Annotated in this window: 53 protein-coding genes (1 of these 53 only partly in view); 41 read left to right on the top strand and 12 right to left on the bottom strand. The window is 57.7% G+C overall.

The genetic code is table 11. The features are described 5' to 3' along the window. From frr to ispD, 20 genes are all read left to right on the top strand, one after another. Positions 1-104, top strand: the end of a protein-coding gene (gene frr, locus AC1MEE_RS18820) for a ribosome recycling factor (RefSeq protein ID WP_480411095.1). Its footprint begins 454 nt before the window's first position; 104 of the gene's 558 nt are visible here — the last part of the coding sequence; the start codon falls outside the window, past its left edge; the stop codon is at positions 102-104. A gap of 16 nt (positions 105-120) precedes the next feature. After that, complete coding sequence (gene uppS / locus AC1MEE_RS18815) at positions 121-876, top strand: polyprenyl diphosphate synthase (RefSeq protein ID WP_480411094.1); 756 nt, start codon at positions 121-123, stop codon at positions 874-876. Next, on the top strand, positions 876-1,691 hold the full coding sequence (locus AC1MEE_RS18810; protein ID WP_480411093.1) for a phosphatidate cytidylyltransferase: 816 nt from the start codon (positions 876-878) through the stop codon (positions 1,689-1,691). Before uppS ends, AC1MEE_RS18810 begins: the two co-directional genes overlap by 1 nt. Continuing rightward, entirely contained in the window at positions 1,688-2,878 is a 1,191-nt protein-coding gene (gene ispC, locus AC1MEE_RS18805; RefSeq protein ID WP_480411092.1) for a 1-deoxy-D-xylulose-5-phosphate reductoisomerase, read from the top strand. Before AC1MEE_RS18810 ends, ispC begins: the two co-directional genes overlap by 4 nt. Before the next feature lie 112 nt (positions 2,879-2,990). Next, positions 2,991-4,343: a sigma E protease regulator RseP gene (gene rseP / locus AC1MEE_RS18800; RefSeq protein WP_480411091.1), complete on the top strand. Its 1,353-nt coding sequence runs from the start codon at positions 2,991-2,993 to the stop codon at positions 4,341-4,343. A 74-nt stretch (positions 4,344-4,417) separates the two neighbouring features. Then, positions 4,418-6,790: an outer membrane protein assembly factor BamA gene (gene bamA / locus AC1MEE_RS18795; protein WP_480411090.1), complete on the top strand. Its 2,373-nt coding sequence runs from the start codon at positions 4,418-4,420 to the stop codon at positions 6,788-6,790. Between the two features lie 45 nt (positions 6,791-6,835). Continuing rightward, on the top strand, positions 6,836-7,339 hold the full coding sequence (locus AC1MEE_RS18790) for an OmpH/Skp family outer membrane protein (RefSeq protein WP_480411089.1): 504 nt from the start codon (positions 6,836-6,838) through the stop codon (positions 7,337-7,339). 2 nt (positions 7,340-7,341) lie between these two features. Then, the gene (gene lpxD, locus AC1MEE_RS18785; protein ID WP_480411088.1) at positions 7,342-8,397 is read left to right on the top strand and encodes a UDP-3-O-(3-hydroxymyristoyl)glucosamine N-acyltransferase; all 1,056 of its coding nucleotides are present in this window, start codon (positions 7,342-7,344) and stop codon (positions 8,395-8,397) included. 113 nt (positions 8,398-8,510) lie between these two features. Further along, positions 8,511-8,951: a 3-hydroxyacyl-ACP dehydratase FabZ gene (gene fabZ / locus AC1MEE_RS18780; RefSeq protein WP_480411087.1), complete on the top strand. Its 441-nt coding sequence runs from the start codon at positions 8,511-8,513 to the stop codon at positions 8,949-8,951. After that, entirely contained in the window at positions 8,948-9,724 is a 777-nt protein-coding gene (gene lpxA / locus AC1MEE_RS18775; RefSeq protein ID WP_480411086.1) for an acyl-ACP--UDP-N-acetylglucosamine O-acyltransferase, read from the top strand. The genes fabZ and lpxA overlap by 4 nt, the downstream gene beginning before the upstream one ends. Positions 9,725-9,751: 27 nt before the next feature. Then, positions 9,752-10,891: a lipid-A-disaccharide synthase gene (gene lpxB / locus AC1MEE_RS18770; protein WP_480411085.1), complete on the top strand. Its 1,140-nt coding sequence runs from the start codon at positions 9,752-9,754 to the stop codon at positions 10,889-10,891. A gap of 11 nt (positions 10,892-10,902) precedes the next feature. Then, on the top strand, positions 10,903-11,544 hold the full coding sequence (gene rnhB, locus AC1MEE_RS18765; protein ID WP_480411084.1) for a ribonuclease HII: 642 nt from the start codon (positions 10,903-10,905) through the stop codon (positions 11,542-11,544). Positions 11,545-11,610: 66 nt separating this feature from the next. Then, a complete protein-coding gene (dnaE, locus tag AC1MEE_RS18760) occupies positions 11,611-15,132 on the top strand; it encodes a DNA polymerase III subunit alpha (RefSeq protein WP_480411083.1) in 3,522 nt (1,173 codons plus the stop codon). A 137-nt stretch (positions 15,133-15,269) separates the two neighbouring features. Further along, a complete protein-coding gene (locus AC1MEE_RS18755; RefSeq protein WP_480411082.1) occupies positions 15,270-16,217 on the top strand; it encodes an acetyl-CoA carboxylase carboxyltransferase subunit alpha in 948 nt (315 codons plus the stop codon). 196 nt (positions 16,218-16,413) lie between these two features. Further along, positions 16,414-17,748 carry a tRNA lysidine(34) synthetase TilS gene (gene tilS, locus AC1MEE_RS18750; RefSeq protein ID WP_480411081.1) on the top strand — a complete coding sequence of 445 codons (1,335 nt, stop codon included), beginning with the start codon at positions 16,414-16,416 and terminating at the stop codon, positions 17,746-17,748. Positions 17,749-18,016: 268 nt separating this feature from the next. Then, the gene (locus AC1MEE_RS18745) at positions 18,017-19,648 is read left to right on the top strand and encodes a CTP synthase (RefSeq protein WP_480411080.1); all 1,632 of its coding nucleotides are present in this window, start codon (positions 18,017-18,019) and stop codon (positions 19,646-19,648) included. A 3-nt stretch (positions 19,649-19,651) separates the two neighbouring features. Beyond that, the gene (gene kdsA, locus AC1MEE_RS18740; RefSeq protein WP_480411079.1) at positions 19,652-20,497 is read left to right on the top strand and encodes a 3-deoxy-8-phosphooctulonate synthase; all 846 of its coding nucleotides are present in this window, start codon (positions 19,652-19,654) and stop codon (positions 20,495-20,497) included. A 169-nt stretch (positions 20,498-20,666) separates the two neighbouring features. Continuing rightward, a complete protein-coding gene (eno, locus tag AC1MEE_RS18735; protein WP_480411078.1) occupies positions 20,667-21,956 on the top strand; it encodes a phosphopyruvate hydratase in 1,290 nt (429 codons plus the stop codon). A 188-nt stretch (positions 21,957-22,144) separates the two neighbouring features. Then, positions 22,145-22,423, top strand: coding sequence for a cell division protein FtsB (ftsB, locus tag AC1MEE_RS18730; protein WP_480411077.1), 279 nt, complete (start codon positions 22,145-22,147; stop codon positions 22,421-22,423). Further along, positions 22,420-23,127, top strand: coding sequence for a 2-C-methyl-D-erythritol 4-phosphate cytidylyltransferase (gene ispD / locus AC1MEE_RS18725; RefSeq protein WP_480411076.1), 708 nt, complete (start codon positions 22,420-22,422; stop codon positions 23,125-23,127). The genes ftsB and ispD overlap by 4 nt, the downstream gene beginning before the upstream one ends. Before the next feature lie 19 nt (positions 23,128-23,146). On the opposite strand, the gene AC1MEE_RS18720 is transcribed toward ispD, so the two are convergent. Further along, positions 23,147-24,043: a LysR substrate-binding domain-containing protein gene (locus AC1MEE_RS18720; protein ID WP_480411075.1), complete on the bottom strand. Its 897-nt coding sequence runs from the start codon at positions 24,041-24,043 to the stop codon at positions 23,147-23,149. Positions 24,044-24,148: 105 nt separating this feature from the next. On the opposite strand from AC1MEE_RS18720, the gene AC1MEE_RS18715 reads away from it, so the two are divergent. From AC1MEE_RS18715 to rpoS, 8 genes are all read left to right on the top strand, one after another. Beyond that, on the top strand, positions 24,149-25,261 hold the full coding sequence (locus tag AC1MEE_RS18715; protein ID WP_480411074.1) for an S-(hydroxymethyl)glutathione dehydrogenase/class III alcohol dehydrogenase: 1,113 nt from the start codon (positions 24,149-24,151) through the stop codon (positions 25,259-25,261). Positions 25,262-25,351: 90 nt separating this feature from the next. Continuing rightward, positions 25,352-26,197: an S-formylglutathione hydrolase gene (gene fghA, locus AC1MEE_RS18710; RefSeq protein WP_480411073.1), complete on the top strand. Its 846-nt coding sequence runs from the start codon at positions 25,352-25,354 to the stop codon at positions 26,195-26,197. A gap of 52 nt (positions 26,198-26,249) precedes the next feature. After that, positions 26,250-26,723 carry a 2-C-methyl-D-erythritol 2,4-cyclodiphosphate synthase gene (gene ispF, locus AC1MEE_RS18705; protein WP_480411072.1) on the top strand — a complete coding sequence of 158 codons (474 nt, stop codon included), beginning with the start codon at positions 26,250-26,252 and terminating at the stop codon, positions 26,721-26,723. Continuing rightward, positions 26,720-27,778: a tRNA pseudouridine(13) synthase TruD gene (gene truD / locus AC1MEE_RS18700; protein WP_480411071.1), complete on the top strand. Its 1,059-nt coding sequence runs from the start codon at positions 26,720-26,722 to the stop codon at positions 27,776-27,778. The genes ispF and truD overlap by 4 nt, the downstream gene beginning before the upstream one ends. Beyond that, on the top strand, positions 27,766-28,515 hold the full coding sequence (gene surE / locus AC1MEE_RS18695) for a 5'/3'-nucleotidase SurE (RefSeq protein ID WP_480411070.1): 750 nt from the start codon (positions 27,766-27,768) through the stop codon (positions 28,513-28,515). The genes truD and surE overlap by 13 nt, the downstream gene beginning before the upstream one ends. A 41-nt stretch (positions 28,516-28,556) precedes the next feature. Next, positions 28,557-29,192, top strand: coding sequence for a protein-L-isoaspartate(D-aspartate) O-methyltransferase (locus AC1MEE_RS18690; RefSeq protein WP_480411069.1), 636 nt, complete (start codon positions 28,557-28,559; stop codon positions 29,190-29,192). Positions 29,193-29,379: 187 nt separating this feature from the next. Continuing rightward, entirely contained in the window at positions 29,380-30,258 is an 879-nt protein-coding gene (locus AC1MEE_RS18685) for a peptidoglycan DD-metalloendopeptidase family protein (RefSeq protein WP_480411068.1), read from the top strand. 106 nt (positions 30,259-30,364) lie between these two features. Beyond that, positions 30,365-31,369, top strand: coding sequence for an RNA polymerase sigma factor RpoS (rpoS, locus tag AC1MEE_RS18680; RefSeq protein ID WP_480411067.1), 1,005 nt, complete (start codon positions 30,365-30,367; stop codon positions 31,367-31,369). A gap of 582 nt (positions 31,370-31,951) precedes the next feature. Here rpoS and fdxA read toward each other — a convergent pair. Next, entirely contained in the window at positions 31,952-32,290 is a 339-nt protein-coding gene (fdxA, locus tag AC1MEE_RS18675) for a ferredoxin FdxA (protein WP_480411066.1), read from the bottom strand. 243 nt (positions 32,291-32,533) lie between these two features. Beyond that, entirely contained in the window at positions 32,534-35,101 is a 2,568-nt protein-coding gene (gene mutS, locus AC1MEE_RS18670; RefSeq protein ID WP_480416267.1) for a DNA mismatch repair protein MutS, read from the bottom strand. Between the two features lie 510 nt (positions 35,102-35,611). On the opposite strand from mutS, the gene AC1MEE_RS18665 reads away from it, so the two are divergent. The 3 genes from AC1MEE_RS18665 (at position 35,612) to recX (ending at position 37,732) form a co-directional block, all read left to right on the top strand. Next, on the top strand, positions 35,612-36,112 hold the full coding sequence (locus AC1MEE_RS18665) for a CinA family protein (protein ID WP_480411065.1): 501 nt from the start codon (positions 35,612-35,614) through the stop codon (positions 36,110-36,112). 85 nt (positions 36,113-36,197) lie between these two features. Then, positions 36,198-37,256 (top strand): recombinase RecA, encoded by a 1,059-nt coding sequence (gene recA, locus AC1MEE_RS18660; protein ID WP_480411064.1) that lies wholly within the window; start codon positions 36,198-36,200, stop codon positions 37,254-37,256. Positions 37,257-37,264: 8 nt separating this feature from the next. Further along, on the top strand, positions 37,265-37,732 hold the full coding sequence (recX, locus tag AC1MEE_RS18655; RefSeq protein ID WP_480411063.1) for a recombination regulator RecX: 468 nt from the start codon (positions 37,265-37,267) through the stop codon (positions 37,730-37,732). A gap of 43 nt (positions 37,733-37,775) precedes the next feature. Here recX and AC1MEE_RS18650 read toward each other — a convergent pair whose 3' ends face one another. Beyond that, the gene (locus AC1MEE_RS18650; protein WP_480411062.1) at positions 37,776-38,894 is read right to left on the bottom strand and encodes an LOG family protein; all 1,119 of its coding nucleotides are present in this window, start codon (positions 38,892-38,894) and stop codon (positions 37,776-37,778) included. Positions 38,895-39,436: 542 nt separating this feature from the next. On the opposite strand from AC1MEE_RS18650, the gene AC1MEE_RS18645 reads away from it, so the two are divergent. Then, complete coding sequence (locus AC1MEE_RS18645) at positions 39,437-39,631, top strand: hypothetical protein (protein WP_480411061.1); 195 nt, start codon at positions 39,437-39,439, stop codon at positions 39,629-39,631. Positions 39,632-39,646: 15 nt separating this feature from the next. On the opposite strand, the gene AC1MEE_RS18640 is transcribed toward AC1MEE_RS18645, so the two are convergent. Then, on the bottom strand, positions 39,647-40,057 hold the full coding sequence (locus tag AC1MEE_RS18640) for a quorum-sensing-regulated virulence factor family protein (protein WP_480411060.1): 411 nt from the start codon (positions 40,055-40,057) through the stop codon (positions 39,647-39,649). A gap of 265 nt (positions 40,058-40,322) precedes the next feature. On the opposite strand from AC1MEE_RS18640, the gene AC1MEE_RS18635 reads away from it, so the two are divergent. Then, entirely contained in the window at positions 40,323-41,033 is a 711-nt protein-coding gene (locus AC1MEE_RS18635; RefSeq protein WP_480411059.1) for a tRNA-uridine aminocarboxypropyltransferase, read from the top strand. A 4-nt stretch (positions 41,034-41,037) separates the two neighbouring features. On the opposite strand, the gene AC1MEE_RS18630 is transcribed toward AC1MEE_RS18635, so the two are convergent. Continuing rightward, a complete protein-coding gene (locus AC1MEE_RS18630; protein WP_480411058.1) occupies positions 41,038-41,958 on the bottom strand; it encodes a DMT family transporter in 921 nt (306 codons plus the stop codon). A gap of 226 nt (positions 41,959-42,184) precedes the next feature. On the opposite strand from AC1MEE_RS18630, the gene erdR reads away from it, so the two are divergent. Together erdR and AC1MEE_RS18620 are read left to right on the top strand one after the other, a co-directional pair. Then, the gene (erdR, locus tag AC1MEE_RS18625) at positions 42,185-42,832 is read left to right on the top strand and encodes a response regulator transcription factor ErdR (RefSeq protein WP_480411057.1); all 648 of its coding nucleotides are present in this window, start codon (positions 42,185-42,187) and stop codon (positions 42,830-42,832) included. Between the two features lie 85 nt (positions 42,833-42,917). Continuing rightward, on the top strand, positions 42,918-43,283 hold the full coding sequence (locus AC1MEE_RS18620; protein ID WP_480411056.1) for a diacylglycerol kinase: 366 nt from the start codon (positions 42,918-42,920) through the stop codon (positions 43,281-43,283). Between the two features lie 33 nt (positions 43,284-43,316). Here the strand turns inward: AC1MEE_RS18620 and AC1MEE_RS18615 are convergent, their stop codons facing one another. Next, positions 43,317-44,243 carry a LysR family transcriptional regulator gene (locus AC1MEE_RS18615; RefSeq protein WP_480411055.1) on the bottom strand — a complete coding sequence of 309 codons (927 nt, stop codon included), beginning with the start codon at positions 44,241-44,243 and terminating at the stop codon, positions 43,317-43,319. 122 nt (positions 44,244-44,365) lie between these two features. Here AC1MEE_RS18615 and fpr point away from each other — a divergent pair, with 122 nt between their 5' ends. After that, positions 44,366-45,145, top strand: coding sequence for a ferredoxin-NADP reductase (gene fpr / locus AC1MEE_RS18610; protein WP_480411054.1), 780 nt, complete (start codon positions 44,366-44,368; stop codon positions 45,143-45,145). A gap of 113 nt (positions 45,146-45,258) precedes the next feature. On the opposite strand, the gene tsaA is transcribed toward fpr, so the two are convergent. From tsaA to AC1MEE_RS18595, 3 genes are all read right to left on the bottom strand, one after another. Continuing rightward, positions 45,259-45,957: a tRNA (N6-threonylcarbamoyladenosine(37)-N6)-methyltransferase TrmO gene (gene tsaA / locus AC1MEE_RS18605; RefSeq protein ID WP_480411053.1), complete on the bottom strand. Its 699-nt coding sequence runs from the start codon at positions 45,955-45,957 to the stop codon at positions 45,259-45,261. A gap of 27 nt (positions 45,958-45,984) precedes the next feature. Further along, positions 45,985-46,449: a YehS family protein gene (locus tag AC1MEE_RS18600; protein WP_480411052.1), complete on the bottom strand. Its 465-nt coding sequence runs from the start codon at positions 46,447-46,449 to the stop codon at positions 45,985-45,987. 78 nt (positions 46,450-46,527) lie between these two features. Continuing rightward, the gene (locus tag AC1MEE_RS18595; protein WP_480411051.1) at positions 46,528-47,238 is read right to left on the bottom strand and encodes an rRNA pseudouridine synthase; all 711 of its coding nucleotides are present in this window, start codon (positions 47,236-47,238) and stop codon (positions 46,528-46,530) included. 113 nt (positions 47,239-47,351) lie between these two features. Here AC1MEE_RS18595 and AC1MEE_RS18590 point away from each other — a divergent pair, with 113 nt between their 5' ends. Then, positions 47,352-47,744, top strand: coding sequence for an alpha/beta fold hydrolase (locus tag AC1MEE_RS18590; protein WP_480411050.1), 393 nt, complete (start codon positions 47,352-47,354; stop codon positions 47,742-47,744). On the opposite strand, the gene AC1MEE_RS18585 is transcribed toward AC1MEE_RS18590, so the two are convergent. After that, positions 47,728-48,183 (bottom strand): acetyltransferase, encoded by a 456-nt coding sequence (locus AC1MEE_RS18585; RefSeq protein ID WP_480411049.1) that lies wholly within the window; start codon positions 48,181-48,183, stop codon positions 47,728-47,730. The genes AC1MEE_RS18590 and AC1MEE_RS18585 overlap by 17 nt on opposite strands. A 340-nt stretch (positions 48,184-48,523) precedes the next feature. On the opposite strand from AC1MEE_RS18585, the gene AC1MEE_RS18580 reads away from it, so the two are divergent. From AC1MEE_RS18580 to AC1MEE_RS18570, 3 genes are read left to right on the top strand one after another with little or no spacing between them, the layout of a single operon-like run. Next, on the top strand, positions 48,524-49,483 hold the full coding sequence (locus tag AC1MEE_RS18580; RefSeq protein WP_480411048.1) for a DUF4123 domain-containing protein: 960 nt from the start codon (positions 48,524-48,526) through the stop codon (positions 49,481-49,483). A 9-nt stretch (positions 49,484-49,492) separates the two neighbouring features. After that, on the top strand, positions 49,493-52,327 hold the full coding sequence (locus AC1MEE_RS18575; RefSeq protein WP_480411047.1) for a toxin VasX: 2,835 nt from the start codon (positions 49,493-49,495) through the stop codon (positions 52,325-52,327). Further along, on the top strand, positions 52,324-53,286 hold the full coding sequence (locus tag AC1MEE_RS18570) for a DUF6708 domain-containing protein (protein WP_480411046.1): 963 nt from the start codon (positions 52,324-52,326) through the stop codon (positions 53,284-53,286). The genes AC1MEE_RS18575 and AC1MEE_RS18570 overlap by 4 nt, the downstream gene beginning before the upstream one ends. Before the next feature lie 222 nt (positions 53,287-53,508). On the opposite strand, the gene rimO is transcribed toward AC1MEE_RS18570, so the two are convergent. Beyond that, on the bottom strand, positions 53,509-54,846 hold the full coding sequence (gene rimO / locus AC1MEE_RS18565; protein ID WP_480411045.1) for a 30S ribosomal protein S12 methylthiotransferase RimO: 1,338 nt from the start codon (positions 54,844-54,846) through the stop codon (positions 53,509-53,511). Between the two features lie 268 nt (positions 54,847-55,114). Here rimO and AC1MEE_RS18560 point away from each other — a divergent pair, with 268 nt between their 5' ends. Continuing rightward, complete coding sequence (locus AC1MEE_RS18560; protein ID WP_480411044.1) at positions 55,115-57,013, top strand: potassium transporter Kup; 1,899 nt, start codon at positions 55,115-55,117, stop codon at positions 57,011-57,013. The last annotated feature ends 113 nt before the right edge of the window (positions 57,014-57,126 follow it).

Genomic DNA, 57,126 nt, shown 5'->3' with positions numbered 1-57,126 from the left:
AAGAACGTCGCGCCGCAGATGACATCCAGAAGCTGACGGATAAGTTCGTGGCGGATATCGAAGCGGCCGTGAAGCAAAAAGAAGCGGACCTGATGGCCGTATAAAGGGTCAGGGCGTTTTATGGATAAGACCAAGCAGGCTGTACCGTCGTCGGTGCCGCGACACGTCGCGATCATCATGGACGGTAATAATCGTTGGGCGAAGAAACGCCTTTTGCCCGGTATCGCCGGGCATAAAGCGGGCGTGGATGCTGTTCGTGCTGTTATTGAGGTGTGCGCCGAGGCGAAGGTCGAAGTATTGACCCTGTTCGCTTTTTCCAGTGAGAACTGGCAGCGCCCGGCCGAAGAGGTCGGGGCCTTGATGGAGTTGTTCTTCACCGCTCTGCGCCGTGAAACCCGACGCCTGAACGATAACTCCATCAGCTTGCGGATCATTGGTGACCGTTCGCGGTTCCATCCAGAGCTGCAGGCTGCCATGCGCGAAGCTGAAGTGCAGACTGCCGGCAACGATCGTTTCATCCTGCAGATTGCCGCCAACTATGGCGGGCAGTGGGATATCGCTCAGGCTGCACAGCGCCTGGCGCGGGAAGTTCAGGCAGGGCATCTGCGCCCTGAGGACATCACGCCAGAGCTGTTGCAGACGTGTCTGGCAACAGGCGATCTGCCCTTGCCGGACTTGTGCATTCGAACCGGTGGCGAGCATCGCATCAGTAACTTTCTGCTCTGGCAGTTAGCTTACGCTGAGCTGTACTTCTCCGACCTGTTCTGGCCGGACTTCAAACACGATGCCATGCGCACTGCGCTGGCCGATTTTGCTTCCCGCCAACGTCGCTTCGGTAAAACGAGTGCGCAGGTAGAAGCTGGAGCCCGGGTTTAATGCTGAAACAACGAATCATCACTGCACTGATCCTGCTGCCTATCGCCCTGTGCGGGTTCTTTCTATTGAATGGTGCAAGCTTCGCCCTGTTCATTGGCGTGGTGGTGACCCTGGGTGCCTGGGAGTGGGCGCGTCTGGCAGGTTTTTCTGCTCAGTTGGTGCGGGTTGCGTACGCTGCAGTGATTGCCGTGTTGTTGTTGCTGATGTACCTGCTACCTGGTCTGGCGCCCTGGGTTCTGGGTGCGGCGGTGCTGTGGTGGCTGCTGGCGACGTTTCTGGTGCTGACGTATCCGGACAGTAGTGATCATTGGTCGAACGCAACCAGCAAGCTGGTGATAGGTCTGGTGATTCTGCTACCAGCGTGGCAGGGGCTGATCCTGATCAAGCAATGGGAGCTGGGTAACTGGTTGATCCTTGCAGTCATGGCTCTGGTCTGGGTCGCCGATATCGGTGCTTATTTCTCAGGCAAGGCTTTTGGCAAGCGCAAGCTCGCGGCCAAGGTCAGTCCGGGCAAAAGCTGGGAAGGTATGTTTGGCGGTTTGGTCGCCAGCTTGCTGCTCACGGCCATCGTTGGCCTTTTTCGCAGTTGGTCGGGTTGGCAATTTATCCTCGGTTTGTTGGGCGCCGCAGTGGTGGTGCTGATTTCGGTTGTCGGTGATTTGACTGAAAGCATGTTCAAGCGTCAGTCCGGCATCAAAGACAGCAGCAATTTGCTACCCGGTCATGGCGGCGTGCTGGATCGTATCGACAGCCTGACCGCTGCCATTCCTGTGTTCGCAGTGCTGCTGTGGGCTGCCAATTGGGGTGCGCTGTGAATAAGCCTCAACAAATAACAGTCCTGGGCGCTACCGGCTCAGTCGGTCTGAGCACCCTCGATGTCATCGCTCGTCATCCCGAGCTGTATCAGGTCTTCGCGCTCACCGGTTTCAGTCGCCTGAAAGAGCTGCTGGCTCTATGTGTGCGTCACACGCCGCGTTTTGCCGTGGTGCCCGGGGTCGATCTGGCGCGCAGTCTGCAGGACGATCTGGCGGCCGCCGGCCTCGATACGCGGGTGCTGGTGGGTGAGGGCGGCTTGTGCGAAGTGGCGGCTCATCCGCAGGTCGATACCGTATTGGCGGCGATTGTCGGTGCGGCGGGGCTGCGTCCGACCCTGGCGGCGGTAGAGGCGGGCAAGAAGGTGTTGCTGGCCAATAAAGAAGCCCTGGTCATGTCCGGTGCGCTGTTCATGGAAGCGGTGCATCGCAGCGGCGCCGTGTTGTTGCCGATCGACAGCGAACACAACGCAATCTTCCAGTGCTTGCCCACTGACTACTCCCGTGGCTTGGGCGCGGTCGGCGTGCGCCGTATTATGTTGACTGCTTCCGGTGGTCCGTTTCGCGAGACACCGTTGGCTGAGTTGATGGGCGTTTCCCCTGAACAGGCGTGCGCTCATCCTAATTGGTCAATGGGGCGCAAGATTTCTGTAGACTCGGCCAGCATGATGAACAAGGGACTCGAGCTGATCGAGGCCTGCTGGTTGTTCGATGCCCGGCCCGATCAGGTTGAAGTGGTTATTCACCCGCAAAGCGTGATCCATTCCATGGTCGACTATGTGGATGGTTCGGTGTTGGCTCAGCTGGGTAATCCAGACATGCGGACACCGATCGCCCACGCACTGGCCTGGCCAAAGCGGATTGACTCGGGTGTCGCACCGCTGGATCTGTTCAGCATTGCACGCCTGGATTTCCAGGCCCCGGACGAAGAGCGGTTTCCTTGCTTGCGTCTGGCGCGTCAGGCAGCGGAGGCGGGCAATAGCGCGCCGGCCCTGCTCAATGCGGCCAATGAGGTGGCAGTGGCGGCGTTTCTCGATAGGCGCATCCGCTATCCAGAGATCGCGAGTATCATTGATGAGGTCTTGAATCTTGAGCCCGTCGTTGCGGTGCAAGAGCTCGATGCAGTATTCGAGATCGATTCAAAAGCGCGTGCTTTGGCTGAGCGATGGCTCGGTCGTAGCGGGCGGTAATGGCAACAAGCTGAAAGGTACAGGCGATTGTGCAGGTGTGAATATGCTGGATGATGTACGAAGCCGGCAATGGATCTCACGCTGTACAAAGGCAGGTACCCGGAGAAAGTTGATGAACGCGCTCTATATGATTGTTGGCACCCTGGTGGCATTGGGTGTGCTGGTGACCTTTCACGAATTTGGCCACTTCTGGGTGGCGCGGCGTTGTGGCGTCAAGGTTTTGCGTTTCTCGGTAGGGTTCGGCATGCCGCTGCTGCGCTGGCACGATCGGCGGGGTACTGAATATATGATCGCGGCCATTCCGTTGGGTGGCTACGTGAAAATGCTCGACGAACGTGAAGGCGAAGTGCCGCCTGATCAGCTCGATCAGTCCTTCAACCGTAAAACTGTGTATCAACGTATTGCCATCGTCATCGCCGGGCCGGTTGCCAACTTCTTGCTGGCCATTGTGTTTTTCTGGTTCCTGGCGATGCTTGGCAGTCAGCAGGTGCGTCCGGTCATTGGTGTGGTCGAGTCGGGTAGTCTTGCGGATAAAGCCGGCTTGAATGTTGGACAAGAGATTGTCGCCATCGATGGCGAACCGACTTCAGGCTGGGCGGCGGTGAATCTGCAGCTGATACGGCGTCTGGGCGAGAGCGGTACGGTTGTCTTGAAAGTACGCGAGCAAGGTTCTACGGTCGATTCTCCCCGAGAGTTGACGTTGGATAAATGGCTCAAGGGTGCTGATGAGCCGGACCCGATCCGCTCGCTGGGTATTCGCCCATGGCGTCCAGCCTTGCCGCCGGTGCTGGCCGAACTTGACCCGAAAGGCCCGGCGCAAGCTGCTGGGCTGAAGAAGGGTGACCGGCTGTTGGCACTCGATGGGCAATCACTGAGCGATTGGCAGCAGCTCGTCGATTCGGTTCGTCTGCGTCCGAATGCAAAAATTTCGCTGCGTATCGACCGTGAGGGCGCGCAGCTCGATGTGCCGTTGACGTTGGCGGTACGAGGTGAAGGGAAGGCAGCGACCGGTTACTTGGGCGCTGGCGTCAAAGGTGTCGATTGGCCACCTGAGATGTTGCGTGAGGTGAGTTTCGGGCCTCTGGCCGCAGTGGGCGAGGGCGCCAGGCGCACTTGGACCATGAGTGTGCTGACCCTTGATTCGCTAAAGAAAATGTTGTTCGGCGAGCTCTCGGTAAAAAACTTGAGCGGACCGATAACCATTGCTAAAGTGGCGGGCGCTTCGGCCCAGTCGGGGGTAGGTGATTTCCTGAATTTCCTCGCCTATCTGAGCATAAGCCTGGGGGTTCTCAATTTGCTGCCTATTCCAGTATTGGATGGGGGGCATCTGTTGTTCTACCTGATCGAGTGGGCGCGGGGTCGTCCGCTCTCGGATCGGGTGCAGGGTTGGGGGGTTCAGATCGGTATTAGCTTAGTGATCGGAGTGATGTTGCTGGCTCTGGTCAACGATCTGAGTCGACTGTAAAGCTTCGCTGAATTGCGAATCTGCCGCATTTTGCGGCAGTTTGTTTATTGCCAGTTGGAATAAGAAAGGACTTCATGAAACGTCTGCTGCTAACTGCGGTTCTCGCCGTACTGATGATCGCCGAAGTTCACGCCGAGTCCTTCACTATCTCCGATATCCGTGTCAATGGCCTCCAGCGGGTTTCCGCGGGTAGCGTCTTTGGTGCCTTGCCGTTGAATGTCGGCGAGTCTGCGGATGATCGTCGTCTGGTGGATGCCACTCGCGCGCTGTTCAAAACCGGGTTCTTTCAAGATATCCAACTAGGCCGTGATGGCAATGTCCTGGTCATCACTGTGGTCGAACGGCCTTCCGTTTCGAGTATCGAAATCGATGGCAACAAGGCGATTTCCACCGAAGACCTTATGAAGGGGCTCAAGCAGTCAGGTCTGGCTGAAGGTGAGATATTTCAGCGTGCGACCCTTGAAGGCGTGCGCAACGAGCTGCAACGTCAATACGTTGCGCAGGGTCGCTACTCGGCTGAAGTCTCCACTGAAGTCGTGCCTCAACCACGTAACCGCGTGGGCCTGAAGATCAACATCAATGAAGGCACCGTGGCAGCCATCCAGCACATCAACGTGGTGGGTAACAGCGTCTTCCCCGATGAAGATCTGATCGATCTGTTCGAGCTCAAGACCACCAACTGGCTTTCCTTCTTCAAGAACGACGACAAGTACGCCCGGGAAAAGCTTTCCGGCGACCTGGAACGTCTGCGTTCCTATTACCTCGATCGCGGCTATATCAATATGGATATCGCTTCGACCCAGGTGTCGATCACGCCTGACAAGAAAAACGTGTACATCACGGTCAACGTCAACGAAGGCGAGAAATACAGCGTCAAGTCGGTCAAGCTGAGCGGCGACTTGAAAGTACCTGAAGATCAGATCAAGGCCCTGTTGCTGGTCAAGCCCGGTCAAGTGTTCTCGCGCAAGATCATGACCACGACCTCTGAATTGATCACCCGTCGTCTGGGTAACGAAGGCTATACCTTCGCCAACGTCAACGGCGTGCCAACGCCGAACAATGAAGATCACACCGTCGATATCACCTTTGCGGTGGATCCGGGCAAGCGTGCGTACGTCGACCGTATCAACTTCCGCGGCAACACCAAGTCCGCGGACGAGGTATTGCGTCGTGAAATGCGCCAGATGGAAGGTGGTTGGGCTTCGACCTACCTGATCGACCAATCGAAAACCCGTCTTGAGCGTCTTGGCTTCTTTAAACAAGTGAACGTTGAAACGCCTGCGGTGCCAGGTACCGACGATCAGGTTGACGTCAATTACGCCGTTGAAGAACAAGCGTCCGGTTCGATTACCGCGAGCGTCGGTTTCGCTCAGAGCGCGGGTTTGATCCTTGGTGGCTCGATCAGTCAGAACAACTTCCTTGGTACCGGTAACAAGGTCAGCATTGGTCTGACGAAAAGCCAATACCAAAGCCGATACAACTTCGGTTACGTCAACCCCTACTTCACCCCTGATGGTGTGAGCCTGGGCTACAACGTGTTCTATCGCACCACTGACTACTCCGAGCTCTCTACCAGTATCGCCAGCTATGCGGTAGACAGCCTCGGTGCCGGTGTTAGCCTGGGCTACCCGATCAGTGAGACCTCGCGCCTGACCTACGGTCTTACCGTGCAACAGGACAAGATCAAGACTGGCGTTTACACGGTTGACGAAATTTTCAACTTCCTGAACAAGGAAGGCACCAGTTTCACCAACTTCAAGGCTTCGGTCGGCTGGTCTGACTCGACGCTGAACAAAGGTGTACTGGCTACTCGTGGTCATTCGCAAAGCCTGGTGTTCGAAACCACCACGCCGGGCAGCGACCTGTCGTTCTTCAAGCTTGATTACCGCGCTCAGTATTTCCACCCGCTGACCGACAATTACACCCTGCGTCTGCACACGGAACTGGGTTATGGCGATGGTTACGGTTCGACTTCAGGTCTGCCGTTCTACGAAAACTACTATGCCGGTGGTTTCAATTCGGTTCGTGGTTTCAAGGACAGCAGCCTGGGTCCGGGCAGTACCCCAAGTAAAGGTACTAACCCGGGCACGTCGCTGGATCCGGATCAGAACTCGCTACCCTTCGGTGGTAACGTGCTGATTCAGGGTGGTGTAGAAGTCATGTTCCCGTTGCCATTCATCAAGGATCAGCGTTCCCTGCGGACCTCTGTGTTCTGGGACGTAGGTAACGTGTTCGACAGTAACTGTGGGCCCGCCACCGTCACGACAACGGGCCAGAAGGTCACATGTAATAGTGTGGAACTCTCCCAATTGGCAAGTTCCGTCGGCGTGGGCGTAACGTGGGTTACTGCACTGGGTCCGTTGAGCTTCGCCGTGGCGATGCCAGTCAAAAAACCGGATAACGCGGACACCCAGATATTCCAATTTTCCCTCGGTCAGACCTTCTAATCGTCTGATCAATGATAACGACAACGGATTCTGTAGGAGTGCATCGTGCGTAAGTTGACTCAACTGGTTCTCTTGGCTACGGCCCTGATGGCAACCCCAGCATTTGCTGAAATGAAAATTGCTGTGCTGAACTATCAAATGGCGTTGCTCGAATCAGACGCTGCAAAGAAATACGCCGTGGATGCCGAGAAAAAATTTGGCCCACAACTGACCAAACTGAAAACCCTTGAAAGCAGTGCCAAGGGTATTCAGGATCGTCTGGTGAGCGGTGGCGACAAAATGGCGCAGCCTGAGCGCGAGCGCCTGGAACTTGAATTCAAGCAAAAGGCTCGCGACTTCCAGTTCCAATCCAAGGAGCTGAACGAAGCCAAAGCAGTTGCTGACCGTGAAATGCTTAAGCAACTCAAGCCAAAACTTGATCAGGCTGTAGAAGAAGTGATCAAGAAAGGCGCATATGACCTGGTGTTCGAGCGTGGTGCTGTGATTGATGTCAAGCCTCAGTACGACGTCACTCGCCAAGTCATCGAGCGCATGAATCAGCTGAAGTAATCATGGCCGTGACTATCAAGCTCGGCCAGCTGGCCGAGTTCCTCGGCGCCACGTTACGTGGCGCTGCGGATAAAGACATTACCGGGTTGGCCACTTTGCAAGAGGCAGGCCCTGGTCAGGTGAGTTTCCTGGCCAATCCCCAGTACCGTAAATTCCTCGCGGATAGTCATGCTGCTGCCGTGCTCCTCAAGCCGGCCGATGCAGAGAGCTTTGAAGGTGATGCGCTGTTGGTTGCTGATCCTTATCTTGCCTACGCGAAGATCTCCCATTTGTTCGATCCCAAACCCAAGGCATTGCCTGGGGTGCATCCGTCTGCCGTGATTGCAGCGGATGCTCAGGTCGATGCCGCTGCCAGCGTGGGGGCTTTTGCCGTTATCGAAAGCGGCGCGCGTATCGCGGCAGGTGTCACGGTGGGGGCTCATTGTTTTATCGGCGCTCGCTGTGAAATCGGCGAAGGTGGCTGGTTGGCCCCGCGAGTCACGCTTTACCACGATGTACGCATCGGTAAGCGGGTCGTGATTCAATCGGGAGCTGTGCTCGGTGGTGAAGGTTTTGGTTTCGCCAATGAAAAGGGTGTCTGGCAGAAAATTGCGCAGATTGGCGGTGTTCTGATCGGTGACGATGTGGAGATTGGCGTCAACACCGCCATCGACCGCGGCGCGTTGGCCGACACGTTGATCGGCAACGGCGTCAAACTGGATAACCAGATTCAGATCGCGCATAACGTGCAGGTCGGTGATCACACCGCCATGGCGGCGTGTGTCGGTATCTCGGGCAGCACCAAAATTGGCAAGCATTGCACCATCGCTGGCGGTGTCGGCATGGTTGGGCATATCGAAGTGTGTGATGGTGTATTCGTCACCGGTATGACCATGGTGACCCGTTCGATTACCGAGCCGGGGGCCTATTCTTCGGGTACTGCGATGCAGCCGGCTGCGGAATGGCGCAAGAGCGCGGCGCGCATTCGTCAGCTGGATGACATGTCGCGGCGCCTGCAACATTTGGAAAAGGTTGTCGAGGCAGTGACCTCGGGCGGTAATGCTTCATCTGATGGCTGATACCATTTTTATATCAAGCGTGCACAGCCGATAAACTGCCTCCTTGATTTGCAAGAGGAGTGCCGCGCGTTAGTCGCGCACTCCCAATCTTTACTACAGGCTTCCCCCCGAAAATGATGGACATCAACGAGATTCGCGAATACCTGCCTCACCGCTACCCGTTCCTGTTGGTGGACCGTGTAGTGGAGCTGAATGTCGAGAGCAAAAGCATTCGTGCCTACAAGAATGTCAGCATCAACGAGCCCTTCTTCAACGGTCACTTTCCCCAGCATCCAATCATGCCGGGCGTGCTGATCATTGAGGCGATGGCTCAGGCAGCTGGCATCCTCGGCTTTAAAATGCTCGACGTGAAGCCATCCGATGGCACGCTTTACTACTTCGTGGGCTCCGACAAGCTGCGCTTTCGTCAGCCAGTGCTGCCGGGCGATCAGTTGATCCTTGAAGCCAAATTCATCAGTTGCAAACGACAGATCTGGAAATTCGAATGCCAGGCTTCAGTCGACGGCAAACCGGTTTGCTCCGCAGAAATCATCTGCGCGGAACGTAAACTATGAGTTTGATTGACCCTCGCGCAATCATCGATCCGACGGCCATTCTGGCCGACGATGTTGAGGTCGGCCCATGGTCGATCGTCGGACCTGGTGTGGAAATCGGCGAGGGTACAGTCGTTGGGCCGCATGTGATTCTCAGAGGCCCGACGAAGATCGGTAAGCACAACCGCATCTACCAGTTTTCTTCGGTAGGTGAGGACACGCCCGATCTCAAATACAAAGGCGAAGAGACCCGCCTGGTCATCGGTGATCACAACATCATTCGTGAAGGTGTGACTATCCATCGCGGGACCATTCAGGATCGCGCGGAAACTACCTTGGGTGATCACAACCTGATCATGGCCTATGCGCACATCGGTCACGACAGCGTCATTGGCAACCACTGCATTCTGGTCAATAACACTGCGTTGGCCGGGCATGTGCACGTCAATGACTGGGCGATCCTGTCCGGTTTCACCCTGGTGCATCAGTTTTGCCATATCGGCGCTCACAGCTTTTCAGGCATGGGCACCGCGATTGGCAAGGATGTGCCGGCGTTCGTGACCGTGTTCGGCAACCCGGCTGAAGCGCGCAGCATGAACTTCGAAGGTATGCGCCGTCGTGGGTTCAGTGAAGAGGCTATTCACGCGCTGCGTCGGGCGTACAAGGTGGTCTATCGCCAAGGCTTGACCGTCGATCAAGCCATCGTTGAGCTGGCCGAGCCAGCTGCGCTGTTTCCTGAAGTCGCTGTGTTTCTTGAGTCCATTCAGACTTCGACCCGCGGCATCACTCGCTAATGAACTCTCGTTAATGAGCACTCGTTTATGAGTAGGGCACTGCGAATCGCACTGGTAGCAGGCGAAGCGTCGGGCGATATTCTCGGCGCGGGTTTGATGCGTGCGATCAAGGCTCGTCATCCCTCTGTCGAATTTATCGGTGTCGGTGGTCCGCTGATGGAAGCCGAAGGCATGACCTCCTACTTCCCGATGGAGCGTCTGTCGGTCATGGGGTTGGTCGAGGTCCTTGGCCGCCTCAGAGAGTTGCTGGCCAGGCGCAAAGAACTGATTCAGACGCTGATTGGCGAAAAGCCTGACGTGTTCATCGGTATCGACGCGCCGGACTTCACTCTCAACATCGAGCTCAAGCTGCGGCGGGCCGGCATCAAGACGGTGCATTACGTCAGCCCGTCGGTCTGGGCCTGGCGGCAGAAGCGCGTGCTGAAGATCCGCGAAGGCTGCGACCTGATGCTGACGCTGTTGCCCTTCGAAGCCCGGTTTTATGAAGAGCAGGGCGTGCCGGTGCGGTTTGTCGGCCATCCGCTCGCCGACACCATTCCCCTTGAGTCCGACCGCGCGGCGGCGCGCGACGAGCTGGGCCTGCTGGAAGGGCCAGTCGTCGCGCTGATGCCTGGTAGTCGGGGCGGTGAAGTCGGCCGCCTCGGGGCGCTGTTCTTCGATGCGGCGCAACGCCTGAGGGTGTCGCGTCCGGATATTCAGTTCGTATTGCCGTGCGCGAGCCCCCAGCGACGCGCGCAGATCGAGCTGCTGCTGCAAGGCCGCGATTTGCCGGTGACGCTGCTGGACGGTCAATCGCACCTGGCGCTCGCCGCGTGCGATGCGGTGCTGATCGCTTCCGGTACGGCGACCCTCGAAGCGCTGCTGTACAAACGACCAATGGTCGTTGCCTACCGTATGGCACCGATTACCTTTTGGATACTCAAGCGTCTGGTGAAAAGCCCTTACGTCTCTTTGCCGAATCTACTCGCTCAGCGTTTGCTGGTGCCGGAATTGTTGCAGGAAGCTGCGACCGCCGAGACCCTGGCACAAACGTTGCTGCCGCTGCTCGATGGCGGCGAAGCGCAGACCGCAGGTTTCGATGAGATTCACCGGACCTTACGCCGCGATGCATCCAATCAGGCCGCCGATGCAGTGCTTGGCCTGTTGGGTCATTCGCCTTCACAGTGAGTTCGCATTAAATGCAGATGGGTTTGGACTTCAATCTGGTCGAAGATCTGGTGGCCGGCGTCGACGAAGTAGGCCGCGGCCCGCTCTGCGGTGCGGTGGTGACTGCTGCTGTGATCCTCGATCCACGCCGGCCTATCCTCGGCCTCAATGATTCGAAAAAGCTGACTGAGGCTCGCCGCGAGAAGCTCTACGACGAGATCTGCGAAAAGGCCCTGTGCTGGTTCATCGCGCGGGCTGAAGTAGAAGAAATTGATGAGTTGAATATTCTTCACGCGACCATGCTGGCCATGAAACGTGCTGTTGAGGGCCTGAGTATTACCCCGAAGCTGGCGCTGATCGACGGCAACCGTTGCCCGCAATTGTCTGTGCCCAGCGCACCGGTGATCCAGGGCGATGCCAAGGTTCCGGCCATCGCCGCCGCGTCGATTCTGGCAAAAGTCAGTCGTGACCGCGAAATGGCTGCTTTCGAACTGATTTATCCGGGTTACGGGATTGGCGGCCATAAGGGCTATCCGACCCCCGTTCATCTCGAAGCGCTGGCTCGCCTGGGTCCGACGCCGATCCATCGACGCTCGTTCGCCCCGGTGCGAGCGGCGTACGAAGCCCGCGAGCTGCTCCTGCCAAGTCCGCTCACAATGTTCTCGCCGGGCTGATGTTTTGACCAAGGCCCGGTACAATCCGGGCCTTGGTTTTTTTGTATTTCGCGCTATAGGATCAACATGCCGGCTTCTTTCGTTCATCTACGCCTGCACACTGAATATTCTCTGGTCGATGGTCTGGTCCGGGTCAAACCGTTGGTCAAGACCTTGGCTGGCATGAATATGCCGGCTGTGGCCGTGACCGATCAGAACAACATGTGTTCGTTGGTCAAGTTCTACAAGGCCGCCATGGGCGCGGGTATCAAGCCCATTTGTGGTGCGGACCTATGGCTGTCGAACAAGGACGAAGATGGCGCGCTGAGCCGGATCAGCCTGTTGGTGATGAACGCCCGGGGCTATCGCAACCTGACTGAATTGATTTCTCGTGGCTTCATTGATGGCCAACGCAATGGTCAGGTGATCATCGAGCGTGAATGGGTCGCTGAGGCCAACGAAGGCTTGATCGCGCTGTCCGCAGCCAAAGAGGGCGAAATCGGCATGGCCCTGCTCGGTGGTAATCCGGGCGAGGCCGATCAATTGCTGCGTGAATGGATGGCGGTGTTTCCTGACCGTTTCTACCTGGAAGTGCAACGCACCAACCGTCCCAATGACGAAGAACATCTACACGCCGCCGTCGCCCTGGCTGATCGTCATGGCGCACCACTGGTGGCGACCAACGATGTGCGCTTTATCAAGCAAGAAGACTTCGAGGCCCATGAAACGCGGGTTTGCATCGGTGAAGGCCGGGCGCTGGATGACCCGCGCCGCTCGCATAACTACAGCGACCAGCAGTACCTCAAAAGCGCCGCGGAAATGGCCGAGCTGTTCAGCGACCTGCCCGAGGCGCTGGAAAATACCGTCGAAATTGCCAAGCGCTGCAACATCGATGTAAAGCTCGGCACGCACTTTTTGCCCAACTTTCCGATCCCCGATGGCATGACCATCGACGAATACTTCCGCAAGGTGTCTTTCGATGGTCTGGAGGATCGACTTTCGGTACTGCTGCCCAAGGACACTACCGAGGATTACGACGCCAGGCGTCAGGTGTATGTCGACCGGCTGAATTTCGAGCTGGATATCATCATTCAGATGGGCTTCCCCGGTTACTTCCTGATCGTGATGGACTTCATCCAGTGGGCCAAAAGCAATGGCGTCCCGGTGGGCCCGGGCCGTGGGTCGGGTGCTGGTTCGCTGGTGGCGTACGTACAGAAGATCACCGATCTCGACCCACTGGAATACGACCTGCTGTTCGAACGTTTCCTCAACCCGGAACGGGTTTCCATGCCCGACTTCGACGTCGACTTCTGCATGGATGGTCGCGACCGCGTCATCGATTACGTGGCCGAGAAATATGGCCGTAACGCGGTCAGCCAGATCATCACCTTCGGTTCCATGGCGGCCAAGGCGGTGGTGCGGGACGTGGCCCGGGTGCAGGGCAAGTCGTACGGCCTGGCTGACCGACTGTCGAAAATGATTCCGTTCGAAGTCGGCATGACGCTGGAGAAAGCTTACGAGCAGGAAGAAATCCTGCGCGACTTCCTCAAGGTCGATGAAGAGGCGGCGGAAATCTGGGAGATGGCCCGCAAGCTCGAGGGCATCGTGCGTAACGTCGGCAAGCACGCCGGCGGCGTGGTGATCGCACCGACCAAACTGACCGACTTCTCGCCGATTTATTGCGATGAAGCGGGCGATGGCCTGGTGACCCAGTTCGACAAGGATGATGTCGAGGCGGCAGGGCTGGTGAAGTTCGACTTCCTCGGTCTGCGGACCCTGACCATCATCGATTGGGCGCTCAAGACCATCAACCGCGACCGCGCCAAGGTCGACGAACCACCGCTGGATATCGCCTTTATCCCGCTGGACGACAAGGCGACTTACAGCCTGCTGCAAAAAGCGGAAACCACTGCGGTGTTCCAGCTCGAGTCGCGCGGCATGAAAGAGCTGATCAAAAAGCTCAAGCCCGACTGCCTGGAAGACTTGATCGCTCTGGTGGCGTTGTTCCGTCCCGGTCCGCTGCAATCGGGCATGGTGGACGACTTCATCAACCGTAAGCACGGCCGTGCCGAGCTGTCCTATCCTCACGTCGACTACCAGTACGAGGGCCTCAAGCCGGTACTGGCGCCGACCTACGGCATCATCCTGTATCAAGAGCAGGTGATGCAGATCGCTCAGGTCATGGCCGGCTATACCCTTGGTGGCGCCGACATGCTGCGTCGGGCCATGGGTAAGAAAAAGCCTGAAGAAATGGCCAAGCAGCGTGGCGGTTTCATCGAAGGCTGCACGAACAACAATATCGACCCGGATCTGGCTGGTAACATTTTCGACCTGGTGGAGAAATTCGCCGGTTATGGCTTCAACAAATCTCACTCGGCCGCTTATGGCCTGGTGTCGTACCAGACCGCCTGGCTGAAAACCCACTATCCGGCACCCTTCATGGCCGCGGTACTGTCGGCGGACATGCACAACACCGACAAGGTCGTGACGCTGATCGAGGAAGTGCGCAGCATGAAGCTGCGCCTCGATGCGCCGGACGTGAACACCTCCGAATTCAAATTCACGGTGAGCGAGGACGGCCGCATTCTTTATGGCCTCGGTGCCATCAAAGGCGTCGGTGAAGGGCCGGTAGAAGCGATTACCGAGTCGCGTCAGGCTGGGCCGTTCAAGGATCTGTTCGATTTCTGCGCGCGGGTGGACCTCAAACGCATCAACAAACGTACCCTCGATGGCTTGATCCGCAGCGGTGCGCTGGACCGTCTGGGGCCGTATTTCGAAGACGATCTCAAAGACTATAAGGCCAATATCGACCGTAACCGCGCAGTACTGCTGGCCGCTTTGGAAGAAGCCATTCAGGCAGCCGAGCAGACCGCTCGCAGTCATGACAGCGGTCACGCCGACCTGTTTGGTGGCTTGTTCGTTGAAGAGGATGCGGACGTCTACGCCAACCATCGCAAGGCCAAAGAGCTGAGCCTTAAAGACCGTTTGCGTGGAGAGAAGGAAACCCTGGGCCTGTACCTGACGGGGCATCCTATCGACGAATACGAAGGTGAAATTCGCCGTTTTGCTCGTCAACGCATCATCGATCTGAAGCCGGCGCGGGATACGCAGACGGTTGCCGGTTTGATCATCGCGTTGCGCGTCATGAAGAACAAGAAGGGCGACAAGATGGGTTTCATCACCCTCGACGACCGCTCTGGACGCATCGAAGCCTCGCTGTTTGCCGAAGCCTTCCATTCGGCGCAATCGCTGTTACAGACCGATGCGATGGTGGTGGTCGAAGGCGAGGTCAGTAATGACGACTTCTCCGGTGGCCTGCGTCTGCGCGCCAAGCGGGTGATGAGCCTGGAAGACGCGCGGACCAATCTTGCCGAAAGCCTGCGCTTGAAGGTGCACGCCGACGCGCTCAAGGGTGATCGTCTGCGTTGGTTGGGCGAATTGTGCAAACGCCACCGCGGTGCCTGCCCGATTACCCTGGACTACACCGGGATGGACGCAAAGGCGTTGCTGCAGTTTGGCGAGGCGTGGCGAATCGATCCGGCGGACAGCTTGATTCAAGCGCTGCGTGACCAGTTCGGACGTGAGAACGTCTTCCTGCAATACCGTTGATAGCTCACAGGTCTGTTACTACAGTCTGTACTCAACCATAATTTTTAATCTCGACCTGAATGCGCCTGTTCCCGTAAGGTAAGGCGTTTACAGATCAACCGGCCGGCCGCTTGGCCGTCGACCCAAGACGGATGCCTATGAACCCGAATTTTCTTGATTTCGAACAGCCGATCGCTGACCTGCAAGCCAAGATCGAAGAGCTGCGCTTGGTCGGTAATGACAACTCGCTGAACATCAGCGACGAAATCTCTCGTCTGCAAGAGAAGAGCAACACGCTCACCGAAAGCATTTTCGGCAACCTGACCAGTTGGCAGATTGCGCGCATGGCGCGTCATCCGCGTCGTCCTTATACCCTGGACTACATCGAACACATCTTCACCGAGTTCGACGAACTGCACGGTGACCGGCATTTCTCCGATGACGCCGCCATCGTCGGTGGTGTTGCGCGTCTGGAAGACCAGCCAGTGATGGTGATCGGTCACCAGAAAGGCCGCGAAGTGCGCGAGAAGGTTCGCCGCAACTTCGGCATGCCGCGCCCTGAAGGCTATCGCAAAGCCTGCCGTCTGATGGAAATGGCCGAACGCTTCAAAATGCCGATCCTGACCTTTATCGATACGCCGGGCGCCTACCCGGGTATCGACGCCGAAGAGCGCAACCAGAGCGAAGCGATTGCCTGGAACCTGCGGGTCATGGCTCGTTTGAAAACCCCGATCATCGCTACCGTTATCGGTGAAGGTGGTTCTGGCGGTGCATTGGCCATTGGTGTCTGCGATCAATTGAACATGCTGCAGTATTCGACCTACGCGGTTATTTCGCCGGAAGGCTGCGCATCGATCCTGTGGAAAACCGCCGAAAAAGCACCTGATGCGGCTGAAGCCATGGGCATCACGGCTGACCGGCTCAAAGGCTTGGGTATCGTTGATAAAGTCATTGGCGAACCGCTGGGCGGCGCTCATCGTGATCCGGTTACCGCAGCGGCTTCGATCCGCAAGGAACTGAGCAGTCAGCTGGCGATGCTCAAGAAGTTCGATAATGACGCGCTGCTGGCCCGTCGTTACGAGCGTCTGATGAGCTACGGCCTCTGATTCAGCACTGAAAACGCGGGCAAGTTCGCACCTATATCCGAACCCGTTTCTGCCCGAAGGGCGTAGGAGCTGACTTGTCTGCGATTGAGTGCGTAGCGCTCACAAAAAAGTTGGATTCGATTCCGCTGGAAGGTCCTGCGGCCCTTGTTCGCAGACAAGTCAGCTCCTACAGAGAGTCAGTGTCTGGCTGCCGTCCATGACTACGCTCAAGCGTGATAATGATTTAAATCTCAGATTGGTTTCTGCGCTGAAGCCCTGGCGCAACGCCCCGGCTTGGTACGTCGCATTCTCCGGTGGCCTCGATTCCACCGTCCTCCTGCACCTCCTGGCCGATCTCGCCAAGCGCGAGGCGCTGCCACCTCTCTCTGCGATTCACGTCCATCACGGCTTGCAGGCTGCGGCTGACGCGTGGCCGAGCCATTGTCAGTCTGTTTGCGACGCCCTGAACGTCCCACTGCGCGTCATCCATGTGCAGGTGAAGCCTGGCGCCAGTCTTGAGCGCGCTGCCCGTGAAGCGCGTTATACGGCGTTCAGTCAGGTATTGGCGCCGGGTGAAGTGCTATTGACCGCCCAGCATCGCGACGACCAGGCCGAAACCTTACTGTTTCGTCTGCTGCGTGGGGCAGGTGTTCGCGGCCTGGCGGCAATGCCTGATCAGCGTGCGCTAGGAAGAGGGCGGTTGCTGCGGCCCTTGCTTGATGTGTCGCGAGCCACGCTGGAAGCTTATGCCGGTGAACAACAATTGAGCTGGGTAGAAGATCCCAGCAACGCGGACAGCCAGTTTTCTCGAAATTACCTGCGCCAGCACATTCTGCCGGCACTGACGGTGCGCTGGCCGCAAGCCACCGCGAACATGGCGCGAACCGCCGCACATCTGGCCGAGGCGCAAGGGCTGCTCGACGAATTGGCCGAGCAGGATCTGGCGCAGGCATGTTCGATCACGCCGTTCGCCTGGCTCGGATTGCCTTCACTGGCGTTGCCGCCCCTCAAAGGCCTTTCTCCGGCACGTCAGCGCAACGCTTTGCGCCATTGGCTCGCACCGTTGACGCGCCTGCCGGACAGTGGGCATTGGGCGGGTTGGGACAGCCTGCGTGATGCGAGCAGCGAGGCTCAGCCGATCTGGCGGCTGGCCGACGGTGAGCTGCACCGCGCGGAGGGGCGTATCTGGTGGCTGTCGGGCGCCTGGTTACAAGCGGTGGACGCCTCGATAACCTGGCCAGACGCTCGGCAAACGTTGAATCTGCCAAACAATGGCCAGCTTGATTTTACGGCGGATGTTCCGACCGGTGAGCTGCAGGTGCGTTATCGCCACGGGGGGGAAGTCATGAATCTTCCTGGGCGTGGGCATCGTGATCTCAAGCGTTTGCTTAATGAGAGCGGTCTGCCGGTTTTTGCCCGTGGCCGATTGCCGCTGCTGTATCGCGGGGACCAGTTATTGGCGGTTGCCAACCTGCCGGGACTGGACGGAAAAGCCCATGGCGACTGGCGATTGCGCTGGCGAGCACCGACGAATGACCAAAGTTTGAGCTGAAAGGCCGTTTCCGGTAGACTACGCTCCCTTCTTGATACAGCTTCTGTGGATTCTTCTGAATCGACGGAAGTTGCCGATTACCAGGCCGTTTTTGCTGGGCGATTCTCAAAAATGTAGCGAGCAACAGGCAGGCTTTTTCAGTCTGCCAGTCTTAACGCAGCAATTTTCAGGAGTGCACTGTGAATTTTATCGGTAATCGGGGGCTTCGGCCTTCCTTCGCTTTCCCCGGCGGCTCCGACCGCTTTAACGCAGACTTCTAGGGTTTTTCATGACGCGCTACATCTTCGTCACGGGCGGTGTTGTTTCTTCATTGGGGAAAGGCATTGCCTCGGCTTCATTGGCGGCCATCCTGGAGGCGCGGGGACTTAAGGTCACCATGCTCAAGCTTGACCCCTATATCAACGTGGACCCGGGCACCATGAGCCCATTCCAGCACGGTGAAGTGTTCGTCACCCACGACGGCGCCGAAACCGACCTGGACCTGGGCCACTACGAGCGGTTCATCCGCACCACCATGACCCAGAACAACAACTTCACCACGGGGCGTGTGTACGAACACGTCCTGCGCAAAGAGCGCCGTGGTGATTATCTGGGCGCGACCATCCAGGTGATTCCGCACATCACCGACGAAATCAAACGCCGGATCATCAAAGGCGCAGGCGATGCTGATGTCGCCATGGTCGAGATCGGTGGCACCGTCGGTGACATCGAATCGCAACCGTTCCTTGAAGCTATCCGTCAATTGCGTATCGAGGTTGGCGCCAAGCGTGCCATGTTGATGCACCTGACGCTGGTGCCTTACATCGCTACCGCTGGCGAAACCAAGACCAAACCGACCCAGCATTCGGTGAAGGAACTGCGCTCCATCGGTTTGCAGCCAGATGTATTGATCTGCCGCTCCGACCATCATGTGGATATTTCTTCGCGGCGCAAGATTGCGTTGTTCACTAACGTTGAAGAACGTGCGGTCATCTCGCTGGAAGACGCCGACACCATCTACAAGATCCCGGGCATGCTCCACGCTCAGGGTCTCGATGATTTCGTCGTCGAGCGCTTCGGCCTGGAATGTGGCGGTGCTGACTTGTCCGAGTGGGAAAAAGTGGTCGACGCCAAGCTCAACCCAGAGCATGAAGTCACCATCGCCATGGTCGGCAAGTACATGGAGTTGCTCGATGCCTACAAATCGTTGATCGAAGCAATGAGCCACGCCGGTATTTCCAATCGCACCAAGGTCAACCTGCGTTATATCGATTCCGAAGACATCGAGAACCAGGGCACCGCCTTGCTCGAAGGTGTCGACGCGATTCTGGTGCCAGGCGGCTTCGGCTTGCGCGGCGTTGAAGGCAAGATCACCGCCGTGCAATTCGCTCGCGAGAACAAAGTACCGTACCTGGGTATCTGCCTGGGCATGCAAGTGGCGGTCATCGAGTTTTCTCGTAACGTACTGGGCTGGAAAGACGCCAACTCCACCGAGTTCGATCGCACCAGCGGCCATCCGGTCGTGGGTCTGATCACCGAGTGGGAAGATGCCACCGGCGCTGTTGAAACCCGTACCGAAGCCTCCGATCTGGGCGGCACCATGCGCCTGGGCGCGCAGGATTGCCAACTGGAACGCGGCTCGCTGGTTCACGATTGCTACGCCAAGGACGTGATCGTCGAGCGTCATCGCCATCGTTATGAAGTGAACAACAAGCTGCTGCCGAGCCTGATCGAAGCCGGTCTGAAAATCTCCGGTCGTTCCAGTGATGGCGCGTTGGTCGAAGTGATCGAAGCACCGGATCATCCGTGGTTCGTCGCCTGCCAGTTCCACCCTGAGTTCACTTCGACACCGCGTGACGGTCATCCGTTGTTCAGTGGCTTCGTGAAGGCGGCTTTGACCCAGCACCAGAAGAAGGCTTGACCCATGGCACAAAAGATCATTCGTGTAGGTGCGATCGAGATCGCCAACGACAAGCCTTTCGTGTTGTTCGGCGGCATGAACGTGCTGGAATCGCGGGATATGGCCATGCAGGTCTGCGAAGAATATGTACGGGTGACCGAGAAGCTCGGTATCCCGTATGTGTTCAAGGCCAGCTTCGACAAAGCCAATCGTTCGTCCGTGACCTCTTACCGCGGCCCTGGCCTGGAAGAGGGCATGCGGATTTTCGAAGAAATCAAAAAGACCTTCGGCGTGCCGTTGATCACTGACGTGCACGAGCCGGAGCAGGCTGCGGTTGTGGCTGAAGTCTGCGACATCATCCAACTGCCGGCGTTTCTCTCGCGGCAGACGGATCTGGTTGTGGCGATGGCCAGGACCGGTGCGGTGATCAACATCAAGAAAGCCCAGTTTCTCGCCCCGCAGGAAATGAAACACATCCTGACCAAGTGCGAAGAGGCCGGGAATGATCAACTGATCTTGTGCGAGCGTGGTTCCAGCTTCGGTTACAACAACCTGGTGGTGGACATGCTCGGCTTCGGCATCATGAAGCAGTTCGAGTATCCGGTGTTTTTCGACGTGACCCATGCCCTGCAAATGCCTGGCGGTCGCTCCGATTCTGCCGGTGGTCGTCGTGCGCAGGTCCTCGATCTGGCCAAGGCCGGCCTGAGCCAGAATCTGGCCGGGTTGTTCCTTGAAGCGCACCCGGATCCGGATAACGCCAAATGCGATGGCCCTTGCGCCTTGCGTCTGGACAAGCTCGAGCCGTTCCTGGCTCAGCTCAAGGCACTGGATGAACTTGTTAAAAGTTTTCCGACAGTAGAGACCGCATAAGAGCCTGCTTCTCCGGTAGAGTGCCTTCCGGTAAAGTGCCGCTCGGTATTTCTCTGACCGATGGGTCAGAGGCTTGTCGTCGTCAGTTCTGCCCGCTGCATAAAGCCTGACGGCGATAATCGATTTCCTCAGCTGCGTCGTTTTCGTCAATCCTGGAGTGTTTACAACAATGGCAAAAATCGTCGACATCAAAGGTCGTGAAGTTCTTGATTCCCGTGGCAATCCCACCGTGGAAGCCGATGTGCTCCTCGATAACGGCATCATCGGCAGTGCCTGCGCGCCGTCCGGTGCTTCCACCGGCTCGCGCGAGGCGCTTGAGCTGCGTGATGGCGACAAGAGCCGTTACCTGGGCAAGGGTGTTCTCAAGGCCGTGGCCAACATCAATGGCCCGATCCGCGACCTGTTGCTGGGCAAGGATCCGGTAGACCAGCAAGCGCTGGACCGTGCCATGATCGCGCTGGATGGAACCGAAAACAAAGCCAGCCTGGGCGCCAACGCGATCCTCGCTGTCTCCCTGGCCGCGGCCAAAGCTGCCGCTCATGATCAGGATCTGCCGCTTTACGCGCACATCGCCAACCTCAACGGCACACCGGGTGTGTACTCGATGCCGGTACCGATGATGAACATCATCAACGGTGGCGAGCATGCCGATAACAACATCGATATCCAGGAGTTCATGGTGCAGCCGGTTGGCGCCAAGACGTTCTCCGATGCACTGCGCATGGGCACCGAAATTTTCCACCACCTCAAGGCCGTGCTCAAAGCCCGTGGCTTGAACACTGCTGTTGGTGATGAAGGTGGTTTCGCACCGAACCTGGCTTCCAACGAAGACGCTTTGAAGGTCATCGCTGAAGCTGTGGCCAACGCCGGTTACAAATTGGGCACTGACGTGACCCTGGCGCTGGACTGCGCGGCCAGCGAATTCTACGAAGACGGCAAATACGATCTGGCTGGCGAAGGCCAGGTGTTCGATTCGGCTGGTTTCGCTGACTACCTGGCAGGTCTGACCCAGCGTTACCCGATCATCTCCGTCGAAGACGGCATGGACGAGTCTGACTGGGCTGGCTGGAAAGTGCTGACCGACAAGATCGGCGAAAAGGTGCAACTGGTTGGCGACGACCTGTTCGTGACCAACACCAAGATCCTCAAAGAAGGCATCGATAAAAAGATCGCCAACTCGATCCTGATCAAGTTCAACCAGATTGGCACCCTGACCGAAACCCTGGAAGCCATCCAGATGGCCAAGGCAGCCGGTTACACGGCCGTGATCTCGCACCGCTCCGGTGAAACCGAAGACTCGACCATTGCTGACCTGGCAGTCGGCACCGCCGCCGGTCAGATCAAAACCGGTTCGCTGAGCCGTTCCGATCGCATCTCCAAGTACAACCAACTGCTGCGTATCGAAGAGCAATTGGGTGCCAAGGCTATCTACAACGGTCGCAGCGAGTTTCGCGGCTGAGCCGGAGATGGTAAAAAGACAACGGGCGCTGTCAGAAAGGTCAGTTTAGCTGGCCGTTCTGATGGCTTCTGATGCGCACGCTCCTTGTCTTGAGAGCGATTGAGCCTGGTTCTGTCAGGCTCGATGCTCTCAGTCGCTTTTCAGCGTGTTGGCACCGCTGTCTTTTTCCACTGAGTACCTGATATTCAATGCGCAGTCCTAACTGGTTGTTCCTCATCTTGCTCCTGCTGCTGGCTGGCCTGCAGTATCGCCTGTGGGTGGGCAACGGAAGTCTGGCGCAAGTGGCCAGCCTGACCCAGCAGATCGCTGATCAGCATGCTGAAAACGACGCGTTGCTGGAACGTAACCGTGTCCTCGATGCAGAAGTGGCGGAGCTGAAAAAGGGCATGGAAACCGTTGAAGAGCGGGCTCGCCACGAATTGGGCATGGTCAAGGACGGCGAAACCCTCTATCAGTTGGCCCAATGACACCTGTTCTACCTGCCTTCTGGGCAGTGATTCCTGCCGCGGGTGTTGGCGCTCGTATGGCGGCTGACCGGCCCAAGCAATACCTGCAACTGGGCGGGCGCACTATTCTCGAACACAGCCTTGGTTGTTTTCTCGATCACCCCCAACTCAAGGGGCTGGTGATCAGTCTGGCTGTGGATGATCCTTACTGGCCGACCCTGGCCTGTGCCACTGATTCGCGGATTCAGCGTGCGGCGGGCGGGCGGGAGCGGGCAGACTCAGTACTCAATGCGTTGCTGCACCTCCACGCGCAAGGCGCCCGTGATGACGATTGGGTATTAGTTCACGATGCCGCTCGCCCGAACTTATCGCGTGGTGATCTGGACAAGCTGCTGCACGAACTGGCTGATGATCCTGTCGGCGGCCTGCTGGCCGTTCCGGCCCGCGACACGCTCAAGCGGGCGGATAGCAACGGACGTGTCACGGAAACCGTTGATCGCAGTTTGATTTGGCAGGCCTATACGCCGCAAATGTTCCGTCTCGGCGCATTGCACCGGGCTTTGGCCGACAGCCTGGTTTCGGATGTCAGCATCACCGATGAAGCCTCCGCCATTGAATGGTCCGGCCAGTCCCCCCGACTGATCGAAGGTCGCTCCGACAATATCAAGGTGACGCGCCCCGAGGACCTCGAATGGCTGCGTCAGCGCCGCCCATTCGAGGGCTGAGGCCAGCGCTGAAGCCAGCCTACTCGCAATATTCCTTACGCAACGCCAACCCGGCTTTCAGGTGTTCGACCAGTTTGCGCACCTTGGGCGACAGATGTCTTTGTTGCGGATAGAGCGCCCAGACAGCCGTGTTGGGAGGTTGATGAGCCTCCAGCAGAGAAATCAACGCGCCGCTGTTTAAATGTTCAAGCACGTAGTAGTCCGGTAGCTGACACAAACCGACTCCTTGCAGCGCCGCGTCGAGCACTGCCTGACCGCTGTTGCAGCGCCAGTTGCCTTGAACCCGTTGCGAGAATTCCCGGCCATTTTGTTGCAGCAGCCAGGTGTCGGTGCCACCGATCAGGCAGTTGTGGCGGCTCAGTTCGGACAGGCTGTGCGGTCGCCCATAGCGTTCAACGTATGAGGGTGATGCGCACAGGTACATGCGCCGGGGCGCCAGGCGTGTGGCGATCAACCGTGAGTCTTGCAGGCGGCCGAGACGAATCGCCAGATCGAGGCCCTCATGCACCAGATCCAGCGTGCGGTTGCTCAGCTCGATATCCACCCGCAATTGCGGGTAGAGCGCCATGAACCCGGTCACCAGCGGTGCAATAAAGCGTTCCCCATACGCCACGGCGCAGGTCATGCGCAGCAGGCCTTTGGGTTCGCTGGTCAAGTCGCCGACTGCGCGCAGCGCTTCTTCGCGACCATCTTGCAGGCGCTGACAATGTTGAAGAAATGTCTGCCCGGCTTCGGTCAAGGTCACACGCCGGGTACTGCGATACAGCAGCCGGGTTTGCAGGCGTTCCTCAAGTCGGGCGATCTGCCGGCTGATGTGCGATGACGACACACCCATGCGTTCAGCCGCAGCGGTGAACTGTCCGCATTCGGCGACTGCCACGAACTCATCCAGTCCTTCCCAGCGATTGGCGTTCATCGATTGTCCCTGTGCAGCAATAATGTTTTGCTTTTGGCCCGATTATTCATCAATCAGCACTGCTTTACACTCTTGGGCTTGTTTTTACTTCGCTGGAGAAGATTGATGATCAAGTCACGTGCTGCCGTTGCCTTTGAAGCCAAGAAACCGCTCGAAATCGTTGAAGTCGATGTCGCGATGCCCAAAGCCGGCGAAGTGCTGTTGCGGGTCGTTGCTTCCGGCGTTTGCCACACGGATGCTTTCACCCTGTCTGGCGCCGACCCGGAAGGCATCTTTCCATCGATCCTCGGTCATGAAGGTGGCGCTGTGGTCGAAGCCATCGGCGAAGGTGTGACGTCAGTCGCAGTGGGCGATCATGTGATCCCGCTCTACACACCGGAATGCCGCAAGTGCAAATTCTGCCTGTCGGGCAAGACCAACCTCTGCCAGGCCATTCGCGCCACTCAAGGTAAAGGCTTGATGCCTGACGGCACGTCACGCTTCTCTTATAAAGGCGAGACGATTTTCCATTACATGGGCACTTCGACCTTCTCCGAATACACCGTGCTGCCAGAAATATCGGTCGCGAAAATCTCCAAAGAAGCTCCTCTGGAAAAAGTCTGCCTGCTCGGTTGCGGCGTTACCACCGGGATTGGCGCAGTGCTGAACACAGCCAAGGTCAAGCCGGGCGACACCGTGGCGATCTTCGGTCTGGGCGGCATTGGCTTGTCAGCGGTGATTGGTGCGGTCAAGGCCAAGGCCGGGCGCATCATTGCCATCGACATCAACCCGGCAAAGTTCGAAATCGCCAAACAGCTGGGCGCCACCGATTGCATCAATCCGAAAGATTACGATCGCCCGATTCAGGACGTGATCGTTGACCTCACTGACGGCGGCGTGGACTTCTCTTTCGAATGCATTGGTAACGTGCAACTGATGCGTGCCGCTCTTGAGTGCTGCCACAAGGGCTGGGGCGAGTCGGTGATCATTGGTGTGGCGGGTGCCGGTCAAGAGATCTCGACCCGTCCGTTCCAGTTGGTCACCGGGCGCGTCTGGCGCGGATCGGCATTCGGCGGTGTACGTGGTCGCACTGAGTTGCCGAGCTATGTCGACATGGCGCAGGCGGGCGAAATTCCGCTGGACACATTCATCACCCACACCATGGGCCTGGAAGACATCAATAAGGCTTTCGATCTGATGCATGAAGGCAAGAGCATTCGCACCGTCATCCACTTTTAAGCAGCTGCAAGCGGCAAGCTACAAGCTGCAAGAGGTCATACGCGCCCCTCTTGCAGCTTGCGGCTTGAAGCTTGCCGCTAGGAGTTTGCTATGACCCTGGAAAACCTGTCCTGCCAGAAAAGCTTCGGTGGCTGGCACAAGCGCTACAAGCATCACTCCGACGTGCTCGGCTGCGACATGGTGTTTGCCGTTTATCTGCCGCCGCAAGCGGAGCAGGGCGGTAAGTTGCCGGTGGTGTATTGGTTGTCTGGATTGACCTGCACCGATGAAAACTTCATGCACAAGGCCGGGGCGCAACGGATCGCAGCCGAGTTGGGCTTGATCATCGTCGCCCCCGACACCAGCCCGCGTGGCCCGGAGGTGCCGGCTGATCCTGATGGCGCATGGGATTTCGGTCTCGGTGCTGGCTTTTATCTGAATGCCACCCAGCAACCGTGGGCGAAGAATTACCGCATGCATGATTACGTGGTGAACGAGTTGCCAGCACTGGTCGAGGCGCATTTCCCGGCCTCTGACCGGCGCGGGATCAGCGGTCACTCCATGGGCGGGCACGGCGCGTTGGTGTGCGCCTTGCGTAATCCGGGGCGCTACCGGTCGGTGTCAGCTTTTTCTCCGATCAGCAATCCGATGGACTGCCCATGGGGTCAGAAAGCTTTTTCCCGTTATCTGGGGGAAGAGCGTTCCCGTTGGCGCGAATGGGATGCGTGTGCCTTGATCGCGGAGGCCACGGAAAAATTGCCGATCCTCGTCGATCAGGGCGATCGGGATGACTTCCTCGCCAATCAGCTCAAGCCCGAGGCGTTGGTGCAGGCGGCAAAATCCGCCGAGCATCCGCTGACGGTGCGTATGCAACCGGGGTATGACCACAGCTATTTCTTCATCGCGAGCTTTATAGAAGACCACTTACGTCATCATGGGCTCGCTCTAAGCGGCTAATGTCGGACAAAGTAGGTAGAATCACGCCCTGACTTTTTCGGGGCGTTTTTTTATGCGTATTGGCCACGGCTACGATGTGCACCGTTTTGCTGAAGGCGATTTCATTACCTTGGGCGGCGTGCGGATCGCGCACGGCTTTGGGCTGCTTGCCCATTCCGATGGCGACGTGCTGCTGCATGCGCTCAGCGATGCGTTGCTCGGCGCAGCGGCGCTGGGTGATATTGGCAAGCATTTCCCGGATACCGATCCACAATTCAAGGGTGCCGACAGCCGGGTGTTGTTGCGTCACGTGATGGGATTGGTCAAGAGCAAGGGCTGGAAAGTCGGCAACGTTGACGCCACGATTGTTGCCCAGGCACCGAAAATGGCCCCGCATATCGAATCGATGCGCGCGCTGATTGCCGCGGATCTTCAGGTTGAGTTGGATCAAGTGAACGTAAAAGCTACCACCACCGAAAAACTTGGCTTCGTTGGCCGTGAAGAAGGCATTGCGGTCCATGCTGTCGCCTTGTTGCTCTCGGCATGACGGAATTCGAATTGCTCGGCCCGCGTGCCTACGGTGATGCGCTGGGTAGCGCAGTACTCAAAGCCACGGCTGAAGATTTCCAGGTCGATGAAGTGCTGGATATTCCTCTGTCCGGCGATGGTGAACATTTGTGGCTGTGGGTGGAAAAGCGCGGCCTGAACACTGAAGAAGCGGCCCGTCGTCTGGCGCGTGCTGCCGGTGTGCCGTTGCGGACGGTGAGCTATGCCGGTTTGAAGGATCGTCAGGCATTGACGCGGCAGTGGTTCAGCGTGCAATTGCCGGGCAAGGCCGACCCGGATATGTCGGCAGCCCAGGACGACACCCTTAAAATTCTGAAAAGCAGTCGCCATAAACGTAAATTGCAGCGTGGCGCTCACGCGGCCAATGGCTTCACTTTGCGTCTGACTCAATTGCAGGCCGATCAAGCGGCATTGCAAGCGCGCCTCGAATTGATCGCCAGCCATGGCATACCGAATTACTTCGGTGCCCAGCGCTTTGGTTGGCAGGGCGGCAATCTAGGCGAAGCTCGTGAGTACGCCGCGCGCCAAGCCCTTCCGGAACAGCGGGCCGTGCGCTCGCGGCTGCTATCTACCGCGCGCAGCTATCTATTCAATCAAGTGCTGGCGGCGCGGGTGGCTGATGGCAGTTGGCAGCGGGCGCAAGTGGGCGATTTGCTGGCGTTCACTGACAGCCGCAGCTTCTTTCCTGCGGGCGAGGCGGAATGCAGTGATCCGCGTCTGGCTATTCTCGACCTGCACCCGACCGGGCCGCAGTGGGGCGAGGGCGAGTCGCCCGCGACCGGTGCCACTGGCGTACTTGAACAAGAGGTCGCGGCTCGCGAGTCGGCGCTGCGTGATTGGCTGGTCAAAGCGGGTATGGAGCACGAGCGTCGTATCCTGCGACTGCCCATTGGCGGGTTGACGTGGCATTATCCCGAGTCTGACATTCTGCAATTGGAATTCGTCCTTCCGGCCGGATGCTTCGCCACCGTACTGGTGCGGGAGCTTGTCGATCTGGTACCGGTAGGGCAAACGGACAGCTCATGCGTATTCTGATTTCTAACGATGATGGGGTAACTGCACCCGGTCTCGCCGCGCTGCATGCTGCGCTGGCGGACTTTAGCGAGTGTGTGGTTATTGCCCCTGATCAAGATAAAAGCGGTGCAAGCAGCTCGCTGACCCTTGATCGTCCGCTTCATCCTCATACGTTGGCCAACGGCTTCATCAGTGTGAACGGAACGCCGACCGACTGCGTGCATCTCGGGCTCAATGGGCTTCTTGAGCACCCGCCAGAGATGGTTGTCTCGGGTATCAACCTGGGGGCCAACCTTGGCGATGACGTGCTGTATTCCGGCACGGTTGCCGCAGCGCTGGAGGGCCGTTTTCTCGAGCTTCCGTCGTTTGCGTTCTCGTTGTTGTCGCGTCAGGCAGACAACCTGCCGACCGCGGCGCACTTTGCTCGCCTGTTGGTAGAGGCCCATGAACAGCTCGACTTGCCGCCGCGCACCGTACTTAACGTCAATATCCCGAATCTTCCGCTCGAGCATATTCGCGGGATTCAACTGACCCGGCTGGGGCATCGCGCCCGAGCCGCCGCGCCAGTCAAGGTGGTCGACCCGCGTGGTAAGGTCGGGTATTGGATTGCGGTAGCGGGTGACGCTGAAGACGGCGGGCCGGGGACCGACTTTCACGCGGTCATGCAAGGTTACGTATCGATTACACCGCTGCAACTGGATCGCACGTATCAGGATGGTTTCAGCAGCCTCAATGGCTGGTTAGAGGGACTGCGTTGATGTCGCGCGAGCAAGATGATCTGTTACGAAGGGGAATCGGCATGACTTCTCAGCGTACCCGCGAGCGTTTGATTCAACGTTTGCATGACGAAGGCCTTTCCAACGCCCAGGTGTTGGAAGTGATCCGGCGAACCCCTCGGCATTTGTTTGTCGATGAAGCGTTGGCGCACCGTGCCTACGAGGACACCGCGTTACCGATTGGCCATAACCAGACCATTTCCCAGCCCTATATGGTGGCGCGCATGAGCGAGTTGCTGTTGGCGGCAGGCCCCTTGGACAAGGTGCTGGAGATAGGCACCGGTTCCGGCTATCAGACGGCGGTACTGGCACAACTGGTCGAACGGGTTTTTTCGGTGGAGCGGATCAAGGTCTTGCAGGACCGCGCCAAAGAGCGACTGGTCGAGCTTAACCTGCGCAACGTGGTCTTCCGTTGGGGTGACGGCTGGGAAGGCTGGCCGGCTTTGGCACCTTACAACGGCATCATCGTGACCGCCGCGGCGACCGATGTTCCGCAGGCGTTGCTCGATCAACTGGCGCCTGGCGGGCGACTGGTCATTCCGGTGGGCGCAGGCGAGGTTCAGCAACTGATGCTGATCATCCGCGAAGAGGATGGCTTTTCCCGTCAGGTACTTGGTGCCGTGCGATTCGTGCCCTTGCTCAACGGACCGCTGGTTTGAGGGTTCGTTTGGCGACGTAATGAATTCTGGCCGATGCCGTAGGTCATACAGCTTGTCATAAGGTCAGCGCAGAATTTTGATTCGGTGCTGCAACGCACGGTTTTGTAACCAGTTAAGCATTAGCTGCCTGCCGTTATTGCGGCACAATAGGCAACTTTAATTCAGTCACCAGTAAAGGGAGTGGCGGGTGAGTCTCACAGTCATTCGGCAGCGTATATCTACAACTAGCTTTCAGCGTCTGGTGATTGGCATTGCCCTCGGTTTCTTATTGGTAGGCTGCTCCAGCAAGTCTCCGAGCGGAGCGCCGGTTGTCGATCGAAATAAGGCCGCCCCCCAGCGTCAGCCGGTCACGACCGGCCAATACGTGGTGCGCCGTAGCGACACCCTGTTCTCTATTGCATTTCGTTACGGCTGGGATTGGAAAGCGCTGGCGGCACGCAACCAGATTCCTGAGCCTTACACCATTCATCCGGGTCAGGCGATTCGTTTTGATGGTCGTCCAAATTCAACACCGACGTCAGCCGTTTCCGCGCCGATGGCAGTTGCTTCCACACCTGCCGCAGTCCCTTCCAGCTCGTTCAAGACTACCGTGATGTCCCGCCCTGTAGGGGTTGTGCCGGTGGTTTTATCGCCTTCTGCTCAACCTCCAGAGCCGACTCCTGCGACAACGCCGATACAGCCTGTAGGACGTTCACCGGCGGGTTGGGCGTGGCCGTCTAATGGCATTTTGATCGGTAAATTTTCTTCAAACGGTAGTTTGAATAAAGGAATTGATATCGCTGGGGATTTGGGACAGCCTGTTTTGGCTGCGTCTGATGGTTCGGTTGTGTACGCCGGGAGTGGCTTGCGGGGCTACGGCGAGTTAGTAATCATCAAACACAGCGATACCTACGTCAGTGCTTACGGTCACAACCGTAGGCTGTTGGTTCGGGAGGGGCAGCAGGTCAAAGTCGGGCAGACTATTGCCGAGATGGGGTCAACGGGGACTGACCGGGTGAAATTGCATTTTGAGATTCGCCGCCAAGGTAAACCTGTAGATCCTCTGGAGTTCTTGCCACGTCGTTGATCGGTTACCAGCTTGTTCCTTGCGTAGAGGGAACAGGCTCAAGCGTTGCCATGGAGAATGAGGCGTCGCTAGAGCTTGAGGTCGAACTCACCAAAGGACTATAACAATGGCTCTCAGTAAAGAAGCGCCGGAGTTTGACATCGACGATGAGGTGCTCCTTATGGAACCCGGCATCGTTCTGGACCCGACGTCGAGCGAGGAAGCTACGGCACCTCCCGTTCGCGCCAAGGCCAAACACTCCACAACGCTCAAGCAACACAAGTACATTGACTACACCCGGGCGCTCGATGCGACCCAGTTGTACCTCAATGAAATAGGCTTCTCCCCTCTGCTTTCGCCGGAAGAGGAAGTCCACTTTGCGCGTTTGTCGCAAAGCGGTGACCCGGCAGGGCGCAAACGCATGATTGAAAGCAATCTGCGGCTGGTGGTGAAAATCGCCAGGCGTTACGTCAATCGTGGGCTTTCATTGCTTGATCTGATCGAAGAAGGCAACCTGGGCCTGATCCGGGCGGTCGAGAAATTCGATCCGGAACGCGGTTTCCGCTTCTCAACCTACGCGACATGGTGGATTCGCCAGACCATCGAGCGTGCCATCATGAATCAGACCCGAACTATCAGGTTGCCGATTCATGTGGTCAAAGAGCTCAACGTGTACTTGCGTGCCGCTCGTGAACTGACCCAAAAACTCGACCACGAACCTTCTCCCGAAGAAATCGCCAATCTGCTTGAAAAGCCGGTCGGTGAAGTCAAGCGCATGCTTGGGCTCAATGAGCGGGTTTCTTCTGTGGACGTTTCTCTTGGGCCAGACTCAGACAAGACATTGCTCGACACGCTGACCGATGATCGACCTACGGACCCCTGCGAACTACTGCAAGACGATGATCTTTCTCAGAGCATCGATCAGTGGCTTTCCGAGCTGACTGATAAGCAGCGTGAAGTGGTGGTACGGCGTTTCGGTCTGCGGGGACACGAAAGCAGTACGTTAGAAGACGTGGGTCTGGAGATAGGTTTGACGCGGGAACGTGTCAGGCAGATCCAGGTCGAGGGCCTCAAGCGCTTGCGTGAGATTCTTGAAAAGAACGGCCTGTCGAGTGAGTCCTTGTTTCAATAAGAGGACGTCGGCTCATTCTTGTGCGGCGTGTGAGTAATCCACTTTATAAAGACACCTCGACTTGCTCGGGGTGTTTTTATATTCGCCAGATGAATAGACATCTGAGTAAAAGGTGGCGGTTCTCCTTTTTAGATGATGTTTTTAATACTTTGGACATGCGGAGAAAAATGGGGTTTTTATGTAAGCCTTTGCTTACGCGTGGCGTAAGTTATCGTGGTTTTTAGCCTGGAATATTGGCTTCTTCAAGAGGCTAATCTATCTATGTTACTGATTTTTAAGTTGTTTTATTTTATTGATCAAGCAGTCAGGTATCTTTTTGAAAGCTTTGGCCGGTTGCTCTTGGCGGTTAAACCATTACTATTGGAACTGTGTCGAGGGATAGACGCAGGCCGTCAAGGATGACAGTCAAGGACATCGCAGGATGCGATTCATCAGGATGATGAAAGGGATTAAAGGGACTAAGGAAAAAATGTGGGCGGGTCATACCGCCCCTTTTTTTTGTCCGTAGAAAGCTGCCTGGCCTATTAACAGGCCAAAAACACAAAAGGCCCGCAGAGGGGCCTTTTGGGCGATCAGTGAAGCTTAGCGCTCCAGATCCTTGAGCTTGCTTTCAACAGTTTTGTTTATGACGCGATCAAATTCTTCGGCATTGGGCATGCCGTCTTTCTTCTCGGTGATATTGGGCCAGATTTCCGCCAGCTCTACGTTCAGCTGGATAAATTCCTGCATATCCTCAGGCACCTCATCTTCCGAGAAGATCGCCTGGGCAGGGCATTCAGGCTCGCAAAGCGCACAGTCGATGCACTCATCCGGGTGAATCACCAGGAAATTCGGGCCTTCGTAGAAGCAGTCCACCGGACACACTTCTACGCAGTCGGTGTACTTGCACTTGATGCAGTTGTCGGTGACGACGAAGGTCATTTCTAATTCTCTCCTCAGGCGGCGGTAGCAGAGCCCTTTAAGCAGGGTTGCCCGGATCGGGTAGTCTCCCGGGCCGTGTGAAAACCAATGCATTCAACAACAGGTAGACGTTCATATGACAGCGCGTCTTGTCCTGCCGTGGTTCGCTGTGTCTTCACGCGGCTCGGACAATCTGCGTAGTCAGGCTAAAACCCCGCAGCATCCCAAACCGCGCGGGATTCTAACAGCTTGCAACGATTCCCGTTAGATGCGCGTCTGCAAGGAATACAACAACTCTAGCGCCTGGCGGGGTGTCAGGTCGTCGACTTTGGTTTTTGACAACTCTTCCAGTACCGGATGGGGCAGGCTGGCGAACATGTCGCTTTGCTGTGGAATCGATGGTTTGCCAGGTGCTGAACGCGGTGTTTCGTGGGGCAGGCTCGTCGTTTCCAGGCGCTGCAAATGTTCCTTCGCGCGCAGGATGACTTTGGCTGGAACCCCCGCCAGCTGGGCCACTGCCAAGCCATAGCTCTGGCTGGCAGGGCCGGGGAGGACACGATGCAGGAAGACGATGCGTTCGTTGTGCTCTGTTGCATTGAGATGCACGTTTGCAACCAAAGGCTCGTTTTCCGGCAGTACCGTCAGCTCGAAATAGTGCGTGGCGAACAGCGTGTAGGCGCGCAACTGGGCGAGACATTCTGCCGCAGCCCAAGCCAGCGACAACCCATCGAATGTACTGGTGCCGCGTCCGACTTCATCCATCAGTACCAGGCTGCGGTCTGTAGCGTTATGCAGAATGTTCGCGGTTTCGCTCATTTCCACCATAAAAGTCGAACGGCCGCCCGCGAGGTCGTCACTGGAGCCGATTCGGGTAAAGATCCGGTCGACCAGCGACAGCTCGCAACTGGCCGCTGGCACGAAGCTGCCGATATGAGCCAGCAGAACGATCAGGGCAGTCTGACGCATGTAAGTCGACTTACCGCCCATGTTCGGGCCGGTAATGACCAGCATTCGTGTGTTGTCATCAAGCGCCAGATCGTTGGCGACGAATGGACTGGTCAGCACTTGCTCGACGACCGGGTGCCGCCCTTGCTCAATGCGCATGCAGGGCTCATCGACGAAGCGCGGGCAGTTCAAGTCCAGGTTCAGTGCGCGTTCGGCCAGGTTGCTCAGCACATCCAGCTCGGCCAGTGCCGCAGCGGTGTCCTGCAAGGGCGCCAAGTGGCCGATCAGGTCTTCGAGCAGTGCTTCGTAGAGCATCTTCTCGCGCGCCAGTGCACGGCTTTTGGCCGACAACGCCTTATCTTCGAATGCCTTTAACTCAGGCGTGATGAAGCGCTCGGCACCCTTGAGCGTCTGGCGCCGGATATAGTCAGCCGGTGCTTGTTCGGCCTGCTTGCTGGGCAACTCGATAAAGTAGCCGTGAATCCGGTTGTAGCCGACTTTCAGGTTGGCCAGCCCCGTGCGGGCTTTTTCCCGGGCTTCCAGATCGATCAGAAACTGCCCTGCGTTCTCGCTGAGCGACTGCAGGTCGTCCAGCTCGGCGTCGTAGCCGGTTTTCAACACGCCGCCATCACGGATGACTGCCGGCGGATTATCGATAACAGCCCGCTGCAGCAGGTCCGCCAACTCTGGATACGTGCTGGTGGTCTGCGCCAGTTGCTGGAGGTGCGGTGCTTCCAGCTCAGCCATGGCCAATTGCAGCTCGGGCAATGCGGCCAGGGCATCACGCAGGCGGGCCAAATCACGCGGACGCGCGTTGCGCAGGCCGATCCGGGCAAGAATCCGCTCTATATCGCCGATTTCTTTCAGTTGCGGCTGTAAGTGTTCGAAACGATAGCGTTCGAGCAGGCAAGCGATCGAGCTCTGTCGAGCTTGCAGCACGCTCAAGTCACGTAACGGACGATTCAGCCAGCGGGTCAGCAAGCGGCTGCCCATGGCGGTCTGGCAGCGGTCCATGACCGATTGCAGGGTGTTGTCGCGCCCGCCTGCCAGGTTGGTATCCAGTTCCAGGTTGCGTCGACTGGCACCGTCGAGCACGACGGTGTCATCCAGCCGCTCATGGCGCAGGCTGCGCAAGTGCGGCAAGGCCGTGCGCTGGGTTTCCTTGGCATAACCGAGCAGGCAACCGGCGGCACCGATGGCCAGCGTCAGGTTCTCGCAGCCGAAGCCTTTGAGGTCCTGGGTGGAGAATTGCTGGCACAGGCTTTTGAGCGCCGAATCGCGCTCGAAATCCCACGGCGCACGACGCCGGGTACCGCGACGCTTCTCCGCTGGCAAGCCTTGTGGCCAGTCGTCGGGGATCATCAGCTCGACCGGGTTGATCCGCTCCAGCTCCGCCAACAGGTTTTCCCAGCCCTTGATTTCAAGAACACTGAAATTGCCACTGGTGATGTCCAGAACCGCGAGGCCAAACAGGCGCTCGTCGCCCAGTACCGCAGCGATCAGGTTGTCCCGACGCTCGTCGAGCAATGCCTCGTCGCTGACCGTGCCAGGCGTGATGATCCGCACCACCTGACGATCCACCGGACCTTTACTGGTCGCGGGATCGCCGATCTGTTCGCAGATCACCACCGACTCGCCGAGCTTCACCAGCTTGGCGAGATAACCTTCAGCCGCGTGGTAAGGGATCCCACACATGGGGATCGCTTGTCCTGCCGACTGGCCACGCGCAGTCAGCGTGATATCCAGTAGCTTGGCGGCCTTTTTGGCGTCCTCGTAGAAGATCTCGTAGAAGTCGCCCATGCGATAGAACATCAGCTGGTCAGGGTGCTGATTTTTCAGCCGCCAGTATTGCTGCATCATGGGGGTGTGCGAGGACAGGTCGGTCAGTGCTTTATTCATCGGGTTTCAGGCGAATTCGTTCAAAGTGTGGGGCAGATGTCGGGCATTTTGCGGACCTCATCGGTGTGGATGAAGTCCTTGAGCCCATCTGTTTTGCATTGGGCGCAAGGTTACCACGCACGATCCGGCCTCGCAGAGCCGAGAGGGGAAAAGCCCGGTTACGACTTCAGGGTTGGGCTCTTGTACGGGGGTGGCTACGCTTGCAACGCGATTGCTTCATTCCAGAAAACACCATGAACAGGATGTTCTTATGCGAAATAAACGAGGTCGGGATTCAACCAATGGTCGCTTCATTCCCCTGGAAGAAGCCCGGAAGCGCCCACGAGAAACAACGATTGAAACCGTGAAAAAGCCGGTCAGGAAGGATCAGTGTCCGGCGAGTTGAGTTTTTGATGGCGGGGCGGGCGCGGATGCCTCGAGTCAGTCGCGTCGGCCCTTGCACGTATATAGCGCTCGTGTACGGTAGTCCCCTTCACGCACTGATAGTCGGAGAACGTCGTGGATGAATTGAGCCAACTTGCCGCTGCACTCGGCAAGCGTCTGCAATCGCTGAAGGCGCAGGTGACCACTGCCGAATCTTGTACCGGGGGCGGGATTGCCGAGGCGATCACCCGTATACCTGGTAGCTCTGCCTGGTTCGAGGCCGGTTATGTCACTTACTCCAACGCTCAAAAAACCAGTCAATTGAATGTGCCGACAGAGCTGTTCTCCAAGGTGGGAGCGGTCAGCCGCGAAGTGGTCGAGGCCATGGTGAGGGGCGCACAGGGAAAAAGTCGGGCGCATTTTGCCGTTGCGGTCAGTGGCGTTGCCGGACCTGATGGTGGCTCGGCAGACAAGCCGGTGGGAACGGTATGGCTTTCATGGGGAGGGGGAGAGCAGATTGTTTCCGAGCGCCGTCAGTTCGATGGCGACCGTGATGAGGTCCGCCGACAAACGGTGAAGGCCGCGCTAGAGGGGCTGATACAGCTTACGGCTGGAGAAATACCAAAACGGGGGTAGGCGAGCGCTCAACCCTGTGGAATAATACTGTCTACTTATACAGGTATTGTGGCCGTCAGGCCTTATTGATTACGTGAGGACTTCAATGGACGACAACAAGAAGAAAGCCTTGGCTGCGGCCTTGGGTCAGATCGAGCGTCAATTCGGCAAAGGTGCCGTAATGCGCATGGGTGACCATGATCGCCAGGCGATTCCTTCTATTTCCACCGGCTCCCTGGGGCTGGATATCGCCCTTGGTATCGGTGGCTTGCCAAGAGGTCGGATCGTTGAAATCTACGGTCCGGAATCTTCGGGTAAAACCACGCTGACGCTTTCGGTGATCGCTCAGGCCCAGAAACTGGGCGCGACGTGCGCATTCGTCGATGCTGAACACGCACTTGACCCGGAATACGCTGGCAAGTTGGGCGTCAATGTTGACGACCTGCTGGTTTCGCAGCCGGATACCGGTGAGCAAGCGCTGGAAATCACCGACATGCTGGTGCGCTCCAATGCCATCGACGTCATCGTGATCGACTCCGTGGCGGCGCTGGTACCCAAGGCCGAAATCGAAGGCGAGATGGGTGACATGCACGTGGGTCTCCAGGCACGTTTGATGTCTCAGGCACTGCGTAAAATCACCGGTAACATCAAAAACGCAAACTGCCTGGTCATCTTCATCAACCAGATCCGTATGAAGATTGGTGTGATGTTCGGTAGCCCGGAAACCACCACCGGTGGTAACGCGCTCAAGTTCTACGCTTCGGTACGTCTGGATATCCGTCGTACTGGCGCGGTGAAAGAAGGTGATGAAGTCGTGGGCAGTGAAACCCGCGTCAAAGTCGTGAAGAACAAAGTGGCTCCGCCGTTCCGTCAGGCAGAGTTCCAGATTCTCTACGGCAAGGGCATTTACCTTAACGGCGAGATCATCGATCTGGCTGTGCTGCATGGCTTCGTGGAAAAATCCGGTGCCTGGTACAGCTACCAGGGCAGCAAGATTGGTCAGGGCAAAGCCAACTCGGCGAAGTTCCTGGCGGATAATCCGGAAATCGGTGCAAACCTCGAGAAGCTGATTCGTGAAAAGCTGCTGACGCCGGGTGTTGACACCAAAGCAGCGGCATCCAGGGTGGCTGCCGATGATTTGGCCGAAGCTGACGTTGATATCTGATACTGCCCATGACTGTGGTGCTTGATACGCCTGTCGCCGTACGGCGTACTGCAATGGACCTGCTCGCACGCCGCGAGCATGGTCGAGTCGAGCTGACGCGTAAACTGCGTCAGCGCGGCGCCCCTCCTGAATTGATTGAGCCCGCTCTCGACCGTCTTATGGAAGAGGGGTTGTTGTCCGAGTCGCGATACCTCGAAAGTTTTGTTTCCTACCGTGCTCGTTCGGGTTACGGGCCTTTGCGCATCCGTGAAGAACTGGGCCAGCGTGGTTTGCAGCGAGCGGATATCGAGCAGGCGTTGAGAGAGAGTGGTTTCAACTGGCAGGCGCAACTGGAAGACACCTGGCGCCGCAAGTTTGCCGGACGATTGCCAGCGGACGCTCGCGAACGTGCGCAGCAAGGGCGCTTCCTGAGCTATCGGGGTTATCCGCTGGATATGATCGGCCGCTTGTTGAGCGGCCGGGGTGGGGATGACTGAACGGGGTGGGCAAGCCATTGAGCTTGCCGCAGGGTAGGGCGAGTTACGTGACCTTCAGAGGTTCGCGTGCTCGGGTTTGTTGCTGCAAAGGGGCTTGAGCCCAACTTTCCGGTAGGTTGATGTAGTCGACCAGCTCTCGCAGGCGTCCGTGGTCTCGACCATTGAAGGTAAAGGCCAGGCGGGCAAGGTGACTGAACTGTGCTTCGTCATGCTCTTCCCCCAGATAAGTGTGCTGGTGGAAGTTATCGCTCAGATACAAATCGGCGAAGGCCTCCTGCAGGTGCTCGATGGCCCGCTCGCTGAGTGGGTAATGCATGCGAATGACGAACTTGTTCTTTAGCCAGCGGCTGGAGTGGAAGTTGTTGTAGAACTGATTGATTTCTTCAACGGCCTCGTCAGCACTGTAAACCAGTCGCAGTAACTTCATGTCGCTTGGCAAAATGTAACGATTGGCCTCCAGTTGGTTCTTGATGAAGTTGAGCGCTTCCTGCCAGAAACTTCCGCCGGGAGCGTCGAGCAGAACGATAGGTACGAGCGGGCTTTTTCCGGTCTGGATCAGCGTCAATACTTCCAATGCTTCATCCAGCGTGCCAAAACCACCGGGGCAGAGCACCAGGGCATCGGCCTCTTTGACGAAAAACAGCTTGCGGGTGAAGAAGAAGTGGAACGGCAACAGGTTATCCGTGCCCTCCACAGTTGGGTTGGCATGTTGCTCGAAAGGCAGGGTGATGTTGAAGCCCAGGCTGTGTTCCAGTCCTGCGCCTTCATGGGCAGCTGCCATGATGCCGCCGCCAGCGCCCGTGATCACCATCAATTCGGAGCGGGCCAGCGTGGCCCCCAGTTCTCGTGCCAGTGCATACAGTGGATGTTCCACAGGCGTGCGAGCGGAGCCAAACACGGTGACTTTGCGACGGCCCTTGAACCGCTCCAGTACACGGAAGGCGTTCTCCAGTTCGCGCAATGCTTGCAGAGTGATTTTAGCGTTCCAGCGGTTGCGGTCGTCCTGAGCCATGCGCAGAACGGTCAACATCATGTCGCGGTAGAGCGGTAGGTTGGGGCTGTTGGGAGCAACCAAGCGGATTTGTTCTTCAACCTTGCTGGTGAGGTCGATGCCGTTGCTCTGGAAGTGACGAGACAAAAAATCATTCGGTTCATAGGGCATTCAGACTTTCTCCTTCTGCAGAACCATCGATCATGCCGAAACAGTCGACAGGATCACGACACGTCTTGTGTCGCTGGCTGCCCGGGCATTTGCCTGAGCGTCACAGCTGGCTCCGAAGTGCCAGCTTCGCATGGATATCGTTACCGATTGATCCTCACTGATTCTGCTTATGTCCTTGGGTTAAAAGAAAAACCTTGGCATTGCACAGCGATGCGGGCAACCCCCTTTTTTGCCCTGAAAATTTAAAACAGACCTCTAATGTATAGACGCTGCTCGCTGCTCATGCTGATTCGATAATGTGCTTATACCGTTAAAACTGGCAACGACTGTTTGCAGCCGGGCAGCGATGTTTTTTCCGCTCGTCAGGCCGGGCACGTAATGGCGCGATGTCTGATTTACTTAATAAAGGTAACAAGCGCAACGCCAATAAAATCTCGATAGCACGGAGGCAGGCTTTAACCCGTACAGCCTGATCAGCAGGGTTGTCATCGAGGTTCTATTGCATCGCCAGAGGTGATGTGGACGGGGCAGGGAGGCTGCACATGCACAGAATAAGTCTGGAGCTCGATCAGGATTTGTATCGGTTGCTTCAGGAGGCCGCGCGACTCAACCACCTGACGCTTGAACAGGAATGTGTGCGACGGCTAGAGGGTGGGGAACGGCGCTCGCGATATATGCAAGCGCTGGTAGCTGAACTGCGCGCCGATGATGAGCAGCGCCGCGCGTCCAACGGATAAGGGTGTTAACTGACGCTATTTTTTCAGTTTGCAATCAGAGGCTTTGAATACATGGGTCGCGACCGCGCGATTGGTTTTGTATTCAGTGAACTCGTACTTGAGCAATGCGCCCTTGGCCATGAGTTGGCGAAAGCCTTCATTGTTGCAAACACTGGAGCCCAATTGGTTGCGAACCGCGTCCGGGTTGGCGCGCATCTGTACCGCATGACCTTCGAGCACGCTCAGGTGATCGACCAGTTCTTTGCCTTCAACGGTGTAACCCTGATCCAGAATGTCTTCGTTGATCGCCCGAGGGGTGCCGACGCTGCTTTCAGCTGCGACTTTTTCCAGCATTTTGCTCAGTTCGTAATCCTGCTTTGAAGCCGCTTGGGCGCAGAAAGGCGTAACCAGCAAAAGCGTAAGGGTGGGGACGATAAGGCGCAGCATGAAACTCTCCTGATTCAGTGACTGGCCGTTGGACCAGCGACTTGAAAGTGCGTTCACTGCCTGATCCGATAACAACAAAACCGGTCACTGCAGCGCGTGTCTGCCCGGCAGGCGTGAGTGGTGGCGCGGCAGTATAAATGAAAGACCAAGGAAACAAAGACCAAGGAAGCAAAGGGAGTGGCCCCCGGCTCTGATAAACTGCGCCGACTTCTATCTGCCGAGTTCCCGCTGTGTCGATGCTTTCCGTTTGTCAGCGTAATCCACAATGAGCCATGCCGTTTCCCGTCTGCGCGCTCAACGTCTGGCCCGCAGCATCAAACCCTTTGTTGCCCGAGGCTCAAGGGCGCCACGTTGTCCCGGATGCAGGGTGATCGTCAGCTATTGCTTGTGCGCCTGGCGTCCGACCGTGGCGGCGAAATCGGCCATGTGTCTGTTGATGTACGACGTCGAGCCGTTGAAGCCGACCAATACCGGCTGGCTGATCGCCGATGTCATTGAAGATACCCATGCGTACGGTTGGTCGCGGACTGAAGTCGATGCTGAGTTGCCGGCATTGCTCAGTGATCCACAGTGGCAGCCTTATATCGTGTTTCCTGGCGAATTCGTGGCCAAAGAGCGCGTTGTCACCGAGGTAAAGCTCGAAGAAGGCAAGCGTCCGCTGTTTATTCTGCTGGATGCGACCTGGAGCGAGGCGCGCAAGATGTTCCGCAAGAGCCCGTATCTGGATCATTTGCCGGTGCTCAGCCTTGAGCCGGAGCAGATTTCCCGCTATCGGTTACGGCGTTCCAGACGTGATGATCATTTCTGCACCGCTGAAGTGGCAGCGCTTTGCCTGGAACTGGCCGAGGACCACACCGCGGGGGGCGTGCTGGATGCCTACCTGGATGTGTTCACCACTCATTATCTGGGGGCGAAGCATCTGCTTCCAGTCGACCTGGACGATGCCTCGCATACCCATCTGAAAGACTTCCTATAACGAGCTAGCTATTGGCAGCGGCAGCAGTCGCGATCAATGGTTCAGGTTTTTTCGGCCACAACTGCGCCAACAACATGCCGGCGAACATCAATGCGCAACCGAGGTAGCCCCTCAGGTGCAGCGACTCGTCGAGCAGCAGTGCGCCGGCAATGGCGGCAAATACCGCTTCCAGGGAAAGAATGATCGCTGCGTGGGAGGCGATAGCGTCTTTCTGCGCGATGACTTGCAGGGTGTAACCGATACCGACCGCCACGACACCGCCGTAAAGCAGAGCCGGGCCTGCGGCGATGATCGATTGCAACTGAATGTCTTCGAAAATCAGCGCCAGGATCAAGCTGACGACCGAACACGTCATAAATTGCAGGAAGGCCAGGCGTATCGGGTCGTGGCGGCTGGCGAACACACCGACCAGTATCACGTGTCCGCCCCAGACGAAGGCCCCGATCAATTGCAGCCAGTCGCCGGAGGCAACGTGGAAATTGTCCCCCACGCTGAGCAGGAACATACCGGCCACCGCCAGGCCTGCGCCCAGCCAGGTGCCCATTCCGGTTTTGTGGCCCAGTAGCAGGCCCAGAAGCGGAACTACAATGACGTAAAGACCGGTGATGAACCCGGCGTTGGTCACACTGGTAAACAGCAGGCCGACTTGTTGCAGGTTGATCCCGACGGCCAGCGCCAGCCCCATCAGCAGACCGCCGAGCAACAAGCCCGGGGTCAGAAAAGGTTCTGGCTTGATCGCTTTGACGGTGGCGGGACCACGCAGTATCAAGGGCAACAGGCACAGCGAGCCGAGGGCGAAGCGCAGACCGCTATAGAGATAAGGCCCGATATGGTCCATGCCTGAGGTTTGCGCGACAAAACCCGAGCCCCAGATCATTGCGGTGATCAGCATTAATATATCGGCACGCAGGGCTTGTCTTCGCATGATGGCACTCGAGTGGGTGGGGCGCAGACTTTGCCGCAAAGCGTTGCGCTTGACCACCCCGACTTCGCTCGTCATCCTTGTCGCCGCAATAACGCTTGAACGCTGGTTTTGTGGGGGCTTGGCGTTAAGTGTGCTCTGGTTGGCACCGTGAATTTGCTGGCATCGCTGGATGCCTTCGTGAGGGCTGAATCCATCAGCACTCACCTAAAAACAGGATCATTGATAAATGACATACGAAATCCTGATTGCCGATGACCACCCTTTATTTCGCAGTGCGCTGCATCAGGCCTTGAGTCTGGGCCTGGGCCCTGAGGCGAGATTGGTCGAAGCCGAAAGCATTGCCGAGCTTGAAAGCCGTCTGACCGAAAAAGCCGACTGGGATCTGGTGTTGCTGGATTTGAACATGCCTGGCGCTTACGGGTTTTCCGGTCTGGTCCTGCTGCGTGGACAGTACCCGCAAATCCCGGTGGTGATGGTGTCGGCGCAGGAGGAAGCGTCCATCGTAGTCCGTTCGCGAGAGTTCGGCGCCAGCGGCTTCATCCCCAAGTCCAGTTCCCTTGAAACCATCCAGCAAGCCGTGCGTACGGTCCTCGATGGTGATGTCTGGTGGCCACCGCAAGTCAATGAGGCCATCAGCGTTTCGGCGGATGCCAAAGCGGCCAGTGCCGGTCTGGCCAGTCTCACGCCACAACAGTTCCGGGTGTTGACCATGGTTTGTGAGGGTTTGCTGAACAAACAGATTGCTTACGAACTCAGTGTTTCGGAAGCCACGATCAAGGCTCATGTCACGGCGATTTTTCGCAAACTCAATGTGCGTACCCGCACTCAGGCCGCTTTGCTCTTGCAACAAATGGAATCAATCCCGGCCCACTGAAGCCGTTTCAGGGGTAGGATATTCACGCTTTTTTGACGCTGGTTAAATTAGCTTTTTCCGTCTTTTTTCATGCAGTTGCCTATTTATGTCGCCCTTCAAAGGCCAAACCGGCCTGAAACGTATCCTCAACGCCACGGGTTATTCGTTCGACGGTTTGCGCGCCGCCTTCAAAGGTGAAGCTGCATTTCGTCAGTTGGTGCTGCTCAACGTGATCCTGATACCACTGACCTTCATGTTCCATGTCACTCGGGGTGAACGCGCGGTTTTGGTTGCCGTGTGCCTGCTGGCGTTGATTGTCGAGTTGCTCAACTCTGCGGTTGAAGCGGCGATTGACCGGATCTCGCTGGATTTGCACCCTCTGTCGAAAAACGCCAAGGACATGGGCAGCGCGGCTCAGTTCATCGCGCTGGGCATGATCGGCTTGGTGTGGGGCCTGATCCTGCTGGGCTGATGGCTAGCGAATAGCTAGCGAATAACTGATGTCTCAAGCAATACTCGGCAGTACGATTTCGTCGCTGCGCTGAACCCCGGCGGTGAACGCGCGGCACAAGTCGAGAAACTCGCGAATGGCAGAAGTCTGGTACTTCTGTTTGTGCCAGATGAAATAGAACTGCCGCGACAAATCCAGCTCCGGGGTTTCCACCGCCACCAGGCTGCCTCGGCGAAAAGCATCGCGCAGTGCCAGGCGAGAAATACAACCGATACCCAGGCCAGACTCCACGGCGCGTTTGATGGCTTCGGTGTGCTCCAGCTCCAGACGCACGTTCAGGGCGTTGCGGTGGTGGCGCATGGCTTGATCGAAGGTCAGCCGGGTGCCCGAGCCCTGCTCGCGCAGAATCCAGGCTTCCCGGGTCAGTTCCTCCAGGCTGGCATGGCCGCGTTTGGCCAGCGGGTGTTGGGGGGCGCAGAACACCACCAGTTCATCCTCGACCCAGGCTTGCACTTCGATGTCCGGGTGGGTGCAATCGCCTTCAATCAGACCCAGATCAATTTCGTAGTGGGCCACCTGCTGCACAATGTTCGCAGTGTTTTGCACATGCAGCTTCACCTGGCTCTCCGGGTGGCGCTGCATGAAACTGCCGATCAGCAAGGTGGCCAGATAATTACCGATGGTCAGCGTAGCGCCGACTGCCAGTGAGCCGAAGCCGGATTTGCCATTGAGCAGGTCTTCGATTTCCTTGGCCTGATCAAGCAGTGCGACAGCTTGCGGCAGTAGCTGGCGGCCCGTGGCGTTCAGGCTCAGGCGTTTGCCGGCCCGATCGAATAATTGGCAGCTGGATTGGCGCTCCAGTTCGGTAATCGATGTGCTGGCAGCGGATTGCGACAGCGCCAGCAAGACAGCGGCACGCGAGACGCTTTCCTGCTGGGCGACGGCGACGAAGACTTGAAGTTGACGTAGAGTAAATCGCATATCTATATAACCGATAACCCATATCTTGATAATTCATTTAACAGATATTGTGTCTGCAACTAGAATGACGCGCAATGGCGCTCAATGTTAGCGCAGGCGAAACTTTCAGGAGCCCCACGTACATGAGCAACATGAACCACGAGCGTGTCCTTAGCGTCCATCACTGGAACGACACTCTCTTCAGTTTCAAGTGCACCCGTGATCCAGGTCTGCGCTTCGAGAACGGTCAGTTCGTCATGATCGGTCTGCAGCAGCCGAACGGGCGCCCGCTCATGCGCGCTTACTCGATCGCCAGCCCGAACTGGGAAGAGCATCTCGAGTTCTTCAGCATCAAGGTACCTGATGGTCCCCTGACTTCGCAGTTGCAGCACTTGAAGGAAGGCGACGAAATCATTATCAGCAAGAAACCGACCGGCACCCTGGTGCTGGACGATCTCAAGCCGGGTAAGCACCTGTATCTGCTTAGCACGGGTACCGGTCTGGCGCCGTTCATGAGCGTCATCCAGGATCCGGAAACCTATGAGCGCTTCGAGAAGGTGATTCTGTGCCACGGCGTACGCTATGTGAACGAGGTCGCCTATCGCGAGTTCATCACTGAGCATCTGCCGCAGAACGAGTTCTTCGGTGATGCACTGCGCGAAAAACTGATCTACTACCCAACCGTGACGCGCGAGCCGTTCGAGAACGAAGGCCGTCTGACCGACCTGATGCGCAGCGGCAAGCTGTTCAGCGATATCGGCCTGCCACCGATCAATCCTCAGGATGATCGTGCAATGCTGTGCGGCAGCCCGAGCATGCTCGATGAAACCAGCGAAGTCCTCAACAGTTTTGGCCTGAAGGTTTCCCCGCGGATGCGTGAGCCAGGCGATTACCTGATCGAGCGCGCCTTCGTCGAGAAGTAATGCTTCTCCCGTAGGAGCGGACTTGTCCGCGAAGACCATTCAACGCGGTGTGTCTAATCAACCGCGGCGTCTGGCCTTCGCAGACAAGTCAGCTCCTACGGAGATCTGTTGCGTCAAGCCGCAGCAGCAACCACCTCAAGCACCCGTATAAGCCCGACTTGCGGGTAATGCCAGCGAACATCCAGATCCCACAGTTGCGCGCCGTAGCGGCGTTCCGGGGTCGGTTTCTGGTAGGCCGGGCGCGGATCCTGCGCCAGACATTGCTCAATCAATTCCACCAGCGGTTCGCCCAGACGCTGCCCGTGTTCCCGCGCCTGCAGCAGTGCGCTGTCTTCCCATTCCACTGGAATCAGCCTCGGTGCTTCGTCAGCCATGCTGTTCGTTGCTTCGATGACGCTGTCCGCGTAAGGCACGTAGGGTTTGATGTCCAGCACCGGCGTGCCGTCCAGCAGGTCGATGCCTGACAGCCACAGACGCCCCGGCTCAACCTTGTCCAGCTTCACCACAGATTGACCGATGCCATTGGGGCGATGGGTCGCGCGCGTCGCGAAGACGCCCATGGACTGGTTGCCGCCAAGACGCGGCGGACGAACTTTCAGACGCGGCTTTTCTTCCAGCGCTTGATGAAAGAGGAACAGTAACCAGACATGGCTGACGTGTTCGAGTCCTTGCACGGCATCGCCCTGATCGAACGGTGCCACCAACTCAAGGACGCCACGCGCGGCAGGCGCCAATTGAGGCTGCCGCGGAATGGCGAATTTCTCTTTGAAGCACGAGCGCATGAAGCCAATGGGCGAAACGGTGTAAGTCATGGTCGCCATCAGCCTTGAGACAGAGAATCAGCCGCGAATGCGCAGGGTCAGACCCTTGAGGAAGTTGCGCAGCAGTTGGTCGCCGCAGGTCCGGTAGTTGCTGTGGCCGAACTTGCGGAACAGCGCGCTCAGTTCTGGCTTGGAAACCGGGAACTCGGATGCCTTGAGGATGGCGTGCATGTCGTCTTCCTTAAGCTCGAAGGCGACCCGTAGTTTTTTCAGCACGGTGTTGTTAGTCACCGGCAGTTCGATCTTTTGCGGTGCGCGGCTGTCGTCCTTTCCGCGTTTGAAGATCACCAGGCCGTCGAGAAAATGCGCCATGATTTCATCGCTGCAATCCAGATAGCCTTCTTCTTCCTCGTCCTTTTTCATAAAGGCGATTACGTCGGCCTTGGACACGTCGAAGCCGCCGAGCTTGACGATCTCCACGACTTTGCCATCGCTGATATCGAGCATGTAGCGAACGCTACGCAGTACGTCGTTGTTCATCATGGTTTACGGTCCTGATAAGTCTGGAGTGAGCGTCGCACGGAGAGCCGAGCGACGCTGAAATGTGGGGGGCGATTGAACCTAGAACTTTTCCTTGCCGGACAGGTAACGCCATTGGCCTTCCGGCAGCTTGCCCATGGAGACGCCGCCGATGCGGATGCGTCGAAGGGACACGACCTTGAGGCCGACGGCTTCACACAACTGGGCAATGACGCCGGGTTGCGGGTTCTTCATGGCGAAGCGCAAGCGGTTTTCGTTCTGCCAGCTGGCCTTCACTGCCGGCAGTTCCTTGCCCTTGTACGTCAAACCGTGGGTGAGGCGATTGAGCCCGTGGGCAGCCATTTCGCCGGAGATCTCGACCACGTATTCCTGTTCGATTTTACTGCGGTCATCGGTCAGCTTGCGCAGTACTTTCCAGTCCTGGCTGAACACCATCAAACCACTGGCGTTGGCCTGCAGGGTCGAGATAGGTGACAGGCGCATGAAGTGGCCCTTGAGCGGGCGTTTACCGTAACGATGTTCTTCGGACAGGGTGCCTGGGCTGATCAGTTGCAGCGCGCTTTCAGCGTCGAAGCTCGCGGGCTGATGCAGCAGAATGGTCACTGGCTCAGGCGCGGTAGCCTTGGCTTCAGGGTCCAGTTCGATTTTCTGCACATCGACCTTGAACTGCGGTTCTTCAATGACTTCACCATCCACCGTGACCCAGCCGCCTTCGATAAACAGTTCAGCCTCCCGGCGGGAGCAGCCGACCAGCTCGACAAGGCGTTTGGAAAGGCGAATGGGGTCTGTCATGACAAAGAGCCGTTACTAAGGGGAAAGGCCGCTATTGTACCCGCGCGAGCAAGGTTAATCGCGGCTACATTGAAAATGCCTTCGAGATAACCTTCTTTCCTGGAGTCTGGTTCATGTCCAAATGGCTTGCCGCCTTAATGATGAGCGCCAGTTTGCCTCTCCTTGCCGCCGAGGCACCGAGCAATGGCCCGCAGTTGCAAGGTTTTGATTACCCGTTTCCGGCAAAGAATTTTGCTTTCGAATCCCAAGGCCAACGCATACAGATGGGCTACATGGACATCAAACCGTCGGTCAAACCCAATGGGCAGACCATCGTGCTGTTGCACGGCAAGAACTTTTGCGGCGCGACCTGGGAAGGCACGATCAAGCCGCTGAGCGACGCTGGTCGAGTTCGCGAACCTGGGGCATGCGCCGCAAATCCAGGACCCGGCGCATTTCAACAAAGCCTTGATCGACGGCTTGCTGCATTGAGTCGACCTCGCTCCTGCCTTAGCGGGGCCTGCTGAGGCGCATATGCAGCAAGGGATATGGCTGACCCATACCGTCTATTTCTGAACGGCCGATCACTTCAAATCCCAGCTTGAGATAGAACCCCAGCGCCTGAGGATTTTGCTCGTTGACGTCCAGTTTGTCGGCGTGGAAGTGCTCGATGGCATGGTTGAGCAGCAGCTTGCCCAGCCCTTGGCCGCGGTGCTCGGGGTCGATGAACAGCATTTCGATCTTGCCACCAGCGATTCCGGCGAAACCGGTGATTCGTTGCTGAGTGTCTTTGCTGCAAATCAGCATCACTGCATCCAGGTACTGATTTAGCACCAGGTTCTTGAGCATCAAGATATAGGAGTCGGGCAAGAAGTCGTGGGTGGCCCGCACCGAGTCTTCCCAAATACGGGCGAGTTCCGGGTAGTCACTCTGTCTGGGCGTATGAATGACCGAATGATGGCGCATACAACCTGTCTCCTCAGGCAAAAAGCGTCGGTCCGTGACTCGACTGCTTTTAAAGTCGATTTTGAGGTGCGATGTCATCTCTAAATAATCTAGTCGCAAAAATGTATGGTCATCCCATTTCTCGCTATCTCACTGATCGTTTTCAACAAAGCAGGCTTGCGCCACTGTGTTTGGGCTCACCGCTCCCAACTGTCCTTAAAAAGCCTCCGTGTCTAAAGCTGATTTTTGTTAGAAGCGAGATGAAGAACGATCCGACATGACTCAGAGATTCATCCGATAGAGACTGAATAAATTTTTCCATATTGTTGGGCTCCCTTTCGGATAAACGAGCCCCCAATCCATGCTCCGTCACAGCGACCCGCGTTACACCGTTGAACCCGCCTCGGGCGCAGCATTCGACGCCTGGCCACGTAAAACCATTCGGACCACCGCAGAACCCGCCTGGCCCGATGTGTCCGAACACCACCCCTGGCTCTGGCTCAACGGCGCCAGCCTCGAGACCCTGGAAGACGATGTGCGGGCGATCACTCGTCGCTTCGATCATCGCTGGCTGTGGCGCGGCACCGATTGGGAATACACCGACCCCGGCTACCGTCACGGCCCGCTGCTGGTGCCATTGGACGCCGCGCTGCTCAAGACTTACCTCAGCACCTGGGCCCCCTCGGCAGATGGACTGATCCTGCTCGGCCCGGCCGATGGCGAAACCTTGGTCAGTCACTTGAAGACCCTGCGCGTGTTCACCGCCGCCGACGGCAACCTGGCATTTTTCAGTTTGGGCGCCTTACGCCAGCTTGAAGAGATGGCTGAGGGCTTGCCGGCCGGTCGCTTGGCTGAGCTGCTGGGGCCGATTCAAGCCGTGGTCTGGCGTGAGGGTGACGACGACAGCCTGTCGTGGTTGCGTGTCGACAATCCGTCGGTGGCTCCGTTGAGCCTGCGCGCCACTGCGGCTTTCACCTTGAGCGACGACGACGAGGCAGCCATCAATCAGGCCAGCCATGCGTGGTTGTTGCGTGATGCAGCCCGACATTTTGCCCGGCAACAGCCTGAGCGAGCCCATGCCTTGGGGCCGCAGGAACTGGCCCGGCAACTGAACATCTTTGTAAAAGAAGCCCAGGGTCTCGGACTGACCCGCGAATGCGCCATCAGCCACTACGTGCGGCTGCGCTTGAACAATCCACAGGACGCGTTCATCCACGACAAACCGCTCAGGGCCATCCTCAGTCAGCGCCAGCACGATGATCGCCTGCGTTTATTTGAAGCGGAACACCGCTTGCAACAACTTGCCGCCGCCTCGGCCTAAGGACAGACCATGTGCCACCTCCACAAAAAAGCCCTGCAACCGCCTCATCCCAGCGAGCCCAAGTTTGGTCGGTTCCTCAACGACCCGGCCTGCCAGCGCTGCGTGCCGATCTACCCGCTGCGCTATGCGACAGCCGACGTGCCGTACGAAAGCAGCGCCTTGCCCCAACTCGCCACCCGCGGCTATCCGGCCCTCAAGGGCGGCAAGCACTACGGCCTGCGCCTGTTGCGTCCCGGCAGCTATGTCTATCTGTTCTACTTCAAAGACGGGCGCATGTGGACCCAGCACTATCAGGTCACCGAAAACGCCCTGTTCGCTGCGCTGTGGTGGGGCGACAAGGACTATGACGATGTCACCCCCGGGCGCCATGCCAAGCCGCATGTCATCGGGGCGACGGCGTATATCCCGGCGCCCGTGGCCAGCACCGCCGACAGCGTCTGGCTGATGGTCAGCGACGCCCTGCTCAGCCATTGCACCCTGTGGCAGATCGAGCAGGACAGCTACCAACTGCGCAGCCTGCTGGCCACCCCAGTCAAGCCCTCAGGCGGTGCCGAACAACAGCACAGCTTGCCGGCCTCCCACCTGGTCGCGGTCGCCCCCGAGTTGAATGTTCCGCCGTCGCTGATGATTCGCCAGCGCTCGTTGCAGATCCCCAGCGCCAGCCCCTTTCAGTGGAGCGAAAGCCAGCCACGCTCGGTGAGCGCCGGGTACATCAATCAAGAGATGCGTCTGGCCCTGCGCCACGACACGGAGGTGGTGGCGCTGGTGCTGCAAGACCCCTTCGGCATCACCAGCGAACTCAACCATCTGGCGACCACGCTGGTGCAGGCCAAGGCTAAATTCGCCGCCGACAACGCGCACAAACTCAGCAGCGCGCAGTTGATCAACGGCTATTTCCAGCAGGCCAATACCCCGGCCCAGGCCCAGACGCTGGCCCGGCAACAAGCGCTGGTCAAGTTGAGCGCCGCCCAGAGCTTTCCGGCGCTCTACAAGGCGCAGCTCAACACCTTCGACACGCCCATCGAAAACGCCGTCGATGACGCCATCGCCTGGGTCGTCCTCTGCAACCCCGGCAAGCCGCTGGAATTGGCCCTGCGCTGCTTCGACCTGAACGTGATCCACAACGCCCGCGGCTACGAGGAGGCGGTGTTTCAGTGCCTCGGCGCCCTGGTGCACACCCAAGAGGGCCGACGCATCCTGGGTGCGCTGATCGACTCACCGGCTCAAGGCAGTCACTACTGGCGGGCCGTGACCCTGGGCAATCTGGGGCTGCTGGCACGCCTGAACAACACCCTGACCGTGAGCAAAGGCGTGTTTGAGGTCGTCAACAACTACCTCGAAGAACACGCCGCCACCCCGGCCACCAATGCCCTGATCAGTCTGCTGCAAGCCGTTCCGACCTCGCACAGTGCCGACGTCATGATCCGCCGCCTGCGGCATGTGCTGGAAGTGCGCTTCAACGCCACCCTGATCCAACACGAGGTCAGCGCCGCCCAGTACCTGCGCTTCGCCCGCGAGCTGCAAGGCTACCAAACGCTGGGACCGGAGCTGATCGCGCGCTGGAACCTGCCCGCCGCCGCGCCCATCGTGGAACAGACCTTCAGCATCCGGGTGCCGATCTACGAATGGGTCAAGGTCGGAGAAACCGACTACGCGGTGATCGATAAAGCCCCCGCAAGCCGCCCGGAGCTGCCACCGAAACGGGCGATGCCGCTGGAAGGGAATCCGTTGATCAGGAGTCTGGAGAAGTTGCGCGGGCCGGCGGGGTATTTGTTTACCGGGGTGGGTGGGGTTCTGGCGGTGATTGGGATAGTGCAAGGGATTCAGACCGGGATCAAAGAGCACTGGAGCAAATCAAGCCTCGCTAGTGTGATCGGAGCAAGTAGTGCACTCATAGGTGCCGGTATAGAGATAGGTGCAACGGGCATTGCCGTAGCTGCTGCCAATCGTGGGAATGCAATGCTGGCAACATCCCTCAAAGCATTGAGTGCCAAGATCGGCGTTGCCTACTTCGGTGCGGGCGGCGTTGCGTTAGCTGCTCTAGCTGACGGGATCAAAACCGTCAACGCAGTCAATGATCTCAACCTTGAGCAAGCGAAGCTGTATCTAGGCACCGCCTTGGCCGGTGGCACATTGACCCTGGCCATGTGGGCAGGCGGTACCGCGACTGCCGCGTCCATTGCGAGTATGGCCGCTGGCGGCGGAACAGTTGCCGTGCTGGGCCTGACCCCAGCAGGCTGGGCGGTGATTGCGTTGGTTACCCTTGGTTCCGTGATTTATCTTGGCATGCAGGCCGATGACATAAAGCATGGTCCAGTCGATATCTGGCTCAAACACAGTGCCTGGGGGCTGCATCAAAAACACTACACCCATAAACAAGAGCTGGAGGCCTTTTACAACCTGCTCTATCGCCCGCGGCTGAGTGCCCAGTGGGACAAATCCTTTGGCTATGACGTTGGCACCCTGACCATCCGTTGCCTACTGCCTGGCTCCATGAATGATGAAAGGTTCGTCTTGGAGATGCATGTCACTCTTGATGGCCAGCGCCTGTCTGGAGTCGAAGGTCCCATCATGCATGCCTCAGGCACTCATCCCATCGATTATCAACGTCAGTACCTGATCACGCGTGGTCCGACATTGGGAGCTGAGCGTGGCTGGACCATTTCCATGCATGAAGACGCCCAAGTCGCTGTGGAATACTTGTATCAACCCAATCCCCAAGAACAACCGGATCTAGCCCTCACCCAACCGGGTGCACCGGAGCCGCTGATATTTACCGCAGGCGGTTGGTTCAGTGACCCCATCGACGAAAACAAAGTCGCGCCTGTGGAGGCGCCAAAGTGAGCGCGGCCAATGTCAGGCGCCTGCCTAAAAGCTTTCGCTTTGGCGGCACACGGCTGTATCACAACTACTCCACCGGTGAAGTGCCGCAACCGGATGGTGTACGGAGGGTTAATGAGCAATGTATCGAGCTGGAGACGTTTGCCAACTTAACCCGAAGCGGGTCAGCCATTTTTATTGGTATGTCAATGGTGTCTGCTGTGGCAATTTCCATCTTCATTACATGTGCTATTCGATACTTAACACCTGATGTGGTCCTTGGAGTCAATGGATGGCTGGACGTCATTTTCCTCCCTTGGCTTCTCGTCATTTTTGCAGTGATAATCTATTTCCTTAACGGCACCCATCGCAACCGTGGCGCCTTCATCCGCATCCACCGTGGCACCCGCAAGCTCTATTACACCTTCCCAGGCAAAACGCATCTACACATACTGGATTGGGACCAACTCGAAGTACTGGCCGGCTATATACCCATCGTTTCCGGTAGCGGTTATGCCTCTCGGCATCCGTTGTATCTGATCGGGGTCGATTATGCTTTTCCGCAGCCCGGGGAAGTCTGCGTCGCGTGCGGCAATCTTGGCGCGCATGTCGGAGATCGTTCGGCCAAGTCGTTGTGGGAGTACTTGCAATTGTTTATGGCCCACGGCCCACAAGATCTTCCTCCACCCCCACCGCCACTCTCAAGCATGACACGCCAACAAGCAACATGGCGCCATTTCCACGAGTGGAAAGCCGCCTTGCGCACCAGCCTCGCCACCACGAAGGGCAAGCTATGGGCGCCCGTGGTGGTGCCGATTCGTGTGTTCTGGCTGTTTTTCTGGATCCTGCCGAACTGCCTGGAGGAATACATTCTCTACAACGTGCCTTACACACCGTTCCCGAAAGAAATCGACGGCCTGTGCGGCTTTACCGAAAAGCGCAAACCCGTTATCCGGGTCAATGGGAAGATCGTTGATGAATAAGCAACTTCCAAAAAGTGTAGAGGCAGTCCATCTCCTGCGACCCAATGGTTGTACTCCGTGACGGTGCAGGCGGATAGTTGCGCCAAGCCGCAGGGCAGAGAGATCCTCCGCCTGAAACGAGAAAAGCCCCACAAGCGTAAACCTGTGGGGCTTCTCGGTCAGGCTGACCCTCTCATTAAGCCCCGCCGGTTGAAAGGCAGGGCTTTTTGAGAGGAAAAACGATTAGATCGTTTCAGCCCACAGGTCGTATTCGTCAGCGGCGGTGACCCGGCACATGACTTTATCGCCCGGCTTGAAATCCTGGTCGCTGTCGATGTAGACGCTACCGTCGATTTCCGGGGCGTCGAAGAAGCAACGGCCGACCGCGCCGCCTTGTTCGTCGACTTCATCGATCAGCACTTCGATTTCTTTGCCGACTTTCAGTTGCAGGCGTGCGGCGCTGATTTCCTGCTGGTGCGCCATGAAGCGCTCCCAGCGATCCTGTTTGATCTCGTCCGGGACGTGATCGCCCAGGGCGTTGGCCGGTGCGCCTTCGACCGGGGAGTACTGGAAGCAGCCCACTCGGTCGAGTTGTGCTTCAGTCAGCCACTCGAGCAGGTACTGGAAGTCTTCTTCGGTTTCGCCGGGGAAGCCGACGATGAAGGTCGAACGGATGATCAGATCCGGGCAGATCTCGCGCCAGTTCTTGATCCGCGCCAGGGTCTTGTCTTCGAAGGCAGGACGCTTCATCGCCTTGAGGATTTTCGGGCTGGCGTGCTGGAAGGGGATGTCCAGGTACGGCAGGATTTTTCCGGCGGCCATCAGCGGAATCAGTTCATCGACGTGCGGGTAGGGGTAGACGTAGTGCAGACGGACCCAGACGCCGAGCGTGCTGAGCGCTTCGCACAGTTCGGTCATGCGTGTCTTGACCGGTTGGCCGTTCCAGAAACCGGTGCGGTATTTGATGTCGACACCATAGGCGCTGGTGTCCTGGGAGATCACCAACAGTTCCTTGACCCCGGCCTTGACCAGGCGCTGGGCCTCGTCGAGTACGTCACCGACCGGACGGCTGACCAGCTTGCCGCGCATGGACGGGATGATGCAGAAGCTGCAACTGTGGTTGCAGCCTTCGGATATCTTCAGGTATGCGTAGTGGCGTGGTGTCAGCTTGATGCCTTGAGGCGGCACCAGATCGATCAGTGGGTTGTGATTGAGGTTTGGCGGCACGGCGTCATGAACGGCGTTGACCACTTGCTCATACTGCTGCGGACCGGTAACGGCCAGCACGCTGGGGTGAACCAGGCGGATCGCGCTTTCTTCGACGCCCATGCAGCCAGTGACGATCACTTTGCCGTTTTCAGCGAGGGCTTCACCGATCACTTCCAGGGATTCGGCCTTGGCGCTGTCGATAAAGCCGCAAGTGTTGACTACCACGACGTCGGCGTCTTGATAGGTAGCCACGACTTCGTAGCCTTCCATGCGCAGTTGGGTGAGGATGCGCTCGGAATCGACCAGGGCTTTGGGGCAACCCAGGGAAACGAAGCCAACCTTTGGGGCGGACGGCGTGGTGACAGTGGACATGGCGAACCTCGGCATTGGGTGGCGCCCGGGCAAATGGCCGGGGCGCCGTCTGGGCGCTTGGCGCGCCGCTGATCAAAAAGTGCGCAATTCTAGCGGCGGGACTGTAGATTGACCAGCTTTATGCAGAGAATTACGACGAGTGCTGCGCTATGCTTCGCGGCGTTACGCCCGATCTCATCGATCGCGTTAATCGGTATCTGTAAAAACGGCGCTCGCTCAGGCACAGCGTTGTGCTTTTGGAGCCCAGTCTTGGTTGTAGGAGTGGTTAATGGGTCAGGCAATTAGTCAGGCAGATGCTGGACATCATTCGGCAAAACCGTTGAGTCTGCTGATCGCAGCCGTCGGTGTGGTTTACGGCGATATCGGCACCAGCCCGTTGTACACCCTCCAAACGGTGTTCTCTGGGGGGTATGGGGTAAAGGTTGACCACGACGGGGTGCTCGGCATTCTGGCGCTGATCTTCTGGTCGCTGATTTGGGTGGTTTCGCTTAAATACGTGCTGTTCATTTTGCGCGCCGACAACCAGGGCGAGGGCGGAATCATGGCGCTGACTGCGCAAGCGCGGCGGGCCGCCTCGCCGTACCCCAGATTACGCAGTGCGTTGGTGGTCTTTGGTTTGTTCGGGGCAGCGCTGTTTTATGGCGACAGCATGATCACCCCGGCCATCTCCGTGCTCTCGGCGGTGGAAGGCATGGAGCTGGCGTTCAAGGGCGTCGAACATTGGGTGGTACCCATTTCGCTGGTCGTTCTGGTAGGGCTGTTTCTGATTCAGCGTCACGGTACGGCACGGATCGGCATTCTGTTCGGTCCGGTGATGGTCATCTGGTTTCTGGTGCTGGCTGCTCTGGGGCTCAATGGGATCATGCAGCATCCAGAGGTGCTCAACGCGCTGAACCCTGCGTGGGGGGTGCGCTTCTTTGTCGTCCACCCGGGCATCGGCGTGACAATTCTCGGTGCCGTGGTCCTGTCACTGACCGGCGCTGAAGCGCTTTATGCCGACATGGGCCACTTCGGTCGCAAACCAATCGCCCGTGCCTGGTTCGCTTTGGTGCTGCCAGCGCTGGTGCTGAACTATTTTGGTCAGGGTGCGTTATTGCTCGATGACCCGGAAGCGGCGCGCAACCCGTTCTATCTGCTGGCGCCGAGCTGGGCGCTGATCCCGTTGGTCGGCCTGTCGACCCTGGCCACGGTGATCGCTTCACAAGCGGTGATTTCCGGGGCGTTCTCCATGACGTTGCAGGCGATCCAGCTGGGTTACATCCCGCGCATGCACGTCCAGCACACCTCCAGCTCTTCCCAGGGCCAGATTTACATCGGTGCGGTGAACTGGTCGCTGATGGTGGGTGTGATCTTGCTGGTACTGGGTTTCGAGTCTTCCAATGCACTGGCTTCTGCTTACGGCGTTGCCGTGACCGGCACCATGCTGATCACCACGATCCTGGTGTCGGCAGTGGTTTTGTTGTTGTGGAAATGGCCGCCGTTGTTGGCGGTACCGGTTCTGTTCTGCTTCCTGCTGGTCGACGGTCTGTTCTTTGCGGCTAACGTCCCGAAAATAGTGCAGGGCGGCGCGTTCCCGGTTTTGGCGGGGATTGTCCTGTTCATCTTGATGACCACCTGGAAGCGCGGTAAACAGTTGCTGGTAGACCGACTCGATGGAGGGGGGCTGCCGCTGCCCATTTTTATCAGCAGCATTCGCGTACAGCCACCGCATCGCGTGCAAGGTACGGCCGTGTTTTTGACCGCGCGGCCCGATGCGGTCCCGCATGCCTTGCTGCATAACCTGCTGCACAATCAGGTGTTGCACGATCAAGTGGTGCTGCTGACGGTGGTCTACGAAGATTCCCCGCGCGTCCCTGCGAGCCGACGTTTTGAAGTTGAGGCTTATGGCGAGGGTTTTTATCGGGTGATCCTGCACTTCGGTTTCATTGACGAGCCGGACGTGCCTGCGGCGCTGAAGCTGTGCCATCTGGAGGAACTGAGTTTCAGTCCGATGCGCACCACCTACTTCCTCAGCCGTGAAACGGTCATTGCCGCCAAACTGGAAGGCATGGCGCGTTGGCGTGAGGGGTTGTTCTCGTTCATGCTCAAGAACGCCAACGGCAACCTGCGCTTCTTCAATCTACCGTTCAATCGGGTGATTGAGCTGGGTACTCAGGTAGAGATGTAGAGGCCTTCGGCCAGCTTCAAGCTTCAAGCTTTAAGTTGCAAGTCTGGAGCTTGGAGCTTGGAGCTTGAGGCTTGCAGCTTCGGTCCACGGCCAATAAAAAAGTCCCCGAGCTG

It is taken from the genome of Pseudomonas sp. ASL3 (assembly GCF_056680425.1).
This window is presented reverse-complemented; position numbering and strand designations above follow the sequence as displayed.

Coding starts and splice junctions, on each gene's coding strand:
- uppS (WP_480411094.1), top strand. CDS start 121: ATGGATAAGACCAAGCAGGCTGTACCGTCGTCGGTGCCGCGACACGTC.
- AC1MEE_RS18810 (WP_480411093.1), top strand. CDS start 876: ATGCTGAAACAACGAATCATCACTGCACTGATCCTGCTGCCTATCGCC.
- rseP (WP_480411091.1), top strand. CDS start 2,991: ATGAACGCGCTCTATATGATTGTTGGCACCCTGGTGGCATTGGGTGTG.
- bamA (WP_480411090.1), top strand. CDS start 4,418: ATGAAACGTCTGCTGCTAACTGCGGTTCTCGCCGTACTGATGATCGCC.
- lpxD (WP_480411088.1), top strand. CDS start 7,342: ATGGCCGTGACTATCAAGCTCGGCCAGCTGGCCGAGTTCCTCGGCGCC.
- fabZ (WP_480411087.1), top strand. CDS start 8,511: ATGATGGACATCAACGAGATTCGCGAATACCTGCCTCACCGCTACCCG.
- lpxA (WP_480411086.1), top strand. CDS start 8,948: ATGAGTTTGATTGACCCTCGCGCAATCATCGATCCGACGGCCATTCTG.
- lpxB (WP_480411085.1), top strand. CDS start 9,752: ATGAGTAGGGCACTGCGAATCGCACTGGTAGCAGGCGAAGCGTCGGGC.
- rnhB (WP_480411084.1), top strand. CDS start 10,903: ATGCAGATGGGTTTGGACTTCAATCTGGTCGAAGATCTGGTGGCCGGC.
- dnaE (WP_480411083.1), top strand. CDS start 11,611: ATGCCGGCTTCTTTCGTTCATCTACGCCTGCACACTGAATATTCTCTG.
- AC1MEE_RS18755 (WP_480411082.1), top strand. CDS start 15,270: ATGAACCCGAATTTTCTTGATTTCGAACAGCCGATCGCTGACCTGCAA.
- tilS (WP_480411081.1), top strand. CDS start 16,414: ATGACTACGCTCAAGCGTGATAATGATTTAAATCTCAGATTGGTTTCT.
- AC1MEE_RS18745 (WP_480411080.1), top strand. CDS start 18,017: ATGACGCGCTACATCTTCGTCACGGGCGGTGTTGTTTCTTCATTGGGG.
- kdsA (WP_480411079.1), top strand. CDS start 19,652: ATGGCACAAAAGATCATTCGTGTAGGTGCGATCGAGATCGCCAACGAC.
- eno (WP_480411078.1), top strand. CDS start 20,667: ATGGCAAAAATCGTCGACATCAAAGGTCGTGAAGTTCTTGATTCCCGT.
- ftsB (WP_480411077.1), top strand. CDS start 22,145: ATGCGCAGTCCTAACTGGTTGTTCCTCATCTTGCTCCTGCTGCTGGCT.
- ispD (WP_480411076.1), top strand. CDS start 22,420: ATGACACCTGTTCTACCTGCCTTCTGGGCAGTGATTCCTGCCGCGGGT.
- AC1MEE_RS18720 (WP_480411075.1), bottom strand. CDS start 24,043: ATGAACGCCAATCGCTGGGAAGGACTGGATGAGTTCGTGGCAGTCGCC.
- AC1MEE_RS18715 (WP_480411074.1), top strand. CDS start 24,149: ATGATCAAGTCACGTGCTGCCGTTGCCTTTGAAGCCAAGAAACCGCTC.
- fghA (WP_480411073.1), top strand. CDS start 25,352: ATGACCCTGGAAAACCTGTCCTGCCAGAAAAGCTTCGGTGGCTGGCAC.
- ispF (WP_480411072.1), top strand. CDS start 26,250: ATGCGTATTGGCCACGGCTACGATGTGCACCGTTTTGCTGAAGGCGAT.
- truD (WP_480411071.1), top strand. CDS start 26,720: ATGACGGAATTCGAATTGCTCGGCCCGCGTGCCTACGGTGATGCGCTG.
- surE (WP_480411070.1), top strand. CDS start 27,766: ATGCGTATTCTGATTTCTAACGATGATGGGGTAACTGCACCCGGTCTC.
- AC1MEE_RS18690 (WP_480411069.1), top strand. CDS start 28,557: ATGACTTCTCAGCGTACCCGCGAGCGTTTGATTCAACGTTTGCATGAC.
- rpoS (WP_480411067.1), top strand. CDS start 30,365: ATGGCTCTCAGTAAAGAAGCGCCGGAGTTTGACATCGACGATGAGGTG.
- fdxA (WP_480411066.1), bottom strand. CDS start 32,290: ATGACCTTCGTCGTCACCGACAACTGCATCAAGTGCAAGTACACCGAC.
- recA (WP_480411064.1), top strand. CDS start 36,198: ATGGACGACAACAAGAAGAAAGCCTTGGCTGCGGCCTTGGGTCAGATC.
- recX (WP_480411063.1), top strand. CDS start 37,265: ATGACTGTGGTGCTTGATACGCCTGTCGCCGTACGGCGTACTGCAATG.
- AC1MEE_RS18650 (WP_480411062.1), bottom strand. CDS start 38,894: ATGCCCTATGAACCGAATGATTTTTTGTCTCGTCACTTCCAGAGCAAC.
- AC1MEE_RS18645 (WP_480411061.1), top strand. CDS start 39,437: ATGCACAGAATAAGTCTGGAGCTCGATCAGGATTTGTATCGGTTGCTT.
- AC1MEE_RS18640 (WP_480411060.1), bottom strand. CDS start 40,057: ATGCTGCGCCTTATCGTCCCCACCCTTACGCTTTTGCTGGTTACGCCT.
- AC1MEE_RS18635 (WP_480411059.1), top strand. CDS start 40,323: ATGAGCCATGCCGTTTCCCGTCTGCGCGCTCAACGTCTGGCCCGCAGC.
- AC1MEE_RS18630 (WP_480411058.1), bottom strand. CDS start 41,958: ATGCGAAGACAAGCCCTGCGTGCCGATATATTAATGCTGATCACCGCA.
- erdR (WP_480411057.1), top strand. CDS start 42,185: ATGACATACGAAATCCTGATTGCCGATGACCACCCTTTATTTCGCAGT.
- AC1MEE_RS18620 (WP_480411056.1), top strand. CDS start 42,918: ATGTCGCCCTTCAAAGGCCAAACCGGCCTGAAACGTATCCTCAACGCC.
- AC1MEE_RS18615 (WP_480411055.1), bottom strand. CDS start 44,243: ATGCGATTTACTCTACGTCAACTTCAAGTCTTCGTCGCCGTCGCCCAG.
- fpr (WP_480411054.1), top strand. CDS start 44,366: ATGAGCAACATGAACCACGAGCGTGTCCTTAGCGTCCATCACTGGAAC.
- tsaA (WP_480411053.1), bottom strand. CDS start 45,957: ATGACTTACACCGTTTCGCCCATTGGCTTCATGCGCTCGTGCTTCAAA.
- AC1MEE_RS18600 (WP_480411052.1), bottom strand. CDS start 46,449: ATGATGAACAACGACGTACTGCGTAGCGTTCGCTACATGCTCGATATC.
- AC1MEE_RS18595 (WP_480411051.1), bottom strand. CDS start 47,238: ATGACAGACCCCATTCGCCTTTCCAAACGCCTTGTCGAGCTGGTCGGC.
- AC1MEE_RS18590 (WP_480411050.1), top strand. CDS start 47,352: ATGTCCAAATGGCTTGCCGCCTTAATGATGAGCGCCAGTTTGCCTCTC.
- AC1MEE_RS18585 (WP_480411049.1), bottom strand. CDS start 48,183: ATGCGCCATCATTCGGTCATTCATACGCCCAGACAGAGTGACTACCCG.
- AC1MEE_RS18580 (WP_480411048.1), top strand. CDS start 48,524: ATGCTCCGTCACAGCGACCCGCGTTACACCGTTGAACCCGCCTCGGGC.
- AC1MEE_RS18575 (WP_480411047.1), top strand. CDS start 49,493: ATGTGCCACCTCCACAAAAAAGCCCTGCAACCGCCTCATCCCAGCGAG.
- rimO (WP_480411045.1), bottom strand. CDS start 54,846: ATGTCCACTGTCACCACGCCGTCCGCCCCAAAGGTTGGCTTCGTTTCC.
- AC1MEE_RS18560 (WP_480411044.1), top strand. CDS start 55,115: ATGGGTCAGGCAATTAGTCAGGCAGATGCTGGACATCATTCGGCAAAA.